Source organism: Candidatus Chloroploca mongolica, from assembly GCF_004762035.2.
Lineage (GTDB): Bacteria > Chloroflexota > Chloroflexia > Chloroflexales > Chloroflexaceae > Chloroploca > Chloroploca mongolica.
Window position 1 is genome coordinate 146,772 of sequence record NZ_SIJK02000004.1, and the last position, 57,671, is coordinate 204,442.

The following is a 57,671-nucleotide window of genomic DNA, read 5'->3' on the forward strand; positions in this document are numbered from 1 at the left end:
GATTACTGCCACCGCCGGGGCCGCCGGGGCCACCGGGGCCACCGGGGCCACGACTACCGCCGCCGGGGCCGCCAGGTCCACGGCTACTCCCGCCACCGGGGCCACGCCCGCCGGAGCCACCAGGCCCGCCGGAGCCACCAGGCCCCCCGGGGCCACGATTACTCGGGCCACCGGGACCACGTCCACCGGAGTCACCAGGACCACGCCCCCCGCCGCTACCAGAACCGCGGTTGCCACCACCTGGCCCACCCGAGTCACGACTGCCAGTAGCAGAAAGATCGGCATCACGGGAAGAGACGCCTGTAGTAGTTTTCATTTCTTCTTATCCTTTCACTTCCCTGAGCCGTTCAGGTGGCCGAATGCCACCGCGACCGACCAATGGAGCTAAGCTTTGTCTGTACTTACATCATCAGCGCTTCATATCTTCGTTGTTTCTAGATCGCGCACATATGCCAGCAACAGAGCACTCACGTCAGGTTCAATACTTGCCACCCGCAGGGCTCGTTCGAGTTGATGCCGCTTGAGGGCGACCTCCCAGCAGGTTATTTCAGGGCAAAGATAGGCCCCACGTCCATTGAGGCGACCCGTCGGATCAATCACTACCTGTCCCTCAGCGTTGCGCACCACGCGAATAAGACCTTGTTTTGCGTCGGTACGCCGACATGCAACGCAGGTACGTTGAGGAACGGGCCTAGTTTTACGTAATCCTGACGGATGGGCCATCTTCACCTCACGGGCAAGCTATTCTTCTTCTTCGCTGCCACCCTCACCTTCAATCAGGATATAGGATGCGATCAAGCGATCACGGTCATAGATATACAACTTCTGTGATGTTGTGCGAAGTTGTACAGTCTCACCGATCAGTTCATTGCCAAGCGGGCCATAGCGATGGTTTTGATACATCACAGTAGCATCAGGCCGCACCTTGCGATTTTCAACCCGAGCGTGTGAAAGCTCAGCCTCGGTTTGCATCTGTTCAGCCTCGGCAAAGCCGCGCGCTTCTGAGGATGCCCGTTCTTCTTCCAAGAGGGCGGTTGCGCTCTTGATATCAATGCGCCAGCCGGTTAATTTTGCGGCGAGGCGAACATTCTGGCCCTCTTTGCCAATTGCCAGGGAGAGTTGCTTATCGGGGACAATCACGAGGGCCGCGTGGTCATCTTCATTCAGATGAACTTCAACCACCTGAGCTGGTGAAAGGGCATTGGCGATGAAATCTTTAGGATCAACTGACCATTGCACCACATCAATTTTTTCGCCGTTCAACTCATTGACAATATTCTGAATACGGATACCCCGCATTCCAACGCATGAGCCTACGGGATCAATGCCCTCTTGACGGGCTGCCACGGCCACCTTGGTGCGTAAACCTGGCTCACGGGCGATTGACTTAATCTCCACCGTGCCATTGTAAATCTCAGGCACTTCCATCTCAAAGAGGCGCATAATCAACTGTTTGTGCGTACGTGAAGCAATCAGACGAGGGCCACGATCCTCACGTCGGATCTCCATCAAGTAGACTTTCAGGCGTTGACCGTGATAATAGCGGTCGTTATCCACCTGCTCTTTTGGTGGAAGGATGGCCTCGGCTTTGCCCATTTCGAGGATCACATTGCCTTTGGCCATACGTTGAACCGTCGCAGTGATCAGTTCACCCTCACGATCCATATATTCGCCATAAATATACTCACGCTCAACCTCTTTGATCCCCTGGAGCACAACCTGTTTCGCCGTTTGTGCGGCGATGCGCCCGAAGTCATGCGGCGTACTCTCCACCATAATTGTTTCGCCGAGTTGTGCATCTGCCTTGACTTTCTGGGCATCGGCGATATCTATTTCAAAGCGCTCATCGAGCACATCATCAACAACCTGTTTTTCGGCATAGACCACAGCCGCCCCGGATTGTGGGTCAAGGCGAACAGTGACCTCCATAGGGGGGAGATTTGTTCCCAGGGTGCGCTTATAGGCTGTGATTAGTGCTTTTTCCATCACGTCTAAAATTGCCTCTTTGGGAATGCCCCGTTCTGCCGCAATCTGTGAAATCGCTGTATAAAAGTCGCTCTTCATTGGTTTACTTCTCGCCTACAATTAAGAAAAGTGGGGGCTACCCACTTTTCCACAACCTCACAACTCAGGCCGCAATACTAATAGATTGGCACGCGCAACCAGTTCTGGTTGGGCGATACCTTTGCCTGGACGCAAACTCAGCGATACTTCATCGCAGTGTTCCTGAACGGGCTAATGCGGCGTGACCGAACGGTTTTCTCGAAATACCATGCACAGCAAGGCAGCAAGATGCTGCGCACACAACCGTGTCGCGGTGACAGTATAACATCTCTAGATCGCTTTGGCAAACCTGTGGTCTGGAAAAATTGTGAGTAAAAACTCACAATTTTGGTATGGACGCGGTGCCTAATCTTAGGTATACTTATTATATAGACAGCCACGTCGCCTGGCGACGATGGTAGTGTCATAGTCGAAAGGATTGCTGCTATGGCTCTTTTCTTCATGCTGGTTGTGATGGCCGCCACTCTGGCGCTGCTCATGTTTATTTCGTTCACGTCTTTGCAGCGTGAGCCTGTGCTGCTTCCCATTGAGCGTTCACCCCGTCATGTACGACGTCGCGATATGTAGGTCTATCCTGGCAAGGTACGATGATGTTTGACGAATATCGTCAGGCCTTGAGCGTGCCTTGCCAACTTCTTTCTTCATGCCACCTTCGGCTGGTTGCCCCGTCTGCCCTTGCGACTGTTTGCCTCGTTTGCATGTGATTCTCTGCGTTGTAGCGCTTGCTATCACGCTTTTTTCAGTTTGCTCTTGGCTGTTCAGTATTATACTGTGGGCGGTAGTGGTTGTGAGGTCACTCCCGCCTTGTTGCGTTGGCACCGGTAGGTTTGCTTGTCTGAAGGCACGCATCTATGAAGTCTCGCTCACTGCACTGGTTGCCTGTGCTGCTGGCATTGGTGGTGCTCGTTGCACCGATGCCAGTGCTTCGTGCTGATCAAGCCGAACGGTTGTCGTTGCAAGCCAGGCCGTTGTTTGGTGATATCTTTCGCACGGCGACCTGGTTCCCTGTGGTTGTTGAGGTCGAAAATCGTGGTGCTGATCGCACGGTGCAAGTGCAGGTTGGGACGCGTGACGGGGCACAGTATGCAGCATTGCTTGAGTTGCCGCGTGATGCACGCAAGGCGGTGACGCTCTATGCATATATGACCCCTTCGTCACGGCGTCTTTTTGTGCGAGTGCTGGAAGATGGGCGCGAACTGGCAACGCAGCCATTGCAGTTGATGCCAGCGAATGCACGGGCGCATGTGATCGGTGTTGTTTCTGATCATGATCGTCCGTTGCGCCTGCCCGAGCGGTTACCTGATGGTCAACCTTTGCTGGTTATGTCGGTCATAGCTGCCGATCTCCCTTCCCATCCCCTTGGCCTGACGATGTTTGATACGCTTCTCCTCGATGAGATCACGGCTACCGAGTTGCGTGACGACCAGCAGATGGCTTTGCATGAGTGGGTTATGCGGGGTGGACGCCTGATGATTGGTGGGGGCGATCAGCTTCCGGGTTTGCTTGCCAGCCTCCCCGCTTCGCTCCGTCCAGCGCACGTCATTGGCGTGAGGCCGCTGTCGGCAGCGACCCTGGTGGGTGCATCAGGGGTTGCCGTTGCGGATGTGCCGTTTGCGCGGCTTGAGCCGGTTGCAGATCAAGAAGGTCGCTTGTCCTATCGCTTGCCACTCACATTGCCGGGAATTGATGATCCCATTGCTGTGGAACAGACGCTGGGGCAGGGTTTGCTCACCGTCCTTGCCCTGCCGCCCAGCCACCCAACCTTGCTCGCCTGGGATGGGTGGAGTTTCTTCTGGGGTGAGTTGTTGCGCTCGGCCAGTCCGCTTCCTCCGGGTTTTGTGCCGGAACAGACGAGCATGGATAGTTTTCTCGAGAGCAATATGGCGGCGAGTCTGACCAGTTTGCCTGCCCTCGAGTTTCCTCCGCTTGGTTTGTTGATGGTGCTGGTTGCGACCTATATTCTGCTGGTTGGGCCGGGTACCTTTCTGTTGCTGCGCCATCTCGACCGTCAGGCGCTTGGCTGGATCGTGGTGCCGCTGATTACCCTGGTCTTTGCAGGATTGACCTATGGGGTCGGGTTTTGGCAGCGGGGCAATGCGGTACTTTTCAATCAGGTGACCCTGATTGAACCTGCCGCAGGGAGTGGGGGGATTGCGCGCGCCCGTTCGTTTCTGGGGATTTTTTCGCCCCAGCGTGAGCAGTACACCCTCCCTGTTCAGACGGTTGTCTCGTCGCGTGTCCCACCGCTGATGCGCCCGATCTCGATCCAGGGCCCCTGGGATCTGACCCTGCCGAGCGGCGGGATTTACCATCAAGATGATAGGGTCAGCGCCGTACGTGATCTGACGATTGCGCAGTGGTCGATGCGCGCCTTGATGACCGATACGTCGATTCCGCTGGAAGGGTTACAGTCACGGGTGATCTTGCATGGTGAGCGTCTTGAAGGTGAAGTGACGAATAACACCCCGCTCATCCTGCGCGAGGTACATCTGATGCAGGGCAACCAGGTCTTGCGCCTTGGCGATCTGGCTCCTGGTGCGACAGCGAGCGGTGTCTTGCAGGTGGTGCAACAGGATCAGATGTTTGGCACAGTCTTTGTTCCGGTTAGCTATCTTATGTATGGCGAGGAACAGCAGCAGCAGGGCCTCCCCGGTGGTCAACCACTTAGCCCCGATCTCCAACAACGGGTACGGATTCTTGATGCACGGTTTAGTTATGGGCCAGGACAGCATCAGAGCGAGCCGTTGCTGGTGGCCTGGGCTGATACGGCGGCGGTGCGTTTTGGTGACGAGCAATTGCGGGTGGATCGCCAGGAACTAGCCTTGATTACGGCGTTTCCGCGCATCGAAGTCAGCGTCAGCGAGGTGAACCTGAGCGAGCAATGGATGCAGGTTCAGTTTGAGCCGAGTGCGACCAATTTCTGCTATGGAGGCCAGGGCAATGGCCTCGCACTGATACCGCAGCCGCAGGTCTTGCAGTTGCGGCTGCCGCGTGATCTGTATGGGTTGCGTCCAACGGCGTTGACGTTGTTGACCAGCGGCGATGGGGGGTGGTCTGACGGCACCAATGTCGCCCTCTTTGATTGGGGGACGGGCAATTGGGTCGCACAGCCAGTTGGTTCGAGTATGCGTGATCGTTCTTTTGCTGTGGCACAACCTGAGCGCTTTCTGCGTAGCAATGGGACGGTACGTATGCAGGTGAGCAATGAGTTACCACAGGTCGCTTTTAGTTGTGTTTACCTCGGAGTCAGTGTCAGAGGAGCCTTGCCGTGACCCCTGCGATTGAGACGATCAGTTTGAGCCGCCGCTATGGGCGTATGATCGCGCTTGACCAGCTCAATTTACGGGTCGAGCGTGGCAGTATTTATGGCTTTATTGGGCCGAATGGGGCAGGTAAAACGACGACCTTGCGCTTGCTTGCCGGTCTTCTCGAGCCGTCGAGTGGTGAAATTCGGCTTTCGGGACAACGGTTAGTACCGGGAAGTGGTCAGCGTCTCGTCGGGTATATGCCTGATTTTTTTGGCGTCTATGATGATCTGCGGGTCTGGGAGTATCTCGATTTTTTTGCCCGTTGTTATGGTATTCCATCGGATCGTCGTAGTCGTACGGTTGACGAGTTGTTGAGTCTGGTTGATCTCAGCAGCAAACGCACTGCGTATGTGCAGACGCTCTCGCGGGGGATGCAGCAACGACTGTGCCTGGCACATGCGCTGGTGCATAATCCACCGGTACTGTTGCTAGACGAGCCAGCCAGTGGTCTTGATCCGCGGGCGCGCGTCGAACTGCGTGAGTTGTTGCGTACCTTGCGTGAAATGGACAAAACAGTGGTGCTGAGTTCACATATTCTCAGCGAACTGGCCGAAATCTGTACTGAAATTGGGATCATCGAAAGTGGCAAAATGGTGATCAGTGGGCCTGTTGACGAAGTTCGGCGACAGTTGCAAGGTGGTGCGCAGTTGCGGATCCGCGTGCTGCACAGTGTTGAACAGGCCGAAATTGTTTTGCGCGGACTCGTCGGCACGGCAAGCGAAACGTTGCCACATCTGCGGAATGTGCGGCTTGCGCCAACCGAAGAACGAACCCTGATTATCGAACTTGACGAAGCGGATGAGACGTTGCAGACTCGTCTGTTGCACTATTTGATCGGTCAGGGTCTGGCGATCAGCGAATTCCGTGCTCAGGCCGAGAATCTGGAAGAACTCTTTTTACGCCTGACTGCGGGTGAGTAGGCTGTGAATTACATGTTCTGATGATTTGACGCAAAGACGCAAAGGGTAAGGTACGTGAGCGCAGGTCTTGAGAGGTGAGGGAGGCGGAGGCGAGTGTTGCATTTTCAACTGAACCCGATCATTGTCAAAGAGGTGCGCACCCGGATGCGAGGCATGCGTCCGTATCTGATTTTGACAGGATTTCTGGTGTTGCTGGCGCTGACCGGGTTGGGCATCTATCAACTGATGTTGCAGCAAGCTCGTTTTGGGGGGGCAGTGCTGAGTGCGCAGGTTGGACAAGCGCTCTTCCGTGGGCTCAGTTTTGTTGAATTGCTCTTGATTATTATGCTGGCCCCGGCCTTGACGAGCGCGACGATCAGCAGTGAGCGGGAGCAACTTACCTACGACATGCTGATGGCTACCCCGCTGCGCCCCGGGCAACTCCTCTGGGGCAAGTTGCTTGCCGCCTTGAGTTACCTCTTTTTGCTCATTTTTGCTTCGCTTCCAGTCTTTAGCATTGTACTCGTCTTTGGCGGGGTGGAACCGCGGGCGCTCGTCAAGACAGTGGTGCTCTTGCTGGTAACGACGGTTGCCTTTGGCGCGATCGGGCTCTTTTGTTCGAGCCTTTTTCGGCGTACGGCCCGAGCAACGACGGTTGCCTATCTGCTAGTCGTACTCTTGATTGGTGTTCCGCTGCTCATCGGTGCCGTGTGGGGCCAGTTCAGTAACCCACCGGGGCAATCACCGCCCCCAATGCTCTACTATCTAAACCCACTCAGTGCGCTCTTTGCGGTGACAACGATTGAGCCGGGGGTGATCGAAGGTGGCTTTGATCCAGGGATGATGCCGTTTATTGCTTTTGACTTTTCGACCGGGGGCCTGCCCTTTTTGCACCTCTTGAGCTCGGGGGTAATCTTTTACGGCCCGGCTGGCGTGGTCGTCATACCGATCTATCGGGCGACCCTGATTGGGTATAGCCTGATGACGGTGTTGCTCTGCTGGATCAGTGCTCATCTTGTCTTGCCGCATCGCCGTTGGCATCTGCGGTGGACTGATCTTGGTTTTGCTTTGCTGCTGATCGGGCTTGGGGCGGTTGCGTACTTCACCCATGCATGGTGGTATCTTGTGCCGCCACCGCTAGTGATGGGGCCAGCGGGATGAAGAGACCTGAGGGAGGAAAGAACGCCAGCTTAGCTGGCGTTCTTTCCTCCCTCAGGCCTCTGTGGTCTATTCAACGCTACGGATCACACCGACCACGCGCCCCTGAATATGCAGATTATCAGGCGTCGTAAAGATCGGCTCCATCGTCACATTGGCTGGTTGCAAGCGGATGCGTTCACCCTCGTGGTAGAACTTTTTGAGAGTGACTGCATTTTCGTCAACAAGGCGAGCAACGACGGTCTGCCCATTATCGGCGGTCTCTTGATAGCGCAAAAGCACGATATCGCCGTCGCCGATCAGCGCATCAACCATTGAATACCCACGTACCTTCAGGGCATAGACATCACGCAACTTTTCGGCTGACCCCAGTTCAGCGGGAACCTCGATCTGTTCAGCATCCTCGACATTGATCGCTTCAGGGTTGGGCAATGGTGAACCGGCGGTAATCATCCCGAGCATTGGTACCGTAAAGCCGTGTGACGTTACGACAGTCTGATCAAGGGTCATGCCTGGAATGCTGATGCCGCGGGAAATTTTGCCATCGCGGGAAATTTTGCCTTTCTCTTCCAGGATGCGCAGATTGTAGGCGACAACCGACGTTGAACTGATGCCGAGGTCATTCTGAATATCACGAATGGCTGGCGGATAGTTGTTCTTTTTGAGAAAGTCCCTGATGTAGTTCAGAATCTTCTCCTGGCGTACGGAAAGCCCATTTGAAGACCGCATATGCCCTGTCCTTTCTTCAGGCCGCAGCCCAGACAGGGGGCCAACGGCAGTATGGATGCATTGTTCAATCGTCAACCTTAACACGATAGAACGTATGTAGGATGTATTATAGCAAGCAAACACTTGTTCTGTCAAGCGTTTTCTCCACAGAGAGTCAATCAGCGTGCTATAATCGAGGGTATGGACTACGTGATTGCAGTTGACATTGGGGGAACCCAACTTCGTGCCGCGCTCGTGACGCTCACGGGTGAGCTAGTTTTGTCTGAGCGTACCGCGACGCTGGTGCATGAAGGTGCCGAGGCGGTTCTGGGGCGTGTCCTGAAGTTGATTGAACTGGTGCGGGCCGTGGTTCTGCCCAATGATCGGTTGTTGGGTCTGGGCATTGGTGCACCGGGGCCGCTTGATCCGGTCACCGGGATGATCTATTCGCCGCCGAACATGCCGGGGTGGGATGCCTTCCCGTTGCGTGATCGGGTCGCCGCAGCGACGGGTTTGCCTGTCACCCTTGGGAATGATGCCAATGTGGCTGCTTTGGGCGAGTGGCGGTTTGGGCGTGGACAAGGGCTACGCCATCTGGTTTATCTGACGGTGAGTACAGGGATAGGTGGCGGCATTATCGTTGATGGTCACTTGCTGCTTGGGCGCCTAGGGGCTGCTGGGGAACCAGGTTTTTTGATTGTGGATCAGGCGACCGGGGCGATCTGGGAAGATCTCGCTTCGGGGACAGCGCTTGGCCGTGAGGCGGCCATGCAGATGCCCCACTATCCCGATAGTGCCCTGCACAAACTGGCGACACCGGCGACGGTCACGGCCGCCGAGGTATCTCTGGCGGCGCAGCAAGGCGATCGATTGGCCCGGCAGTTAATGCAGCGTGAAGCCCATCTGCTGGGCATGGGTTTTGCTTCGATGCTGCATCTCTTCAGTCCTGAAATTCTTCTGGTAGGGGGAAGCGTCATTCTGCACAATCCAGCCTTGCTGGAGGCCGCTCGGGAAGTGGCGTATGCCAATGTACGGGTCCCACTCTATCGTGAGGTGCCCATTCTTGCGGCTTCCTTAGGTGATCACGTTGGTTTGCTTGGTGCCGCTGCCCTTGCGTTGCAGCGCATAGATTAGATATAGATTATGCAAACAGCTGATTCAGGTGTTGCCTTACGCCAGGCGGCTCAACAGCGTACGCTGAGCATTGCCTGGGCAAGCCTGCTCTTCTTTTTTGCCCTTTTTGTCGGGTTGGTGACATGGGCAGGATTGACCGTACGAAATGTGTATCAAGAAGCAACGCTCACCGGTGAAGCGACGCTGATTGTGCGTGGCCCGGCTGAGTCGTTGAGTTGGCGCCCGGCGCAGCGTACGATCTATCAGGGTGCGCCTGATGGGTTGATTCTGGCTGAGGGCGATAGTGTGCGCACGACGGCGACGGCTGGTTATGGTCAGGTAGCGACGATCAAGCTCTTTGATGGGAGCCAGTTTGATCTGTGGGCGGGAACCGACCTGACGCTTGAGACGATGCAGGTTAGTCGGTGGAACCAGGATCATTTTCGCGTGGTGATGAGGCAAAACAAGGGATACATCCGTTACGATCTGGCGGAAGCTCAGCCCTATGACCATGTACAATTCCAGGTTCATGTTGGCGATGCGTTGATCGAGTTGACGCCGGGTGGCAGTTACAGTGTCGAGTTGCGTCCCCCGGCACGCTCGGTGTTGCGGGTTGATGATGGTCTTGCGCAGGAAGTTGACGTTGCGGTGCGAAGTGGTTCGGCCACGGTTATCGGGGTGGATGGGGAAGCGGTAAGCCTCGGTTCTCGTGAACGGGTGACGATCGACGCGGCTGGTTCCCCGGGGCTTGTGGTTCCCGCACGCTGGGATCTGGTGCGTGATGGTGGGTTTAGCCAGTTTACCGAGGTAGAATACAATAATACCACGGTGGCTGATCCCACACGACCACGTTCCGAGTACTGGCACGTCTATTCAGGGCCAGATCTGCCGCGTGAGAACCAGGGCTTCTTTCGGCTTGCGCAGACCTGTCGGCCCCCGATTGTCAACAATTTCTGTGCCCCCAACGAGCGACGGGTTGCTGCCTGGTTTTATCGTTCGGGTGGGCAGACAAGTAGTTTCACGACCGGCATCAAGCAGGAACTGGGGACGCAGGGGTTGGGTGTGGACATCTCGGAGTTTCCCAGTTTGCGCCTATCGCTCTGGGTGCGGGTGCTCTATCAATCCCTGCCCGACACGGGTGATCGTGGTGTCGAATGCCCCGTGATGGTGCGGCTCATCGCGAAACGAACGACCCCGGCTGATCCTGAAGAGCAGCGTGACTATTGTATCTTTGTTGATGAAGATGCGGTTGCGCCGATGGTGCGTGAGCCAGGTGTGACGTATTATCCTGTGCCATTAGCCGAGTGGGCTTTGATCAGTTTTGATCTGCGTGAGCAAGATAAACTGCCCGATTTTCGTTATTTGCGGAGCATCCAGATCTTTGCACAGGGCCATGACTATGATTCACGGGTTACCGAGGTTTCACTTGTTGGCGAGCAATAGTTGATGATTTATCATGGCATTGATCTTGTAGAAGTCGGGCGTATACGTGAAGCGGTCGAACAGTGGGGCGAGCGTTTCACGCAGCGGATCTTTACCCCAGGGGAACTGGAAGACTGTGGCTTTGCGACGCGAGCACCACGCTTTGATTCGCTGGCGGCTCGCTGGGCGGCCAAAGAAGCCACGGTGAAAGCGCTTGGGCGTGGCCTGAGTGGCCTCGGGGCCGCCGAGGCGACGGTGCCGCTGCTGCATCTGCACGAGATCGAGGTTCGACGGGCTGATGATGGTCGGCCCCAGCTCGTGTTGCATGGTGCGGCCGCAGAGGCTGCGGCGGCCCTTGGCCTGGCCGAGTTGTCACTGAGCCTGACGCATACGCGGGAGTATGCGATGGCGAGTGTGGTTGGATTGGCAGGCTTGCCGTGAAAATTGTTGCTACAGCAGAAATGCGGCGCTTGGAACAGGCTGCGGTTGAGGCCGGCGCTACGTGGGAAGGTTTGATGGAGCATGCCGGCCTTGGGGTGGCCCGTGAAGCCTTGCGTTACCTTGGCGACCCCGTTGGTCGCCGAGTACTGGTACTGGTTGGGCCTGGCAATAATGGTGGCGATGGATTGGTGGTCGCTCGTCATTTGCACGATGCAGGTTCTGTCGTCGCGCTCTATCTCTGGCGGCGCCAGGGAGTTGAGCATGATGCCAACTGGCAGCAGTGCCGCCAACGGGGCATTATTGAGCACGAGGCTGCGCACGATCCTGATTTGCATTGGCTCACGGTAGCACTGGATCGTACCGATCTGGTGGTTGATGCGCTGCTTGGCATGGGCGCTTCGCGGTACCTGGATCCGAGCCTGGCGGCGATTGTTGCGCAAGTCAATGCCGTGCGCCGCCAGGCCAGCGTGACGACTGGCCCGCAGCATCCACTCGTTGTTGCGGTTGATCTGCCCACGGGCGTGCAATCAGATAGTGGTGCTGTGCTCGGAACGGCACTCTATGCCGATCTTACGGTGGCGACCGGCTTGCCCAAACCAGGGCTTTTCGCTTATCCCGGACGAATGTATCGAGGGCACCTTGCCCTGGCCGAGCTTGAAATTCCTACGCATGATTTGGAGGCGCTTATGAGCGATCTGCTGACCGCAGCCTATGCTCGATCGTTGTTACCGGAACGACCACTTGACGCACACAAGGGGAGCTTTGGCAACGTAATGGTAGTGGCTGGTTCACTTCGGTATCCTGGGGCGGCTTTTCTCGCCTGTGCCGGAGCGGCGCGTGCGGGGGCCGGGTTGGTGACCCTTGCCGGTGCTCGTACGGTGCTGGGGATGGCGGCGCGGCTCCCTGAGGTGACGGTGTTGCCGCTGGCTGAGGGTGATTGGGGGGCATTGGGCCCTGCTGCGCTGGAAGAGTTTGGCAAAGAGGTAACGGGCTATAAGGCCCTGGTGCTTGGCCCTGGACTTGGTCAGGCTGACTCGACCCGGGCCTTTGTGGAACGTGCCTTTGGCCTGGATACACCAAAAACAAAACCACGAGTTGGTTTCTTCTCCAGTAGTGCTGAAGAACAGCCTTCGACCTCATCAGCCGTACCGTCCTTGCCCTTGACGGTGCTTGATGCCGATGGTCTTAATCTGCTGGCGACGATTGACGACTGGAGTGAACGGTTGCCGAAAGAGCATTTTGTCTTTACCCCGCACCCCGGAGAATTCCGTCGTTTGTTGAAGCTAGAGAGCTTGCCCGAAGATCGGTTGGCTGTAGTGCGCGAGGCTGCCGAGCGTTGGGGGCAGGTCGTGGTGCTCAAAGGGGCAACCACGCTCATTGCGGCCCCAGATGGGCGGACACTTGTGCATGACGGGGCCAACCCTGCCCTCGCAACGGCAGGTACGGGCGATGTGCTGGCGGGGGCGATTGGTGGCCTGCTCGCGCAGGGGTTGAGTCTGTATGATGCGGCTGCGCTGGGTGTCTATCTGCACGGGGCCGCTGGCGCACGGGTGCGGGACGATATGGGTGAGATGGGGACACTGGCTGGCGATCTGTTGCCTGAACTGCCACGAACGATCAAGGATCTACGTTATGCGCATGGTTGATCTGATTGCCAGGAAGCGCGATGGCCTGCCCTTGACCCGTGAAGAGATCGACTGGCTGATCGCTGGCTACAGTGATGGTACCATCCCTGATTACCAGATGAGCGCATGGGCGATGGCTGTATTGCTGCGTGGCATGGATGATCGCGAGACAGCCGATCTTACGCTGGCAATGGCGCAGAGTGGCGATATGCTCGATCTCCACGATCTGGCCCCAATCACGGTGGACAAACATTCGACCGGCGGCATTGGCGACAAGACGACGCTGGTGCTTGGGCCAATGGTGGCTGCACTCGGTCTACCTGTCGCCAAGATGAGTGGACGTGGACTTGGGTTCAGTGGCGGCACGATTGACAAGCTCGAAAGCATACCCGGTTTTCAGACGACCCTTGATGGTGCTACTTTCCGCCGCCTGGTACGCGAGGTTGGCCTGGCGGTCGTCGCCCAAAGTGGCGACCTGGCTCCTGCCGATAAACGACTCTATGCCTTACGCGATGTGACGGCAACCGTTGAGTCGATGCCCTTGATCGCCGCGAGTGTGATGAGCAAGAAACTGGCTGCTGGCGCAGATTGCATCGTGCTTGATGTAAAATATGGGAGTGGCGCGTTTATGCGGACCCTCGGGGAGGCCCGTCACCTGGCGCAGATCATGGTGAAGATCGGGCAACTCGCGGGTCGGCGTGTTGCGGCAGTGCTCAGTTCGATGCAACAACCGCTTGGCCAAGCAGTTGGCAATGCGTTGGAGGTACGTGAAGCGATTGCCGTGTTGCGCGGAGGTGGGCCGCCTGACCTCGTTGAGCTTTGCCTGGTGCTGGGAAGCGAACTTGTTGTGTTGGCAGGGCTGACACAGGAGCCGGATGAGGCGCGGGCGATGCTGCAAGCGACGTTAGCCAACGGTTCAGCCTGGGCGAAGTTTCATGCGATGGTCAGCCATCAGGGTGGCGACGTGCGCGTGATAGAGCAACCGGATTTGTTACCGGTGGCGCCGGTGCAGCAGCCGCTCGTTGCGCCATGTACAGGGTATGTTGCCACCATTGATGGGATGGCGCTCGGGTTGGCGGTGAATGCGCTCGGGGGTGGTCGCGCACGCAAAGAGGATCTGATTGATCCGGCGGTCGGGTTGATGATCCAGGCTCGTGTGGGCGATCTGGTTGAGGCCGGGCACCCGTTGTTGACGATCCATGCTGCCGACGAGTCTGCTGCCGCCCAGGTTGCGCCCGCTTTACTGGCTGCCTACCGTTTCAGTGACCAGCCGGTTGCGCCTCCTGCGCTTGTTGAAGCCATCTTACGCTAGACTTCGGAAAGGGAAATACGCTACCTATGCCAATTTACGAATATCTCTGTCCAACGTGCAACGGTACCTTTCAGAAACTGGTACGGGGTTTTCAAGATCCCGAGGGTCTGATCTGTCCGCGTTGTGGCAATCACGACGTGCAGCGCGCCGTTTCGCGGTTTGCCACCTTGAAATCAGAAGAGGCACGGATGGAAGCCCTGGCCGATCCTTCGACCCTCGCTGGACTCGACGAGAGCGATCCGCGCTCGATTGCACGCTGGGCCAAACGTCTCGGCAAAGAATTGGGTGAGGAGGCTGGCGAAGATTGGGACGAGATGGTTGAGCAGATGCTTGATGAAGAGCTTGCAGGTGAAGGCAACACAGGTGAAGATGACGAGGGTGAAGGAAAACCCGCCCCTGCGCGGGCCAAACCACACGATCTCGGGTGGGGCGATTAAGTGACCTGGTGTGCTGAAGAGCGCTATGCGCCGATGGTCATATGGTATGCTTGCAGTGATAAAGGAGTAGAAAGATGAGTACGTCACAAACAGTTGATCTTAGTGAGCGACCTGCCGAGCTACCGGGGCCAAAGGCGCGTCATTTTGTTGAGCGTGATCAGCGGGTCATGGCCCCGATGGGCCGCGTTTATCCGCTGGTCATTGATCATGCGTTGGGGTGTGAGGTCTGGGATGTTGATGGGCATCGTTACCTCGATATGACGTCGGGCATTGCGGTGCTTGCCGCAGGGCATTGCCACCCGCGGTTGGTCAAGACGATTCAGGCGCAAGCTACGCGCTTTACGCATATGGCGGGGACGGATTTTTACAATGAGCCGATGATCAAGGCGGCAGAAAAACTTGTGTCATTGATGCCAGGGGGCGCAGGCTGGCAAGTTTTTTATACTAATAGCGGTACCGAGGCGATTGAGGCAAGCATCAAACTGGCGCGATATGTGACAGGCCGTCAAAATATTATTGGTTTTTATGGTGCTTTTCATGGTCGTTCATATGGAAGCCTCTCCGTGACGGCCTCGAAGCCGCGTCAGCGTGAGGGGTTCTTTCCGCTCTTGCCGGGAACCTTTCACACCTATTACCCCAACTGCTACCGTTGCCCGATCAATCTCACATATCCTACGTGTGGCATTGCCTGCCTCGATCTCATCGAAAAGACGCTCTTTCGGACAACAACGCCCCCTTCGGAGGTAGCCGCGATTGTTGTTGAGCCGATCCAGGGCGAGGGAGGCTATCTGGTGCCGCCGGAGGGGGCGCTGGTCAAACTGCGCGAGATCTGTGATCGTCATGGCATCCTCTTGATCTGTGATGAAGTCCAGAGTGGCATCGGGCGAACGGGTAAGATGTGGGCCTTTGAGCATGAAGGCATTGTGCCTGATATCGTCGCGTCGGCCAAGGGGCTTGGCGGTGGTTTGCCGATCGGGGCAATGATCGCCCGCGAAGAACTGGCGCAGCGCTGGCTTCCCGGGGCGCATGGCAATACCTATGGCGGCAACGGCCTGACCTGTGCCGTCATGCACGACGTGCTGAGCCTGGTTGAAGAGGAGTTGATGGCAAATGCGGCGACGGTTGGCGCGCATCTGCTGGCGGGTCTTCAAGCCTTGCAGGCTGAATTTCCACAGATCGGAGTCGTGCGGGGCCGTGGCCTGATGATCGGGGTTGAGTTTATCGAACCTACCTCTGGGGCGCCTGACCACGATCTGGCTGAGGCGATTATGCAGGAAGCCTTTCTCAACAACTTGCTGGTGCTGACCTGTGGAGCCTCAACCATCCGTTTCTGTCCGCCACTCGTGTTGACCCATGCCGAGGCTGACGAAGCGATCGAACGTTTTCGCCAGGTGCTCACGATTTGTCTGGCGAGCTGACAGCGACGATGCGTGCGTTTGTCGAACAGTATTATGCGCTTGCCCCGCTGCACCTGCCATCGTATCGCACCTTGCGGTACGATGGCGGGGATATGAGTGTCGATCTGGCAATGTTTTCCCCTGCCGATCAGCGGTTGCTGGGGCGTCTCTATCAGGCCTTAACCGATATCTTTGAACTGTTGCGCGTCCATCGCCATAACTCGGTCGTGGCTCTGCCCCGCCTGCGCACGCTCTATCATCAGGGTGATTGGGCGGCACTGGTGTATGATATTCGGGCCTTGGGTGAGACGTTACCTGTTGAAACGACCTCGCAACGGGTTTATCAGGTGATTCACGACTTGCGAGGTGGCGCGTTCCAGGCGCTGGCGATGCATTTGCAACTACTCACCCTTCAGATGGAAGGGCTTGCCAACCTGCACCGCATGTTTTTTCTTGCACGCGATCAACTCAAAATGATGCGCAATGCCCTTCCCGCGATTGATCCTGCCGGGTTGGCGCGTGATCAGAACGGGGCCGTGCATGCGGTTGAACTACTGGTTGAGAAGTGGCAAGCGAGTAGCCAGTATTATGGGGGGCACGAAGCCGTGATCACGGTTGAGGCGCACTATACTGGTGCCATTGCCGAGCGTTGTTTGGAATTCTCGGCGCTTGATCGGGTGATCTACAATCTCATTAACAATGCGGTCAGGCACAGTGCTACCCAGAAGATCGCGTTGACCATCCTGCCCCTCGGAGCGGAACCGGCAGACCTGCGTTTTGTGGTGACCAATCCTCTGACGGTTGAACAGCAGCGCATCCTCGAAAACCGGTTCCCTGAGGGAGTTGGTGGGCTCTTTCATGGGGGCTTTACGACTGATGGGAGTGGCCTGGGGTTGCGGATCTGTGCTGATTTTGTCTGCAATGCCTATGGGCTCAAGGATGTCGCTCAGGGCTTGGCCGAAGGGCATTTTGGCATTGTGCTTGCGCACAACCACTTTGTCGCCTGGTTTCACTGGCCGGTCGCGGCTGACTAAGTGAGTTGCTGCTTCAAGCCAGAACAGCAGGAGCATACCCTGCCTGGTTGAGCGCATCAATTATGTGCGCCAGGCTAGCCTGTTGATCGCGTTCGAAGCGAAGCGTACGGTCGGCAAGATTTGCGATGGGGTGATGGATGCCTGGTTGCTCGGCAACGAGGCTGAGGATCACCCGACGGTCGCGTTCGGTGCGCATCTGCTCGATCCGCAGGATTTCAAGAATCATGGCTGGGCCTTTGTTTGTGTGAGCCTTTGCTCAATTCAGTGTAGCGTAGGTTGCCCGATGGGGCAAATGCTTGTGTGGTGAGAGGTTTGACGCTCCTTCTCTTTGCTGGTATGATCCGCAGAGAGCATATTACATGCCTTGTTCATAGCAATAAGGAGTGGGTGATGCCTGATTCAGGCCAGACCGAAGGGCGGAAGGTTGACCATATCAGGATTGTGCTTGGCGAAGATGTTGCCGCCAAAGGTATTGCGACCGGGTTTGCGGCGTATCGCTTGCCTCATACAGCTTTGCCTGAGCTCGATCTGGCTCAGATTGATACACGGACAACGTTTCTTGGCAAAATGATTCAAGCGCCTTTACTGATCAGTTCGATGACGGGCGGGGCAAATGTGGCTGAGCGGCTCAATCTGGCGCTTGCCGAGGCTGCCGAGCACCTCGGTTTGCCGATGGGGGTGGGTTCGCAGCGGGCGGCGGTACTTGATGCGCGCCTTGCCTCGACCTATCAGGTGCGCCGGGTTGCCCCGCGGATTCCCCTGCTGGCGAACCTGGGTGCCGTGCAGTTGAATTATGGCTTTGGGATTGACCATTGCCAGCGAGCTGTTGATATGATTGAGGCTGATGCGCTTATTCTGCATCTTAATCCGTTGCAAGAGGCAGTGCAACCTGAGGGTGACACCAATTTTGCCGGTTTACTGGGCAAGATCGAGCAGGTCTGTCGTGCGCTTGAGGTGCCAGTTGTGGTCAAAGAGGTTGGCAATGGCATTGGGGCACACGATGCGCGCCGCCTCGCTGAGTGTGGTGTCCAGGTGATTGATGTGGCTGGTGCCGGTGGTACGAGTTGGAGTGAAGTCGAACGGTTTCGTCAGCCAACGGAACAGGGCCGTCGGGTTGCCGGGGCTTTTGCCGACTGGGGGCTTGCCACGACCGAATGTATTCGCCAGGTGCGTGCTGCGCTGCCCGAGGTAGGTCTGATTGCTTCAGGGGGCATCCGCAGTGGGGTTGATGTCGCCAAGGCGATTGCGCTGGGCGCTGATCTCGCTGGGACGGCCCGGCCTGCGCTGGTCAGTGCCGTTGATGAACGCGGTACCGAGGCTGTCGTGGAGGGTCTCACCTCGTTCATGCGTGAACTGCGGGTCGCGATGTTCTGTGCGGGGTGTGGTGATCTCAAGGCGTTGCGCTCGGTGACGCTGACCGAGTTACGTGGCTGATGACGCATGGAAGTTACCCGGCTGAGCCTGCGCGATTTCCGCAATTATCAACACCTCGATCTCCCGTTATCCCCTGAGATTACCTTGCTCTATGGGCCGAATGCTGCTGGCAAAACCAGTGTGCTCGAGGCCCTTTTTTATCTTGCGACGACGCGGTCGCCCCGGGTTGGGGCTGACCGCGAACTTGTGCGTTGGGAGGCCGAAGCCGAGGCGGGAGTGCCACCGTTTGCGCGGGTGTTTGCTGAGATCCACCGGTTGACCGGGCGCATGCGGCTTGAGGTGATTGTGCAGCGGCGCACCGATGAAGAGGGTCAGTTGACGAATACGGCGAGCAAGCTCGTCCGCATTGATCGCCGCCCGGCGCGTGCGCTTGACCTCGTTGGTCAGTTGCGTGTCGTCCTTTTTACGCCCGCCGATCTTGTGCTGGTTGATGGTCCTCCTGCTGAGCGACGGCGCTACCTTGATATTACGCTTTCGCAGCTTGACCCTCACTATGTGCGGACGCTCGCGCATTATCAGAAGATTGTGCAACAACGGAATAGCCTTTTGCGGGCCTGGCGTGAGCGGCGCCGTTCACCGCGGGCGGTTGACGATGAACTTGGCTACTGGGATCAAGAGATGACGGCGGCGGCGGGTTATTTGCTGGCCGAACGTCTGCGGGCTGTCGCTGAATTGAACGCGCTCGTTGGCCCGCTCTTTCAGGCGATCAGTGGTGGTACAACCCCGCTGAACATTGACTATCTGCCGAGTTTGCTTTTGCACGAGGCGCGTGATGCGGGCAGCCTTGCCCATCGGTTGATGCAGGAATTGCGCAACAATCGTCGTGATGAACTGGCGCGTGGCCAGACGTTGCTGGGTCCGCATCGTGATGATCTGAGTTTTACCGTGGGCACAGTCAACCTGGGGCGGTATGGTTCGCGTGGGCAGCAACGCAGTGTGGCGCTGGCCCTCAAACTCGGGGAGGCCGCGCTGATGCGCCAGCGCGCCGGTGATGCGCCGGTTCTGTTGCTCGACGATATGCTGAGCGAGCTCGATGCCCAGCGTCGGGCGCATCTGCTGGAAGCTGTTAGTGTGCCTGGCCAACAAACGCTGCTCACGGCGACTGATCTCGCCGACTTTCGGCCTGAATTTCTGACCAAGATTACCCGCCTGCGGGTCGAAGAGGGGCGTATTTATTAGGTTCGCGGCGGGGCATCGCCCCGCCGCGAACCGTGGGGTCGGCGTTAAGCGGTGGTAACAAGGTCGAAGAGGGGCGTATTTATTAGGTTCGCGGCGGGGCATCGCCCCGCCGCGAACCGTGGGGCCGGCTTTAAGCGGTGGTAGCAAGGTCGACGGGATCGTAGATCAGTTCATCTTCGGTCGTGGCATCTTCGGCTGGTTCGTCGGGTTCGGGTTGTGGCGGCAGGCGCCCATACATCTCGGTAAAGAAATGGAGGCCGTGGGCCAGGCCAGCGTTGAGCACATCGTCACGGAAGCGCCAGCCCCAGTTGCCCCCAAGGCGTCCAGGTGTATTGATCCGCGCCCTGGCATCGAGGCGAAGCACATCTTGCAGGGGCACGACCGCCATATCAGCGACTGACATCATCGCCAAGCGCAAGAAATCCCAGGCGATATCGCTGCCACTACGGCCAAGATAGCCACGAATAACTTCGCGTTCTTCTTCGGTCAAATCTTCAAACCAGCCAACCGTGGTATTGTTATCATGGGTACCGCTATAGATCACGCAGTTTGGCACGTGATGGTGGGGCAGATAGACATTTGACGAACCGCCGCCGAAGGCAAACTGCAGCACCTTCATCCCGGGCAGGTCAAACTGATCACGCAGTGCAATCACATCAGGTGTAATGAGGCCAAGATCCTCGGCGATGATTGGCAAGGCACCGAACTCCTCTTCGAGTCGTTTGAAGAGCGCGGCCCCTGGACCCTTGACCCAGCGCCCATTGATCGCGGTCTCTTCGCCAGCCGGTACTTCCCAGTAAGCGGCAAAGCCACGGAAATGGTCGAGGCGCAGGATATCCATCTGGGTAAAAGCTGCCCGCAAGCGCTTGATCCACCAGGCATAACCGTCCTCGGCCATGCGTTGCCAATTATAGAGCGGGTTGCCCCAGAGCTGCCCCGTTGCGCTGAAGTAATCGGGCGGAACGCCCGCGACCACGGTTGGCTTGCCTTCGGCATCGAGGAAAAAGAGCTCAGGATTGGCCCAGACATCAGCACTATCATAGGCCACGAAGATCGGGGCATCGCCAATAATACGGATCTGATGCTCGTTGGCATAGGCCTTGAGGGGCAGCCACTGCTGGAAAAAGAGGAACTGGAAAAACTGTTGCAGCGTGAACGCCTCGGCATACTGGGTACGCGCCTCGGCCAGCGCTTTGGGATCACGCGTACGCAACTCGGCTTCCCAATCGTGCCATGAACGACCGTCGTGAGCCTCTTTCAGGGTCATAAAGAGGGCGTAGTCATCAAGCCAAGCGCGCTGGTCACGACAAAACTGCGTAAAAGCAACTGCCATGTCTGGTGCCCCACCCTCACGCAGGCGCTCGTAACAATGGCGTAACAAAGGCAACTTGAAGGCCAGCACCTCGCCATAATGAACCTGGTCAGCATTCAAATCATAGCGACGTGAAGCCTCAACAACCTCGTCATAGCTGAGCAACCCGCGCTGGATCAAATGATCGAGGCTAATCAACCCAGGATTGCCTGCAAACGCCGAAAAGCACTGATACGGTGAGTCACCATAGCCGGTCGGACCGAGGGGCAGGATCTGCCAGAGACTCTGCCCAGCGGCGGCAAGGAAATCAACAAACTGATAGGCGCTTGGCCCAAGATCACCAACACCCCATGGACTCGGCAAAGCCGTTGGATGAAGTAAAAGACCACTACTTCGCGGAAAGCGCATGAAAAACCTCACGGGTACGTTTGGATACCGGGCGGTATTGTATCATGAAAAACGCACCTTTCGCCTCAGGCCCAGGCAACCCCTCGGGCACAGAAAAGAGACCAGCAAAGCTGGTCTCTTTTCTGTGCCAAACAAATTACCCTTTGACGGAGCCAGCGAGCAGACCGCGCACAAAGTAGCGCTGGAGCGAGAAGAAGACGATCAGCGGGATCAACATCGAAATGAAGGCACCTGCCGTGAGCACGTGCCAATCCTGGCCTCGTGAACCGACCATGTCGGCCAGACGCATCGTGAGCACCTGGACATTCGGCTGGCTACCGATAAAGACCAGGGCAATCAGGTAGTCATTCCAGACCCAGAGGAACTGGAAGATGGCGAACGAAGCGAGGGCGGGCACCGAAAGGGGCAAAATAAGGCGGGTAAAGATTGTAAAATGTGAGGCCCCGTCAATGAAGGCTGACTCAAGGATATCGCGTGGCAACTGACTGATATAGTTATAGAGCAGGTAGGTTGCCAGCGGCAGCCCAAAGCCTGTGTGGGCCAACCAGACCGCCATATAGGTTCCATTGAGATCAAGGCTCACAAAATCGCGCAAAATCGGGATGAGCGCCACCTGGAGCGGTACGACCAGGAGGGCGACGACAATCGTAAAGAGCAGAAAACGCCCTGGAAAACGCATCCAGGCAAACCCATAGGCAGCGAAGGCGGCAATGAGGATTGGGATGACCGTTGCGGGAACAACGACCGCAATATTATTGATCAAGACACCCCAGAGATCTTCACCCGATTCAACGACTTCATTGCCATTTGCGTCGATATACGTAAACTCACGCCCACCAGTCACTGCACGATAATTATCCAGCGTGAAGTTGGCATTCACCGTCCAACTCTGTTCCTGGATCGCCAGCGTACGGGCGCGTCGATTTTCCCAGGTGACAAATTCCCCACCTGGAACAACCACGCCTGCATTGAGTTGTTCAGATGTATAAGTTCCTCCACCTAATTCGGCAGGCAGTGTAATCGGTGCCCGCAGATTGGTATCAGGTGGTAATTGTACCGTCTCAACCGTGTCGAAGGCCCGGTGGGGCAGAACTGTCCACCAGCCTGTCGTACGAATATCGTCACGGGGGCGGAACGAGGAGATGAACAACCCGACGGTTGGGATCGTCCAGAGCAAACAGATCAGGCCAAGGATGGTATTGACAATAATCTTGCCGATCAATTGCTGGCGCTTCTGGCTCACGGCGCGGCGCGAGACCGTGACAGGTTTTGCAGTAACAGCAGCCATTTAGAAGACCTCCTGCTTTCTGATCTGGCGCAGATTGTAGACCATCACCGGAATGACCGCGATGAGCAAGACAATGGCAACCGCCGAGCCGTAACCAAAGTTACGGTTCGAGAAATACTGTCGGTAAAACTCAACCGCAATCACATTGGTACCGTACTGTCCACCCGTCATCACGATGACAATATCAAAAATCTTGAGGGTGACAATCAGAATCGTCGTGGTCACGGTAACAATCGTACCCTGGATCGCCGGGAGCATAATGCTCCAGAAGATCTGGATCTCGTTGGCCCCATCAACCCGTGCGGCTTCAAGTACATCGTCGGGGATACCCTTGATCGCCGCCGAGAAGATCACCATCGCGAACCCGGTCTGCATCCAGACAAGAATAATGACGAGGAAAAAGTTATTTTGAGGTTGTAAGAGCGTTGTCCAGGCTTGCGGTGGAAAGCCCATGTCGGTGACAAGCGCGTTGAGCAAGCCGATCTGTGGTTGGCCGGGAGGTGAATAGTAGTAGATAAAACGCCAGATCACGCCGGCACCGACAAATGAAATTGCCATGGGCATAAAGATCAGCGATTTGGCAAGGGTCTCGAAACTACTCCGATCGGCGAGTACCGCAATAATCAAGCCTGCGACCACACAACCAGCGGTGCCAAAGATCATCCAGAAGAAGATATTGTTCCGAAAGGCCGTCTGCATTGAGCGTTCGGTAAAGACCGCAAGATAGTTGTCGATACCGACAAAGTTGGTTGAACTGGCGTCCAGGAAACTCAGATAGAAGGTACGGATGGTGGGAAAGAAGAGTGCCCACCCAAGAAACAGTACAGCCGGGCCAACAAAGACATAGGGGAGCAAGATTCGTCGCACATTGCCGGGCAGCTGTTCGACGATCATGTTCAGCGTATAAAAGGTACCGGCGGCACCACCAACACCCCAGATGATGGCTATCGCTGCGGTCAGTAGTTTTGGCAGCGTGTCACCGCGCTGTGCATCGCGCAGAAAGACAAAGCCTCCCCAGATGAAGAGGACGAGCAGGGCGAACAGGCCGAGCGCGATCACAAGCCGCCCAGGATTGAAATCCTCGCTGGACGGTGACGTAGCGCGTCCCGGTGTCATCTCAGTTGTACTTTGCATGAGCGACGCTCCATTGCGTTACATGTGAAGGGCTGCCGCCCTCCAATCTCCTGCCGAGAGGCTGACCCTCAAAGTGGATGGCAGGTACCAACCTGCCATCCACGGCAACCTCTTAACGCGGCCAAGCCGCGTCGATTTCGCGCATGGCGGTGTCGAGGTCGACGGTGCCAGCAACGAAGTCGGTCATGCCGGTCCAGAACGAGCCAGCCCCAACCTGACCAGGCATCAGGTCAGAGGCATCGAAGCGCAGGCTGGTCGCATTGAGGATGATTTCACCCACACCACGCTCGATGTCGTTGGCGTACCAGCTCAGGTCTGAGTCATTGTGGGGCGAAATCGCACCACCGCTCTGGAGCCAGTTCTGCAGCGAGGCCCCACTCGAGAAGTAGGACATCACAGCGCGAACTTCGGGGCGGTCGGTGAACATCGCCATCAGGTCACCAGCTACCAGCACTGGCTCGCCATAGGCTGGGTCAATGCCGGGCAGGTAGAAGAAGTCGAAGTCAACGCCAGCCTCAGCCGTGCTCGGGAAGAAACTGGTGATGAAGTTGCCCTGCTTGTGCAGCCAGCATCCCGGAGGATTCTGGAACATGGGCAGCGGGGCATCACCGAAGCCGGTGGTGACAATCGAAGCGCGGCCACCATAGACATACTCGTCGTTGAACCAGATCTCGCCCATCTTCTCGGCGGCACCCTTGACCTCAGGCGAATCAAAGAGCAGATCGCCACTAACCCAGCGATCATAGTTTTCCAGCGAGGTGGTGCGCAGCATGATCTCTTCCATCCAGTCGGTGGCGGGCCAGCCGGTGGCCGTGCCTGACTCGATGCCAACACACCAGGCAGGATCGCCATCAGCCGCGATCTCGTCGGTCAGCGCCAGCAACTCGTCCCAGGTGGTCGGAATGGTGTACCCGGCAGCCTCAAATTGGGCTTTGGGATACCAGACCAGGCTCTTGCCATTCACACGCTGCCAGATTCCAGCGGTAATCGGCCCGCTGGGGCTCTCCATCGTTGCCATGTCTAGCCAGCTCTGGTTGTAGTTCTGGCTCAACCAGTCAGCACTGACGAATTGCCCAACGTCAATGACCTTGCCGTCACGCACAAAGTTGGCGAGCAGGCCAGGCTGCGGGAAGTCGGCGATGTCAGGTGGGTTGCCACCGTCAACGCGGATCGAGATGCTGGTCTCGAACTCTTTCGAGCCTTCGTACTGAATATCAATCCCGGTCAGTTCCTCAAACTCGCTAATCGCATTGTTGAAGTTGACCGCATCCTGATCGGTGAAGGGGCCGGTCATAGTGACCGAGGTACCACTGTATTCACCAGCAAAGGCAGCAGCGAGTTCTTCGCTGATGTCAGCGGCGCGCTCGGCGAGCGCTGCGGTCGCTGATCCACTAGCAGCCGGTTCTTCAGTCGGGGCGGGCTCAGCCGTAGCCTCTGCAGTTGGGGCGGGCTCAGCCGTAGCCTCTGCAGTTGGCGCTGGTTGCGCTGCTTCTTCGGTCGGAGCGGGTTCGGCCGGGGGGACAGTTGGCGTAACAGCCTGTCCACCGCCACAGGCGGCGATCATTGCCGTGAACAGTGCGATGAGCACAAAAAGCGAGAATTTGCGAAGCATATATTCCTTCCTTCATTGGTACGAATGGCACACATTGCCATGACAGAGCATGCGTGATCGGTGCATCTGGTGATCGGAACCACCTCCTTTCTGAAACATCGCGCATAGTGCGCGCTGCTTGTTCACCGTCTATATACAACGCCTTCATCCGGCGATGCGTCGCGTGGTACCACGGGCAATTAATTCAATGGGCAGATATTCGCGTTCAAGCTTGGCCGACGGGTTCGCCATCCGTTTCAGCAATAACTCGACGCCACGCTCGCCACTCTCGAAGAGTAACTGACGAATCGTGGTCAACCCGAGATACTCAGCCACATCAATGTCATCAAAGCCGATGACGGAAAGCTGGTCAGGTACCGCAAGTTCGAGATCCCGCGCTGCTTCGAGCACCCCCATGGCCTGGGTATCACTGGCGGCAAAAATAGCGGTGGGTGGTTCAGGGAGTTCCAGCAAGTCACGGGCAAGCACGCGCGCCTCGTAGCGTCCGTGCAGGCCGTGCTGTTGATATTCGTCACGAGGTGGAATGCCTGCCGCTACCAGGGCTTGCTGATAACCCTCCAGCCGATGACGGCTACTGGTAAAGTTAAAACTCATTTCATCAGCAATCAGATCACCGATAAAACCAATGCGCCGATGGCCCAGGGCAATCAGGTATTCGGTAGCCAGTGCTCCCCCCGCCACATCATCAATGGTCACCCCTGGCAAACTATCGGCATAAGCGTCGATCAAGACGACTGGGAGGCCCGTTTCCTGGAGGGCAAGAACCTCGTCGGGTTGGGGGGCCAGCGAGATAATCAACAATCCATCGGCGCGCTGGCTGCGTGGCACATCACGTAGGCAGCTATCACGGCGCGTTGGCGTCTCGACATTGAACACAACCAGGGCATAGCCACCGCTTGCCAGGGCTGCCTCGATGCCACGTAAACGCTCGACGACCGAAGGGCGCGTAAAAAAGGGGGCAATGGTTGCAACTGTCAGGGTTTTGCCAAGGGAGAAGCTACGCGCAATTTGGCTGGGGTTATAACGCAATTCAGCGATGACATCAAGCACACGCTGGCGGGTTGCCTGGCTTACGAGTGGGCTATTGTTGATCACTCGTGAAACTGTACCAAGCCCAACCCCAGCAACTCGTGCAACATCGCGAATAGTGGCAGCCATGACACCCCCGGTCAATCGTGTCGTCAATGACAGAATGAACCAGTTCTATAATTGGAACTGGTTCCAGTATAGCACGCTTCTTGTGACTGTCAAGCGTTGTTACAGGGCTTACTTGTGGCTGGCGCACAGGTTCATTGCGGGAAATATAGCGCAGACAAGGGTTAGGCCTCGCCTTGGGATTCCTGGCTAATCAAGACTTTGTCAATGCGCAAACCATCCATGTCAACCACTTCGAAGCGCCATGCGTCCCACGTGACATAATTGCCCGTCTTTGGCAACTGACCGAGCAGGGCGATCACAAGGCCCGCCAGGGTATCGTAGCGAAACGTCGCTTCGCCAGGCAGTTCTTCGACATCGAGCAAGCTCTTGACTTCATCAATCGCCAGTCCGCCATCAACGAGCCACGAACCATCTTCGCGACGCACGACCGGTTCTTCCGAGGCTTCATCGAATTCATCATCGATTTCGCCAACGATCTCTTCGAGGACATCTTCGAGGGTCACGACGCCTTCAATGCCGCCCAGTTCACTCACGACGACAGCCATATGGCGGCGATTTTTGCGAAAGGTTGCGAGCAAGATCGAGGCCAGACTATTTTCCGAGACGTAGAGCGGTGGGGCGATGACTTCACGTACCTGTGATGCTTCGCCCTTCCGACGATAGAGCATCAGCAGATCACGGACATGCACGAGACCAACGACCTGATCAGGTGTTTCTTCATACACGGGAAAGCGTGAGTAGCCACTTTCGAGCAACTCATCCAGGACGTCACCGAGCAGCGCATCGGCCTCGACCATTTCGACATCGCGTCGCGGGGTCATAATGTGACGTACTTCGCAGTCACTAAACTTGAAGATGCTCTCGATAAAGAGTTGTTCTTGCAATGCAACTTCGCCGTCCTCAGCACCTTCACGCACCAACGCTTTGATATCTTCCTCGGTGACACGTTCTTCGGGGACATTGCGGAGTCCAAAGATCATGAGGATAATGCGTGCGATCAGATTGATGCCACCCACGACAGGTGCACTGACCCGCGCAAAGAAGGCAATTGGGCGTGCCATCAACAGCGCATAGCGCTCGGTCTTGATCTCGGCTAGCCGCTGTGGGATCAACTCCCCAAAAATGAGCGTCAAGAGCAGCGCACTTGCGATGACAAGCCCGGTTGCTACCAACGGGATGGTTGTTTCATCAAGTGATGACCAGGTGTAGACCAGGGGCAGGGCGAGGTTTGCGATCGTGGTGGCACTGAACGCACCGATGAGAATCCCCACGGTTGCGATGCCCACCCGTACAGCTGGGAGAAACCGTTCGGGTTCATCTTGCAATTTCAAGACAAGTTTGGCTGCCTCATCGCCATCTTCGTCGAGTTCCTCAAGTCGAGCCCGACTTACCGAGAAAATCGCCCATTCTGCACCGACCAGGAGCCCGCGAGCAAGAATGAAACCAACTAACAATGCGACCTCAACGGTCATACCACCTTCCCCTCCGGGGGAACGTTTGGAGAGACACCTGTCTCTCCAAACACAGCCAGGTACGGTTTACGTACCCGGTTCAGGGCGCTACTGATACTTCACAATCCGCAGAAAACTGCTTGCGGTCAACGATGCCCCACCAACGAGGGCTCCATCAATATCAGCCTGGGACATCAACACGTCAATATTATCAGGTTTGACGCTTCCGCCGTACTGAATGCGTACGCCACTGGCCGTCTCACCGCCAAACTGATCCGCGAGCATCGCCCGAATCGCAGCATGCATTGCCTGGGCATCCTCGGGGGTTGCCGTATCACCGGTACCAATCGCCCAGACGGGCTCATAGGCGACGATACATTTTGCCATTTCAGTTGGCGTGAGTCCCGCCAGGCTGCCCTGAATTTGGCTCCCGACCACAGCTTCGGCTTGCCCGGCGTCACGTTCCGTTTTGGTCTCACCGACGCACACAATTGGCGTCAATCCGGCGGTCAGCGCGGCCCGCAGTTTGCGATTCACGCTTGCATCAGTTTCGCCAAAATACTGACGGCGCTCGCTGTGCCCCAAGATGACATACTGACACCCAACGTCAACTAGCATGCCAGGTGCAATTTCGCCGGTATAGGCTCCCTGCGTTTCATGATAGACATTTTGCCCGCCAAGGCCAAGGCGGGTACCCACGAGCAACGGACGCAGGGCGTAGAGGGTCGTAAAGGGCGGACAGATCACCACTTCACGCCCCTCCAGGCTACTTACCTCGGCCAGCAGAGCTTTGACCAGTTCTACGGCCTCGCCCACCGTCTTGAACATCTTCCAGTTACCAGCAATGATCGGAGTACGCATACCAATCCTTTGTCCACTTGCCGACGACAGCCCATTGCTGTCGATCGTTAGACCCGAATCCCGAAGGTTAAGAGCAGGGCTATCCCGACGGTGACCGCAAAGACGCGCCAATCCCAGGCGAGTACTTTGGCCCCATCAAAGGGACCGGCAGGTATCATATTGAAGAGCCCGAGCCAAGCATTAATGCGATAGCCAATACGCGCCAGATCGAGGAGGCGCACGCCAAAGATTGCATCACTCGGGGTAACGACCATGCTCATCAGCAAAAAACCGACAGCAAGAATGAGGTTGGTCACCGGCCCGGCGAGGGCAATCAAGCCGCCCTGTCGCGGGGTCAGATAGCCGCGATGCCAGACAGCCCCAGGCGCTGCAATGAAAATGCCGAGAAAGGCAATACCTATCGAGATCAAGAGCCATCCATTATGCGCAACAAAATGGGCCTGGGCACCAAAATTGCGTGCCACCACGCGATGGGCGAGTTCGTGCAGCAAAAAGCCAATGCCACAGGTCAGGGCAGCAATTGTCAGGGCATAGAAGAAGATACTATTGAAAACCTGACCGCCCATAAAATAGATCGCAAAGGCTAGCGATGTGCCAGCCCAGGCTTTGAGGAGCTCAAGGTTGTCATTGCGCCCGTGCATACTCATTTCATCGGGCGGCCCGGCAAAAATATCACGCACACGTCACTCCTACATTAGCGAAGAAAGTGTTTGCATTGTAGCATATTGTGTGTAGGATGTGCTTCTTCCCACGCCAAAACGCCAGCATTGCTGGCGTTTTGGCGTGGGAAGAAGCTGTGTATGAAGCTATTGAGCCCAGAGCGGCCAGCGATTTTGCGCCCCATTTGCGGTAAGGCGTGCCAGGTTCTGGCCGTCGACGCCGATGGTGTAGATTTCATAGTTACCGGTGCGGTCACTCGCAAAGGCCAGGGTGCGGCTGTCGGCTGACCAGGTTGGTGCTTCGTTGTTCCCTGGCTCGGCAAAGACGCGAGTGCGCCCCGTCGCAAGTTCATAGAGGGCCAGTTGCCAACGGCCTTCTTGCTTGATCGAGTAGGCCAGGGTACGACCATCAGGCGCGAGCCGGACATACCGATTGTCGGTGCCATTGTCGGTGAGCCGTCGGGCGTTCACGAAGCGAGCATAGATGTAATCCTGCGCATCGTGCCCATAGCTGAGCTCGGCTTGATAGAGGTTAAAGCTCCCGTCACAGTTGGCCGTCCAGTAGATCCGTCGCCCATCAGGTGACCACGAGGGTGATTCGTTGACACACCCATCACTGGTCAATTGCACCGGATTATTGCCATTGCTTGGTGCGATCATCAACTCTTGACTGCCGTTCCCCATCCGATCCGAGACAAAGACCAGCTTGGTACCATCGGGTGACGCTGCGGCGTTGTAGTCGTTGGCCGTATTGTTGGGCAAATACCCTGGGAAGGGGCCGGGATCGGGCCAGCCGTTGCCATCGCTATAGCTGAGCCGTTTCACCCGGGCATTCCAGGCACGGTCGCCGTCATAGACGGTCACGATATCGAATTCATAGAGTTGACGGAACCCGGTGCCCGCACGCCGCGAGTCGCCAAGCAGGCTTTGCTGGCCGGGATCCCAGCTGCGGCGCCACGAGAAGGCCACCGTTTCGTGGTCGTTAAAGGTAATCCGCTGGCTTTGCCCATTGCCATCGTAACGATAGACTTCCCAGTGGCTGCCGGTGTCAACATTCGAGGCATAGACCAGAATTTCGCGTGGTTCTGGCGAAATCCAGGGCGTACCAAGGTGGGGATAGCGCCATTGGAAGTAGTGCTGCCCAACATTGCCCATTTCGACTTTGTATCCAGCCGGGTTCGAGGGGACGTAGGTCAACACGCGGCGCTCGAAGAGCTGCACCAGAACATCCTGTTCAGCATTGCCAATGCGGGCACGTGTCCAGTAGGCATCGGTGATCGGCAAGCCCATCGCAAAGAGCCAGTCGACCACGGGGCCGCGTACGATGCGACCATCAATGACGATCGGTCCTTGCTGGCCCATAAAATCCCAGAAGATCCGGGGAATATTGTGGCCGGTGACGCTGTTATACTGCACGATTTCGGTTTCGGGGAGGGCCAGGTCGGGGCGTTGCCCCAGGTTGCCCGCCCGATCAATGGTTAGGCTGATGCGTTCACCAATTCGCTGTGGGTCACGATAGCCATTGTCAATCGTCGCGACCCCAGCAAAAGAGCCATAGCCTGGTGAGGTGGGGTTGGCGTTGCGCGGGTTGCCTGCCGCAGGCACATCACTTGGCCCACGCATATCAACATCGTACGGGTCATCGCCACGCTGCAACCGACCACTGACCAGTTCTTTGACCAACAGGCCATTGGTCACACCCTGGGCTGGGCCACCAAAATCACTGGGGTTGTTCAGTTCCATCCGGGCTTTGTCAAAATACTGCACGGTTCTGAGCCCGTTCGCGCCCTGACGATAGAATTCGGCATAGTCGAACCATGGCCCTGGCCCCCAATACCACGTTCGCCCTGAACGTACCGCTTCGCTGTCAGTTCGTGTCCAAACCTGCTCGAACCGTGGATCGGCGAAGCGTGTCCGTCCGCCATCAAACGGGGCTGCCCGGGCTGGCACAACGGTGAAGAGCAACACAATGATCAAAGGAGCAGTCAGCAGGGCCATCATACGCTGCGGAAATCGTCTCGCATTCATGGTCTCCTCCTTATAGCTACATGCGCACAAGCTGCGCTTGCGCTCTTACGCTGGGGGCCTCCATCGCATCCTCACCCGAAAACCTTCTTTTGTGTCGGTTTGGGGCCCGCGTCTCCTCCGAGTCTCCCCGCAGGTGCGTATCCAGGCGTCTTGTCTTTAGTATAGGGCTTGACCTACGAAAACTGAATGAAGGTTGGTTTTACAAGGGCTTGCACAGACCTGAACATGCGCTGAAGAATGTATCAGGTTCTACACAGGCATAGGAGCAATGGTATAATGCGGATGAACTTCATTTCCCATTGGCGTAAACCGCATAAGCGCATAGCTCAAGGATCAGGGTATGGCCTTCAAACTGGATCTACGTACCTGGTTTGCCATTGTTGCATTGGGCCCAGCCATCTATGTCGCGATCCAGATCCTGCCCATCCTACGGAGTCTGCTGACCCTGATGATTGTTGCGGCTCTGTTGACGCTCTTGATCAATCCTCTTGCCGATCGCCTTGAGCGTCGGGGCTTTTCACGAGGGTTTACGGCCGGTGCGACGCTCGGTGGGGTGATTGCCCTGCTTGCGGCCCTGGTGCTGATGCTGTTGCCTATCTTGATTGAGAGTCTGCGGTTGCTTTCGGGGGCGTTGAACGGACTGGCCAATGATCTGCCTGCCCAACTTGAAGCTGCGGTTGGTCTCTCCGAATTTGGGGCGCTTGGCGAGCGATTGATTGGCGATGCTGCTGCGGCAATTCAGTGGGGGCTTGGGCAGATTGGCGGCACAGTTGGTCAGGTGGGTGCTTTTGGCTTTGCCGCTTTTGTGCTCTTTGTCGTTGTGTTCACGCTGGTGGGCAGCAAGAGCAGTGCGGCCTGGGTGATGCGGCTCTTTTTGCCCCAACGGTATCACAAGCGGGCGATTCAGCTTACGCATGCGGTCAGTCATGGGCTGTCACGCTGGTTTGTGGCACAACTGGCTATTTGTGGCTACTATACGGTTGCCTATATGGTCACCAACTGGATTCTTGGGGTGCCCTATGGTGCCCAGATCGCAGTAGTGAGCGGGTTGCTCGAGTTTATTCCCTATCTGGGGGGCATTGTTGGCATGATCCTTGGTGCGCTCGCTGCGGCAACGGTCAGCCCGACCCTGGCAATTGTGACCTTGATCGTGAATGTGATCATTGGGGCGATCGCGGTCTACGTCGTGGCACCCTATGCCTTCTCGAAAGCGGTGGAAGTTCCGGTCGCTTTGATCTTGCTGGGCCTCTTTATTGGAGGTCAAATCGGTGGTTTTTTTGCGGCCTTGCTGACCGTACCAATCATTACGGCAGCTATGGTCATTTTGCGCGAGTTGCGCCCCGATCTTCGCCCGAAATCTTCCCCAACTCAGCCATCGGCCGATGTGCCCGTTGTGCCGGTTGGTCAGCCACGTGATCTACCTGGCAATTAAAGGGCTATGCGCCTAACGTAGATCGCCCTGGATTTCACGGTAGCTATCGGTATACCACCGGATCACGGTACGATAACGATCCTCGGTGCCAAAGAGTTGGCGACTGACGGCGCTATCAGGGTCGTCAAGCCCTGATCCACCTAGCTGAGTCTCAGTGGTAAAACGATAGAGGGGTTGATAGAGTGTGATGGCAGGCACAAGCTCGATCCAGCGTTGCTGAAACGTTACATAATCAGCAATGCGAGCGGCTAGCTCCTGCTCGGTGCGTGCTCGCCGCAGGAGAATATCAATCTCGCGGTTATCCAGCCCGGTCACATTCAGTTCACTACTCGAATGCCAGAGCAGAAAGGGATCGGGATCAGTCCCAAGCCGTGCCCAGCTATGCAGCGCAAGGGTGAAATCGCCCGTGCGTAGCCGCCGTTGGAGGGTTGCGCTCTCTAGCTCAACCACTTCAATCGTCAACCCCAGTTCGGCCCATTGACGTGCGATTTCATTGGCGGCCATAACTCGGCGCGGTTCGCTGTCTACCAGCAGACTCGCCGTCACAGGAACGTTATTATCTATCAGCAAGCCCTGGTCATTGAGATCATACCCGAGCTCACCGAGGATCGTTGCAGCGCGTTCAGGATCGGCGTCGTACCAGGTGAGTTCGGGTGCGGCCGCCCAGGATCCGTTCAAGATGGGGGTGTCGAGTCGCACAACACTGCTGTTGAGGGCCTCTTCAATCAGGAGGTCTTTGTCGAGGCCATGGGCAAGCGCTTGCCGAAAGCCAATATCATTAAAGGGGTAGGTACGAAGATTAAAGCTGAGTACCGTATAATCATCAAGCGGAACGACATTGCTGCGGAGGTTACTTGCAGACGTAGCGCCTGACTGCCCAGGGTCGATCCGTTCGCCGTATGCGCTCACCGTCCCGCGCGACAATGCTGCCTGGGCTGCGGCAGGTGCGGCAAGAAAGCGTAGTTCAATCCGGTCGAGGTAGGGGCGCCCGGTAACATAGGCCTCATTTGCCTCGAGCAAGGCGTGCTCTTCAGTGAGTTCGATCAGCCGATATGGACCGGTGCCCACAAGCTGTTCAGCAAAAGCAGAGTCTGCCCACTGGTCAGGGGGTAGGCCAAAGAGCAAGTGGGCTGGTAGGATAGGCACGCGGGCAAAACTCAAAAACGAGGCTAGCGGTTCAACAAGGGTAACCCGCACCGTATAATCGTCAAGGCGATCAACGAGTAATGAACGCCACACCTCAGCCACACCTGGTTCACCTGGCTCTTCGAGGATCTGCAGGGTACGCAGGGTGAAGACGACATCATCAGCCGTGACTGGTTGCCCATCGTGCCAGGTGGCATTGCGTTGGAGCTTGAAGAGATAGGTTGTTCCCGTGGGATCAAGCTCATAGGACGCGAGGCCTGGTTCGAGCAGCCCATCGGCCCCGATTCGTACCAGACTATCAAAAACCAGCGCAATGAGGTCACGCCCTACGGGATCAGTCAGTGGATTATTGAGCAGCGGAATGGGCACTTGGGGGTTGCCTACCACTGCCTCGATATGCGCACCCCCCTCGAGTGGGCTTGCCACCGAGGTGGTCGTGAGGGCAAGCCGCCCGAGTAGGCCCGTCACAAGCAGAATGCTCAGGGTCGCAATAACGAGTTGCCAGCGAATGCGACGCGCCATAGCTTTAGAAGATCGGTAGGCTGGTGAGCAGCGCGAGCATCAAAAAGACGACGCTCAACACAATCGTAGCCTGATGCATGGTCTTTTCCAGCCCGCGACGGGTGCGATAGATCGAACTCGTATCGCGATTGGCCATCCCAAGCGAGCGTGCCTGCAACACGACCAGCGTAATAAGCACGGCGCTGACGATAATCATGGAAAAATAGAGCGCAAGCTCCACGTTTCTTTTCTCCATACTAGACGACGAATCAACCTTTTTCTAGTATACCACATGCACCGTGTATAATATTTCAGCGGGTGTGTCCTGCATATGTGTCCTGGGAAAGGCGGGGTGTGACACTATGGCAAGAGGTGCGCAGGTTGTGATCATTGGTGCCGGGGTGATCGGGTCGAGCATTGCCTATCATCTGGCAATACGGGGCTGTACTGATGTGTTGATCCTGGAGAAAGAGGAAGCGGAAATTAGTGGCAGTACTGCCCGTTCGGCGGCGGGGGTACGGCATCAGTTTTCGAATACGACCAATATTTTGCTCTCGCGCCATAGTATTGAGAAGTTACGAGTTTTTGATGAAGAGGTGGGCGGCCATGCCGAGTTACATCAGGTTGGGTATCTCTTCCTCGTCAATGATCCGGTTACCTGGCAAGAGTATCAACGCAATGTTGCCCTGCAGCGAGAGCTTGGTGTCCGCGTTGAACTGTTGACTCCCGAGGAGGCCGCCCGGTTTGTGCCACGGATGCGCACTGACGATCTGCTCGGGGCGACGTTTGGCCCTGATGATGGTTATTGCGATCCATACGGAATCGCCCTCGGCTACTTGCGGGCGGCTCAGCGTCTGGGGGTACGGTTGCAGCGTGCGACTCAGGTAACGGGTTTTGACTGTGTTGCCGGGCAGGTTGTCGGGGTACAGACGAATCAAGGCCCGGTCGCCTGTGCGACCGTCGTCAATGCGGCTGGCCCCTGGGCCGGTGAGGTAGCTGCGCTCGCCGGCCTCGATGTGCCGGTGCGCCCCTATCGCCGCAATATCTATATGACGACGCCCTTTCCGCAGATTCCTGGGCCTATTCCGTTGACCATTGACGTTGGCTCTGGTTTCTATATGCGCCACGAGGGTGCCGGGATCTTGATGGGCAAATCGAATCTCGATGAGCCAAGTAGTTTTAATCAGACCGTTGATTGGGACTGGCTTGATCATGTGCTCGAAGTTGGTCTGGCTCGTTTCCCTCTTCTTGAAGAAGCTGGCCTTGCTGAAAGCCAGTGCTGGGCGGGCCTCTATGAAATCACTCCTGACCATAATCCGATCCTCGGCTATCATCCAGATCTGCAAGGCTATCTTGATGCCAGTGGCTTTAGCGGGCATGGTATTATGCATGCACCGGCTACCGGGATGCTGATTGCTGAAGAAATTCTTGATGGGCGAGCACAGACGATCAACATTGATGAGTTGCGGATCAATCGTTTTCGCGATGGCGCAGCACGGATTGAACGCAATGTGATTTGACTTTGTTATCAGGCTGCATGGGGCTGAGGCCCCATGCAGCCTGACTGTTAGGGCACCAGCATACGTCCGTTTCAGCGAGGAGTAGCCTCGATGCGCGTGGTCTATACTATTACGATTTTTGTTAGCGCGCTGCTGCTGTTTCTGCTTCAGCCGATGTTCGCCCGGATGATTTTGCCGCTGCTCGGCGGTACTCCAGCTGTCTGGAATACCGCGATGGTCTTTTATCAGAGCATGTTGCTCGTTGGCTATGCCTATGCGCATGTGACGATCCGTTGGCTCGGGGCACGCCGCCAGGCAATGGTGCATCTGGTGGTAATGTTGTTGCCCCTGCTGACGCTGCCGATTGCCGTTCCTGCGGGCTGGTTGCCGCCTACCGAGGCAAATCCGGCCTTTTGGGTGCTGGCGCTGCTGACGGCTGCTGTCGGCTTGCCCTATTTTGTTGTGTCGACGAGCAGCCCCCTCTTGCAGGCCTGGTTTGCCGCCGCTGGCCCGCGGGTGGGCAGTCCTTATACGCTCTATGCTGCCAGCAACCTCGGCAGTATGCTGGCCTTGCTCAGTTACCCCGTACTGCTTGAGCCATATGTACGCCTCGATCAACAGAGTTTGCTCTGGTCGATTGGGTATGGCCTGCTCGTATTGCTCGCCCTCGCCTGTGCTCTGGTGCTCTGGCGGTTACCTGTTGTTGCGCCCTCATCGAGTGATCTTGCCACGCCCCCGGTTGAACAGGCGCCCACCTGGCGGCAACGTGGACGCTGGGTCTTGCTTGCAACTGTGCCTTCGAGTCTGCTTTTGAGTCTGACGACCTATGTGACGACCGATCTCGCGGCGATTCCGTTGCTCTGGGTCTGGCCGTTAGCGCTCTATCTCTTGACCTTTACGCTGGTGTTTGCCGCTCGCCCACCTCTTCCGCACTGGCTGATGGTGCGGGCGATGCCGATGCTTGTACTGGTTCTCTTGATTACGATCGTTGCCCAAGTATCCCGTCCATTTTGGCTCTTGCTGGCGCTGCACCTCGGGGTCTTTTTTGTGGTTGCCATGGTCTGTCATGGTGAATTGGCTGCAGATCGTCCTGTCCCGCGTTACCTGACAGAATTTTATCTCCTGATGTCGGTTGGTGGGGCGCTTGGTGGCATCTTCAATGCGCTCATCGCGCCGACGATTTTTGTGACGATTCTGGAATACCCGCTGGCGCTGATCCTGGCGGCCCTGTTGTTGCCCGTGATGACGGATGAGGCTACTACGTCGATGATTCCGCGCCAGCAACGTCTCAACGATGTCGCGATGCCGCTTGGTCTTGGTCTGCTTACGTCCGTCTTGATCATCGCTGGTCAGCGGTTTGGCATCGTTGGTTCAACCGGGTTGATGGTAATGCTTGGTATTCCCGCGTTGATTGGTTTCAGTTTCTCACGGCGTCCCCTCCGCTTTGGACTTGGGTTGCTTGCTCTGCTTGTAGCCGGTACGCTCTTCAATCCTGGCAACGGCGACCAGATCTATGCACAGCGTACCTTCTTTGGGGTTCATCGGGTGCTGTTAGATCCAGGGGGGGACTACCATGTGCTGGTGCATGGCAATACCAAACATGGGGTGCAGAGTCTCGATCCATTACGTCAGGCTGAGCCATTGAGCTACTATACAACGAGTGGCCCGCTTGGGCAGATTTTTGCGGAACGGCAGGATCGGTCTGATCTGCGGGTTGGCGGGGTAGGTATGGGAACCGCCTCGATGGCCTGTTATGCGCGGCCCGGGCAGTCCTGGACTTTTTACGAGATCGATCCGGAAGTGATTGCCATTGCCCGTGACACCGGTCTGTTCACCTTTCTTAGCACATGTTTGCCCGATGCTCTGATTGTACCTGGTGATGCGCGGCTCTCTCTCCAGCAAACCGACCGCATCTATGATCTCCTGGTGCTTGATGCCTATTCATCTGATGCGATTCCGATCCATTTGATCACCCGTGAAGCCCTGCAACTCTACCGTGACCGGCTTGCCGACGATGGCTTGCTGGCTTTTCATATCTCCAATCGCTTTTTTGATCTCGAACCAATACTGGCCAAGCTTGCTGACGATGCAGGGATGATCGCCATGATCCGCCACGATCTGACGGTGACGCCCGAACAGTATGCATCAGGACACTGGCCGTCGAGTTGGGCCGTGCTGGCAGACTCCGAGGCTGACCTTGGTCACCTGCGTGATGATCCGCGCTGGCGGCTTGCGATTGCCCCGCCGCAGACTCCGCTCTGGACCGACGATTTTGCCAGTGTGCTCAGTGTCATGAAGTAGGTGTTCAGGGTTGATACGGCAGTAGAACGGTAAAACAACTACCCTGACCAAACACACTCTCAACCGTGACGGTGCCGCCGTGCAATTCCGCCAGACGGCGCACCAGGGTGAGCCCGAGGCCAGTGCCATCGTGTTGCCGCCTCAGTCCGCTATCGAGTTGGGTAAATGGTTGGAAGAGCCGTTCCATATCTTCAGGCTGGATGCCTATACCGGTATCGCGTACGGCAAAATAAAAGCCGGTCTGGTCAGCGGAGATACCCGCTTCGAGGGTAACCATGCCACCGCTGGGCGTGAATTTCACCGCATTCGAGAGCAGGTTGACGAGAATCTGTTTGAGGCGCTTGGGGTCAGCGGCCAGTTGAAGCTTGCCGTCCTCTTCACGTACCTCAATGTGCAACGTCAGTTGCTTCTTGCGGGCCGTCTCTTTGACAAACTGCAGGCTCGCCTGGCACAATTCGATGACTGGGAAAGGGCTGATCTGCAAATCGAGTCGTCCGGCCTCAACCTTCGAGAGATCGAGGATATCATTGATCAACGTGAGCAGATGCTTGCCACTGACTTCAATATGATGGATCGCCTCTTGCTGGCGGTCATTGAGCTCGCCTCGTAGCCCTTCGAGCATGCTCTCGCTCAGGGCCAGGATGGCGTTCAACGGCGTGCGCAATTCGTGACTCATCGTGGCGAGAAACTCATCTTTGGTACGCAGGGCGCGCGCCATTTCGGCGTTGGCGAGCAACTGAGCCTGCTCGGCCTTTTTGCGATCAGTATTATCGAAAATCGTTGTCCGGCTCATCACAAAATTACCGGCCTCATCTGGAATCGCAATGGCACTCATAAGCACGGGAAACGTGGTTCCATCTTTACGGAGCAAATCGAATTCGAGATCTTTGATCCAGCCCTGGGCCTTGAAGATCGGAAACGCCTGTTGGAAGGTAGGCACGCTGTGTGGGGCAATGATTTTGCTCACATGCTGCCCAATCAGTTCTTCATGGGTATAGCCGAGCCAGGTCAGTTCCGTCTGATTGACTATCAGAATGTTGCCCTCGGCATCAAGGGAATGGTAGCCATTCGAGGCGCGATCATAGAGATCTTGCACCTCGGCGGTTCGCTTGCGTACCAGTGCTTCGAGGTTTTGATTCAGATTGCGCAGCTCTTCCTCGCTTGCGCGTAGCGCGAACTCGGCCACTTTGCGTTCGGTAATATCCTCAAAGGTTGCATACACCTGATATGGTATGCTCATCCCCGGTTTGAAGAGTGGGATGGCATTGATCCTGATCCAGGTTGTTTGTTCGATGAAAGGATTACAGACCCCCATCACGATATTGTAGACGGGTTGGCCGGTACGTAAGGCAATGCTCACCGGGTGAACCTCGCCCGGAAAGGGCGCACCATTTTCGTAGATTGCCTTCCAGCGCAGATCACGTGGGGTTCTTCCGCGTAGTTGGTCGAGGGTCAGACCAAGGATGCGCTGTGCGGCTGGATTCGCGTCAATAATGTAGCCATCGGGGTGGAGGTAGACAACTCCTTGCACCATTGTCTCGAAGAGCAGGCGATAACGTTCTTCACTCTCACGTAAGGAGAGTTCCGAATGCTTCCGTGCGGTGATATCAACAAGCTGTAAAATCAGGAAGCGCTCATGCTTCAAGACCAGGTACTCGCCAGAGATCAGGGTATGACATCGTCCACCCCCTTTTTGGCATAGCACTGCCTCAAAACCATCAATTCTTCCCTGTGCATCGAGGTGATCTAGGAGGCGCTGGCGATCGTGCGGGTTTTCCCAGAGACCGAGTGCCAGGGCAGTGCGCCCAAGCGCCTCTTCGCGGGTATACCCAACGAGTTTCATCCAGGCAGCATTTACTTCGACAATCACGCTATCCTGAAGGCGGGTCATGACAATGCCAATTGGGCTATGATAAAATATGGCTGCAAAGCGGGTCGTGGCATCAGCGTCATACTCTTGTTGCTCATTCATAGGCTGTGCTGTTCTCTTCTTTGCTTGGAAAGTTGCTTAATGATAACACTACCTTAATGCTTCTTATCACCGAAATGGCCGATACCAGTCTACGATATGCAGTAGACCTAGCGTAATCATGTAGATATGCAAACAAGAGGCGGAGACTTCGCGTTTGATTCTGTTCGGATGGTGATATCTGTAGCGTTGTGCCCGCTGCCAGAAAGGAACGAGACCATGCTGGTCCGCGATCGTATGAGTGCCCATCCCGTTACGATTGAGCCCGAGTCGAGCGCATTGTCAGCGCTTGGCATTATGCAGTACCATCACCTTCGCCATTTGCCCGTTGTCGACCCGACCGGTCGTCTGGTAGGCATCCTGGCCGAGCGTGACCTGCTGCTTGCGGCATCACGTCATCTGCACGCCGGAATGGAAGTCTCAGAAGTGATGTCACGCGACGTTGTTGTTGTCCATCCCGAGACACCGCTGGCCGAGGCTGCTTTGTTGATGGCCAATCATCACTTTGGGAGTTTGCCCGTAACTGATGCTGAGCATACCATTGTTGGTATTTTAACCGAGAGTGATATTTTTCGGGCATTCGCTGATCTTGATGCTCGCGTTAAAGCATAGCTTTGTTGGGAAATAACAAGAGGGGGTAAGCAGGTAGTTGCGAGTGCCAATTCGTTTGGTGCTTCGCAGTAGCTTGCTTGCCCTATCTTCTTGTGCTGCGGTGCCTTCAAGCGGCATTGGTATGATGCCCCCGCTGGCGGTAGAGATTGTGGTATGCTATGACTCTCCTGGCGATGATAGTCGTCAATAGCAGATCGCAGCGAGGTTCGGATGGAGCAGCAAGATCGACTCGTTAGCCCCAGGTCTGATGGGGACGATCCGCAGGTTGAAAAGAGTCTGCGCCCGCGCAGTCTGGCCGAATTTATTGGTCAGGAGAGGGTTGTTGCGCAACTGCGTATTGCGATTATGGCGGCGCGTGCGCGTGGCGAGCCCCTGGATCACACCCTCTTTTATGGGCCTCCTGGCCTTGGCAAGACGTCGCTCTCGAATGTGATTGCGCACGAGATGGGCGTCAAGATCAAGGTGACGAGTGGCCCTGCGATTGAACGGGCTGGTGATCTCGCTGCGTTGCTCACCAATCTCCAGAAAAATGATATCCTCTTCATTGATGAGGTCCACCGCCTCAATCGGGTTGTTGAAGAGGTACTGTATCCGGCGATGGAGGATTTTGCCCTCGATCTGATCGTCGGTAAAGGGCCGAGTGCGCGTAGTTTGCGCCTCAAGTTGCCTCGTTTCACCGTGATTGGGGCCACAACGCGACTCGCCTTGCTGACTTCGCCGCTCCGCGATCGTTTTGTTGCGCCCCATCGCCTTGAGTTTTATACCGATACGGCGATGTGCGAGATCGTCGTTCGTTCGGCGCGCATTCTTGAGGTTCCGATCACGGCTGAGGCGGCGCTGGAAGTGGGCCGTCGGGCACGTGGTACGCCCCGTATTGCCAATCGTCTGTTGCGCCGTTTGCGCGACTATGCCCAGGTTGTCGCCGAGGGGCAGATCGATCTCGAGGTTGCGCGAGCGGCCCTTGCTCAGCTTGAAGTCGATGATCTTGGCCTTGATGAAAATGATCGCCGCTTGCTGCGGGCGATTATTGAACTCTTTAACGGTGGTCCCGTCGGCCTCTCGACGCTCGCCGCTGCTCTTGCCGAAGAGGTCGATGCCATTGAGGATGTCTACGAGCCTTTTTTGCTTCAGCTTGGGTTCCTCCAGCGCACGCCCCGTGGCCGTATTGCGACCCGTCGTGCGTTTGAACACCTCGGTTTGCCGTTCCCCGAAAAGACGCTTTCGTCGCCTGATGACAATGATTTGCAGCCCCGCCTCTGGTGAATGACTCCTGAGGGGGGCCGGTGAGCTTTGCCTGAGGCTTCTAACCAGAGGCCAGGTGATGAGGATGCGATGATGCGATCGGGCGTTGTTCGTCATTGGATGGTTGATCTCTTGGCCCTGGCGGTGTTGTGTGGGTATGGCGGGCTCGTCTGGCTTGTTGCTGGGGGCCTGCAGGGAACGGCGTCGGTTGCGCTTGACCCTGTCATGGCGGCTGCCCGTGAACGTGGGACGCTCCGCATTGCCGTAGATATCGGGGTGTTACCCTTTGCCGATCAGCAGGGCGAGCGTCTGGTCGGCTACGATATTGAACTGGTCGAGATCGTTGCTGCGCGGATGGGGCTTGCCACCGAGTTTGTGCCGACGGGCTTTGATGGCCTCTATGATACGCTGACGAGTGGTCGCGCCGATCTGATTGCTTCGGCGCTCGTCTATGCCCCTGAGCAGGGTTTTCGCGCACGCTTTTCCGCCTTCTATTTTGACGCTGGTCAGATGCTCCTTGTCCCCGAGGCGGTGCCAGTGAGCAATCGACGCGATCTTGTTGGGCGCACGGTGGGGGTTGCGCTGGGGAGCGATGCTGATGCACTCGCTCGACGGATGGTGCGTGATGGGATGCCGATGCACCTTGTTTCGACGTATGATGAGCCAGCCGATGTGGTCGCAGCGTTGCAGGCAGGCCATCTTGAGGCCGTGATGGTTGATCATATGACGGCGCTTGCGGCGATCCACGCGCATCCTGAGCTTCGCATTGCCGAAGCATTGAGCTTTGAGCCACTGGTGCTGGCGATGCCGCGTTCGGCGTTTCAGCTTGAAGCCGATATCAACCGCATCCTCGCTGACCTCCGCCGGGAAGGTGTTTTGACGACCCTTGAGCAACGCTGGTTTGGGTCGGATCGTCCGTAGGGGCGCAGTACCCGTCCGCGAGCGCCGTGCAGTCTCGCGACACACCCGCGGTGGGTGTTTTGCCCCTACGTTGCTGCTCTGTGCTACAATACAAAAAGGGGATCTATAGGCATAGTGTAGATGCATGGATAGCAATTCGCAATCAGGTGGTCGACATGGTGGGGGCGATCTTGTTACCGCCCTGCAACAGATTGCCCGCCAACGCACGCGCAACGAATCTCCGTTGCTTGCCGTGCAAACCTTTGCGAAACGTGCAGGGGTGCGCATTTCCCACTTGCCGATTCACCAGCATCTGGAACAGGCCTGGATCCGTGTTGTTGGTGAACCGTTTCATCAGCATCAGGCGCTGGCGCTCGCGTCTTTGCGTCGTGGTGAACCGTTGGCTCTTATGGGCGGCGCTTCTGCCGAGCAAACGCTCTCGCTGCTGCTGACGGAGTATGTGCGTGACACTTCCCCTTCGACTGCGCTGGTGCTGGTTCCCGATGATCTAAGCGCAACCCATTATGCTGCCGATCTCGTCCGGTTGACCGCAGCGTTACCCGAGCCGTTGCGTGTGGGTATCGCCGCCGGAGCCGGTGTGCGCAACGCGATGGCGGCTCAGGTGATCGTGGCGACGCCTGCAATGCTGCATCAGCGCCTCTTGCGTCACCATGATCGCGCCTGGATGGCCTTCTGGTCGCGGTTACGCACGGTGGTTTTACTCAGCGCTCATGCCTATACCGGTGTTGCTGCCGCCCACCTTGAGGCTCTGTTGCTCCGCGTGCGCCGCTTGAGCCCCGCAGGTGCCAGCCTCCAGTATATGGCAACGATGGCTCCTGTTACCGGGGGAGAAGAGGCGCTCGCTACGATGAGTAGGGTCGCCTGGCGTGTTATTTCCGCCCACGATACCCTCTCACCAGAGGTGACGCTCGCAGTCTGGCGCACGGGTGCCGAGCGGATGCGCGATCTCGTGGCGCTTACCCTTGGTCTCGCTCGTACTGCAACCTCGCTTCATGTGACCTGCCCTCCGTTTGAATTGGCGCTTGTGCAGTCGGTTGTCGGTCAGGATGAACCAGCGGTGAGTCTCGGCTTGTATGCAGTACCTGCCGATGTGCAGATCTTTCCTAGTCTGAGTGGTGTTGCTGCATCACTCCGTGCAGCGCTGGATCGCACACGGTTGATTGTCTTGATGCTAGGTGATGATCCTGCGGAGCATATGCTCGTACGTATGGCAATGCAGGATCAGTTTCCTTTGCTCGATGGTCAACCTCCTGCCTGGATTGTTGCCCCTGGCAATAGCTATATCGAGGCCCAGCATCTGCTGTGTGCCGCTAGCGAGCAGCCGTTGCAAGTCGCTGAAGTGGTGGAAGAGTGGCAGTCAATGCCTATTGTGCAGCATTTGCAACAGCAGGGTCGGCTCCGTATCTTGCCAGGATCGGCCCAGATGTGGCAACCTGCTGCTGGGCCGCAAGATCCCTATGCTGCTTTCACTGTGCAGAGCGTTGAGGGTGAAGTCGCCCGTCTTGTGAGCCCACAGGGTGCGGATCTCGGTTCGGTCACGATGACGCTGTTTGATCGCTGGGGTGCGGTCAATGCGGTCTTGCCTCCCTTTGGCCGTGGCTATCGTGTGCTCGAGCGCGATGACGTAAACCTTGTGCTGACGTTGAGTACGGCCTATGAGGCGCGCCGTACGATGCCGCTGCGCCGGTGTAGTGTGCATGTGCGCGAGCGCCGTGAACAGCGTGTGATCCGTGGCCTCGACGTCGCCTGGGGGCGGGTAACCGTTGATGAGGAGATCTATGCCCTGCGCGAAGTCAATGCCAGCAATGCGATTACGCAGGTGCCGTTGGCCGAGCCAATTATGGGGAAGTGGACCGCCCCGGCGCTCTGGATTGATCTGGTAAACGGGATCATTGCCGAGGGCCAGGTGATGGGTTGGTCGCTCGTGATGGCGCTGCCGCTTGCTACCCTTGCCTCGATCTACGATCTTGTGCCTGCGTATGATGAAGAAGCCCGCAGGCTCTATTTTGTTGATACCGAAGCAGGTGGCAATGGGGTCGCCTACTGGCTCTATCAGGCGCTTGAAACGCTCTTGCCACTTGCCTATGATATTGTGAATCAGCGCGGCCTTGATCCGCTCTTCGAGCCGGTGGCTCGTGCCGATAAGGATTGGTTACTTGCCCTGCTTGCCGGTGGGCAGACAGTTGCGCCGCCCCAGCCACGTTCGGTCGTGCGCCCTCAGTCGGTGCCACCGCTACCTCCCCAGTCTTCGTCCCCTGCCCGTTCGCCGAATCGTCCAACAGCGATCCCTCCGACCGATGTGCGGCGTGCTGTAGTGTCACCCCCGCCCCCGCCGGGTGGGGAGGCGTCGGTGCGTGGGGCGTCAGGTGACCCGCCTGCGCCAGTGCGAGAGGGATTGCCCGGCCCGTTGGGTGGCGTGGCGTCGGTGCGTGGGGTGTCAGGTGAGCCGCCTGCGCCGGTGCGCCAGGAGTTGCCTGGCCCGCCGGGTGGAATGGCGTCAGACGAGCCGCCTGCGTCGGTGCGCCAGGAGTTGCCTGGCCCGCCGGGTGGAATGGCGCCAGACGAGCCGCCTGTGTCGGTGCGCCAGGAGTTGCCTGGCCCGCCGGGTGGAATGGCGTCAGGCGAGCCGCCTGCGTCGGTGCGCCAGGAGTTGCCTGGCCCGCCGGGTGGAATGGCGCCAGACGAGCCGCCTGTGTCGGTGCGCCAGGAGTTGCCTGGCCCGCCGGGTGGAATGGCGTCAGGCGAGCCGCCTGCGTCGGTGCGCCAGGAGTTGCCTGGCCCGCCGGGTGGCGTAAGTGGGCCGGGTAGCGAAGCGTCGCTGCCCATCGCGCCGGGAACACCTGCTGACAAACCGGATCAGGAACGTGAGTCTCCACCGCCGCCCCGGACACGTTCGTCAGGAAAAGCTCGGACGTCTTCGTCTGCACGTAAACAGCCAAAGTCAGATGCGAATGCGGCTACGCCAGAAGAAGAAGGCACGGCTCCGAGCATGCCACGTAGTCGCCGTGCCGATCAATCTTCGCGTCCACGTACGCAGGCTGGAGAGCCTTCCAAAGCTAATCCTCCAGCGAGCCCACCTGCGCGACCTGTGCCACCACAAGAACCGCCTGCGCCACCACAAGAACCACCACCCGTTATGCCTGACGCTGCCGCGATGGTGGAACGGCTACGGCGTATGCGTCAGCAGCAGGAAGCCCAGAAGCAGAATCCAACGACACCATCTCTGCCATCTTCGTCGAGGTTCGACCCGATTGAACCGCGTTTTCTCCCAGGTGACCAGGTGCTCTGCAATCCTTATGGGGAAGGCGAGGTTCTTGCCAGCCGGATCGAGGATAACCGTGAAATTCTTGTTGTCGCCTTTCCCATCTATGGACATCTCACGATTGATGCCATCGTGAGTGCGGTACGTCTTGTTCAGGCACGCAGCTGATGTGTCATAACGTATGATCGCTGACAATCACCCCATCGGCATCAGCATAGAGATGCGCACCTGGCTTGAGGGTAAGACCGGCGAGGTGCAGCGTTCCGCCGCGTATTCCCTGACCTCGTTTGATACTGCGCCGTGGATGCGGAGCGAGGGCCAGGATCCCCAGGGGCATATGTGCAAGGTCTTCGGTATCACGGACACAACCGTGAATCACCACACCGGCCCATCCATTTTTTACTCCCAGGGCCGCTAACTGGTCACCGAGCAACGCACAACGTAGCGACCCGCCGCCATCAACAACGAGCACATGGCCTTCACCGGGTTCTTCGAGGATCGTACGCACAAGCGCATTATCTTCAAAGACCTGCAGGGTTTCGATTGGCCCACTAAAGATGGTTACCCCACCAAAATGGCGCCACATTGGTTCACCGACCTGCACCTCGGGATTGGCGTCGGAAAGATCAGTCGTTTTGAACGTCATTGACTCCTCCTTCTTCCATATCTATTTCCCCCTCCCCGCCTCTGCGTTAAAACCGTCTCTCTCGTCAATCCGCAACCGTTCCATCCAGGCTATCGCATAATCAACGAGGGGACGTTGTGGCACCAGGATACCCGTCCCTACGCCCACGGTACCGCGTTGTTCGAGGCCAGTAGCCTCGGCAAAATCAGCCCCGATCTGGGCAAAATCGTGGTCATTCCAATCAAGATCAGTCCATGTCACCCATTGCCGTTGCCCATCCAGCATCACCGGTGCTCCCGTCATAATCGTTTGTTTTTGCGGAAAATTGGCGCGGTACTCGGCCAGGTGGAGCGACGTATTGTTAGCGTGGCCGACACCGAGCAGCAGCACAAAACCAGCGCGATCATACAAGCGAGCTAGTGGTGAGCCTTCGCCGAGATTGACGTGATACGTATGATCGGCCACAATCCACTCGGCGTGGCGACCCCATGCAGCAAATGAGACCTGAGGATGCTGACTCCGTACGACTCCCGGTTGACGACGAAAGGTTTCGGCGATCGTCCCCATCCGGCGTGAAGGAGTGAGCGCCGGATCATAGGCGGGCATATGGTCACGGATCACAGGCCACCAGGGTTCGGGGACGGGTGGAGCGACCCAGGCCGCAGGATCGGAAAGATCGGCGCTATGGGTTGGCATCACCAGGGTGCCACCGCTTCCCAGAACCTCTTCGAGGGCCAGGATCACCGCAACCGGCCCCCCACAGACCCACCCCAAGCGACTCAAACTCGCATGCACCAGCACGGTCATACCTGCTTGCAGGCCGAGTCTACGCAGATCGTCACAGAGCGTGGCAACCGTAACAGGCATACCATCTGACTGACGTATTGCTTCTTCCTCGCGCATCATGTGTGTGCTATCCTAGTTATTGGTCTGTCAACGAAATTTCCCGCCTAGTTAGGCCAATTCCCGTTGACCATGCTGGATGTACGTTGCTGGGCATCCTACACGGTGATGAGGAGCGGCGCAAGCCAATACCCGTAACGGGGTTAGATCATGGCTGGTTGGTGACGATAGTAGCCAGTTGCCTGCTCGAACGCATACCCGAGTTGGAGCACGAGGCGTTCATCGCGGGGACGCCCAACAATTTGCAGGCCTACAGGCAAGCCGGTGGAAGTAAAGCCACCGGGTACGGCCAGGGCGGGTTGCCCGGTCACGCTGATCCAGTAGCACGAGCGCATCCACTCGATATAGTTTTGCATTGGCACCCCATTGATCTCAGTCACATAGGGTTGTTCGATCGGAAATGGCGGAACCTGGCTCACCGGCAAGACCATCGCATCATAGCGGTTGAAGAAAGCCCGCATATGGGCGAGCAGTTGACTATGCTTGCGCATCGCCTGACCGATCGCTGGCCCTCGCAACTGCTGACCAGCCTCGATATTCCAGATCACCGTGTCTTTCATCTGGGCACGATGCTCTTCAAGCAAGTTGCCCAGGCTCAATTCAAAGTGCAAAGCGCGTAGGGTCACAAAGATCTCATCGGCATCGCTCAGGTCAGGATGCGCATCTTCAACAAAACATCCAAGGCTTTCGAAGATCGAACGTTGGGCCGCAAAGACCGTGGCGACCTCGTGATCCACTGGCAACCCACCGAGATCCGGTGCCCATGCGATGCGCAGACCGTGGAGATCGCTTGCCAGCGGTTCGCGGAAGGATGCGCCGGGTTCATCGAGCGACAGCGGTGCCCGTGGATCTGGCCCTGCGATCGCCGAGAGCATCAGGGCGGCATCGCTGACGGTGCGCGCCATCGGCCCAACCACCGACAGTGGCATATATGGAGCTAGGTCAGGCCACACGGGGACTCGTCCTGGGGTTGTGCGAAACCCAACAATATTGCAAAAACTCGCTGGATTGCGCAGACTCCCGCCCATATCTGAGCCATCGGCCAGGGGTAACATTCTGCAAGCTAAGGCGACGGCAGAACCCCCACTGCTCCCGCCACATGTTTTATCCAGATCATAGGGGTTGCGTGTGGCGCCAAAGACGGCATTGAACGTCTGGGAACCAGCCCCAAACTCGGGGGTATTCGTTTTGCCAACCGTAATCGCACCGGCCCGCTTCAGGCGTTCAACAATCAAGGCATCAAAAACCGGGACATAATCGGCAAAGATGGGGGAACCGTAGGTTGTGCGTAGCCCTCGTGTTTCTGTCAGATCCTTGTGCGCCACAGGTAGGCCGTACAATGGTGCCTCTTGGGACGAGGGGGCTGTCCCGTGAGCGAGGGCTTCATCATACGAGCGAGCAATGGTTAACGCACGTTCAGGGATACATGTCACAAGCGCATTGACCTGAGCATTCAGCCGATCAATGCGCTCGATGTGCGCTTTCATGACCTCAGTGCAACTCAGACGTCGTGCTCGCATATGCGTCGCGAGTTCAGTTGCCGTCATCAAGCAGAGTTCTTCTGACATAGAGTCTTCCTACAGTGTTATACTACCCAGGTTATAGTATACAATCTGTAGAGACAGACGAAACACGATAGAACCTATGCGCAAGCCAGAACAAAGCATTCCTTCTCCCCCTCATACACTTGAACCAGCCGCAACACCAGAGTCATCAGAGCCAGAACTTACCCCCGAGCAAATTGAAGCAGCGGCTGCCATGGCCCGCCTGGAAGATCGGAGCGGTGCCTTTACCTCAGTGACACTCGCTGCTGATCTGCTCGAGTTACGTGATATTTATCGTGGAACCTTCGAGCGTACCCGTGACGAGGATTGGCTGCGGCGTTTGGGACGAAACGCAGAGGGTTGGACACGTCGTGAAGCCCTGGCATATGTCGAGGCGATGACGCAAACGTATCATCTGGCGATCCTCGCGACGCTTGGCGGTGCTCCGTTGATTATCCCAGGCCTCAACCACCTTGATGAATTGCCAACATTTGCCCGCCAACAGATCGAGGCGCGGGCTGAGGCTACCGAAGCCGAACTGATCGCTTCACTTGAGACAGCCTTCAGCGAGATCGCACGTATTGTTGGTCAACTTGGCCCTGAAGAATTAGGGCGTACGCAAGCTGTTCCATGGATGACGTCAGTTCCGACTGTAGCCGAGCTTGCTGGGGCTGTGCTGGCGAACGCGGGAGTACTATACGGATTGCATCTGGCGCTGGCCCGCTCACGCCCAACCTGGCTCTATTTTTCACCTGGCATGATGCGTCGTCAGTTGACGCGTTTGATCCATCTGATAGGGCTCAGTTACCGGATCAATCAGGGGGGCGAGCTGTATGCCACGATTGGGCTCAATATTGTTGGTCAGGGTGGTGGAAGTTGGTTCGTCCGTATCAGTGCAGAAGGTGGTATGGGTAAAATTGGGGTCGCACGTACGACCGATGTTACGCTGGAGATCGCGAGTGCGGATCTCTTTTGCCGGCTCGTGCTAGGTCAGGCTTCGCCGTGGCAGCATTGGTTGCGCCGCACGTTGCGGATAAAAGGCAACCTGCGCCTGGCCCGCAGGTTGCCTGCTTTGCTTATCCCTGGATGATTCATGTCTGAGTGCTAACGGCCTCCCTGTTGCTGGAGCAGGTGTTGCCGCTCTTCAGCGGTGAGCAGCATGAAGCTTTGTTCACGGTTGACATAGACCATCTCTTCATTCTTGATCCGTACAATCAAATCATTGGCACCATCACCATTGATATCTGCCAGGCGCATGGTGACTGGGGTCAGGTCTTCGCCTGCTCCAAACAGGTATGGCCCGGGCATGGTGCGTACCTGGTTGACGTCCCCACCAGGAATCTCGATAATCATCACTTGCCGATCAAGATTCAGGGCGATCAGGTGGGTGGGTGCCCCGGTCTCCTCGGGTCGTCCAACATGAGCTGTCAGATGATAGGTGCGTGGACGACCATATTGGACGTCGTCTATGGCAATGCGTACCCGGCTGACGATGCTGCTCAGCAAGACATAACTTGCAAGCAGAACGAGAATGCCTGTAATCAGATAGGCAAGATTGCCCGCATATCCGCTGGGCATGCTAAGCGGCCAGCGCCGCTCAGGGCGTAGTTCACGACTCTGGACAGCCATCGTAGACCCTCCTCCAGGAATTGACACGGCACCATAACGGTCGTGTTTGGCTTTTGCGCTCTTCTGTGCTAAAGTATAGCAGAGGGAGGGGGTTGCGTCAAGAACGAATTTTCGGATTTTATCAATCTATTGTGGGCGAAAGGTGCAGGTTTTACGATCAACCGGGGTCTTCAACCCTTTGAGCCAGCCCTGTGCAAAGGCGATGGCGCGATTGAAGACTGGTGGCCGTTGGAAGCGCCTGAGTGAACTCAGGGTTGGACCGATGATGACGCGCCACAGCTCGCATCCGCAGACGAGCAGCATCGCGGGGTGCCCACATTTCAACAGCTTGGCATAGATCGCTGCCATACCAAAGATGTAGCGCTTCATCAGGGTGCGCCCATCGGCATGACTCCGAAAGCCGTAATGCTCAACTGAGATATCCTTTGTGCGATAGATGGTGAAGCCACGCAGGAGTGAGCGCAGCGCTGCATCGGTCTCCCACGCACTTCGAAACATCGAGCCTGATCCGAGGTGTTCATCAATGCCGCCGATCGCAAGCATCATCGAACGTCGCATTGCGACGCCGGCTCCGATCCCGGTATTGCCGCCTCCTGCCGCGCACCAATCACGAATGCTGTTGATCGTGCGATTACGGTCGGCAAGGCTGATGGTAATCCAGCCAAGCTCGCTATCGTGGGGGGCAGCGACAACATCACAAAAGACCATGGCGGCCTTGGGATGGGCCTCAAGTGCCTGCATCATGTCGCTGACCCAGGTGGGCGAGACGACACAGTCGTCATCGGTCATCACGAGATACTCGGCTCGCGCTGCATTAATGCCAATGTTGCGCGCCAGACCAACCCCTACCCCTGCGGTGCGGACATAGCGCAGGCGCAAGTCGTTACTCAGGTGCTGCATGATCTGTTCCGAGGCATCACTGTCACTCTGATCAATGACCAGGAGTTCAAAGTTGGTGTGGGTGCTGGCTAGAACTGACTCGGTTGCACGGAGTAAATCCGATGCCCGGTTCCGTGTACAGATAACGACCGAGACCTGAGTCACTGGATCGCTTGCTGAAGTGGAGGCGGAAGTGAAAGATTGTGTGAGCATGGCATGGTTCCAGTCTCGTGCCACACCATTGTGGTGAGTCACGTCATAGGGGAAGTGGGGCTACGTCCCGGCTTCCATGTGCCGTTAGCTCAATTATACGGTATCGTGCAACCAGGACGCTATGGTTCGTTCAGGTATGATCATGCTTGCGTATGCCGTCGCTGGGCAAAATGCCGTCGTACTGCCGATCCACTCGATCCACGTACGAGCGAACGTGCTAGCGCAATCGCATGAACCTGCTCTGCGCCGGCGGCCAGCAATGCTTCGGCGCATGCCGAGAGGGTGGCCCCGGTGGTGACAACATCATCAATCAGGATGACGCGGGCCGGTGGTCGACCCGGGCCATGCCAGAAGAAGGCTCCGGCGACATTGCCCTGACGTGCTTCGCGATTCAGACGGGCCTGATGCCCTGTGTCACGTTCGCGTTCGAGCCCCCGGTTGCAGACTGGTATGCCCCAGCATAGGCCGAGACTGTTTGCGAGTTCTTCGGCCTGGTTGAAGCCACGCTCGCTCAGGCGCTCTGGGTGCAGGGGAACCGGGATCAGGGCGTCAGCTTCGGGTGGGGTGAGTGTGGTCGCTAAGGCCTCGGCCAGCACGCCACCCATCCGCCGTCGGCCTCGGTATTTCAGGCAGTGAATTGCCCGCCGTGCGGTTTCGTCGTAGATCCAGCCGACCTGGATGCTCACGAGATCGGTTGGTACCGCCATCGTTGGGTATGCCTGCAACGTCGCTCGACAGTTGCCACACAGTAAGTTGCCCCTCTCTCTGCACACAGCACAATGATCGGGGAAAAAGAGGGCGAAAAGATGTTGATAGATCTGGTTGAGCCACTGTTTCATGCTCTTTGTACCGCCTGGCTCGCAAAAAAGATGCGCGACTCAGCCGCCTGTCGATTGGACGTGTTACAATAAGAAAAAGCATCTTGGCCTGGCTATAGTCTGGAGGATCAACGCATGGTTGAGGAAAAAGAAGCAGTGCAGGCAGCACAGGCGCGCTGGGAACAAGAGACGCTCTGGCCGACGCTCGAACGTACGCCCGAGCGGGATGTGCGGTTTATGACGACGAGTAGTGCGCCCATCGAGCGCCTCTATACGCCACTCGATCTGCAGGATAATGACTATCTGCGTGATCTTGCCCATCCCGGTGAGTATCCTTATACCCGTGGGGTGCATCCCACAGGGTATCGCGGTAAGATCTGGACGATGCGCATGTTCGCTGGCTTTGGTACCGCCGAAGAGACGAATGCTCGTTTCAAGTATCTGCTCAGCCAGGGCCAGACCGGGTTGTCGATCGCGTTTGATATGCCGACCCTCTATGGCCGCGATACCGATCATCCGCTAGTAGAGGGTGAGTTTGGTAAGTGTGGGGTGGCGATCTCGTCACTCGCCGATATGGAACTCCTGCTGGATGGCTTGCCCCTTGATCAGGTCTCAACGTCGATGACGATCAATTCACCTGCCGCAATGATCTGGGCAATGTATCTTGTCGTGGCCGAGCAGCGCGGCATTCCCTGGTCGAGTCTCCGTGGGACGACCCAGAATGATATCCTCAAGGAGTATATCGCTCAGAATGAGTATATCTTTCCGCCTGAACCCAGTATGCGGCTGGTGGTGGATACGATTGAGTTCGGGAGTACGTATGTGCCGCAGTGGAATCCGGTCAGTGTGAGTGGGTATCACATCCGTGAGGCCGGCAGTACGTCGGTGCAAGAACTTGCTTTTACGCTGGCTGATGGACGGGCTTATGTCGAGGCCTGCCTTGAGCGTGGGCTCGATATTGATGATTTTGCGCCCCGGATCTCGTTCTTCTTTAATGCGCATAATGACTTTTTTGAAGAGATCGCCAAGTATCGCGCCGCCCGCCGGATCTGGGCTCGGTTGATGCGTGAGACCTATGGGGCCAAAAAAGAACGTTCCTGGTGGCTCCGTTTCCATACGCAGACTGCCGGTTGCTCGTTGACGGCGCAGCAACCCGAGGTCAATATCGTTCGCACGGCGGTCCAGGCCCTCGCGGCTGTCCTCGGTGGTACCCAGAGTCTCCACACGAATTCAATGGATGAAGCCCTGGCGTTGCCCAGCGAGAAGGCCGTGACGATTGCCTTGCGTACCCAGCAGGTCATTGCCGCCGAGAGCGGCGTGACCAATACGGTTGATCCGCTCGGGGGAAGCTATTTTGTTGAGGCGCTGACCGACCGGATGGAACGCGAGACAAATGAGTATTTCAAGGCGATCTATGATCAGGGTGGCGTGATTGCCGCTATTCGCAATGGCTATTTCCAGCAGGCAATTGCCGATGCGGCTTACCGCTATCAGCAAGAGATTGACGATGGTGAGCGTGAGGTGATCGCCGTCAATGCGCATACCGTCAAAGCGCCGATCGAGGTGCCGATCCTCGAAATGGATCCCGAAGGCGAGCGCAAGCACCTTGAACGCCTCAATCGCGTGCGCCGTGAGCGTGATCAGGCGCTGGTTGCCCAACGCCTTGCCGAGCTACGGGCTGCTGCTGAAGGCACCGACAATACTATGCCGGCCATCCTCAACTGTGTGCGTGCCTACTGCACCGTCGGCGAGATGTGCGATGTGCTCCGCGAGACCTTCGGCGTCTACCAGGAGATGCTCGTTGTCTAGGGTTTGCTCCGCTGGTTGCCCAGGCTCGTTAGGCTGGCCTGGGCAACCGTGTCGTGGAGATTCCTGAGAACCGCAGCCCCCCAACCCTCCAATCCAAGAGCCTCTGTGCTACAATAGAAATGTCCGCTCCTAAAAGAAGATAGATGAGGAAAATCCTATGCGATTAGAGCGCTTCACCGAAAAGGCGCAAGATGCATTTCAGACTGCTCAGGAAATTATGCAAGAGCAGCACCATACTCAGCTAGATGTCGAACACGTTTTCCTGGCGATGTTGCGCCAGAAGGATGGTCTTGCTCAACGTACCATGGTGCGTTTGCAGGTGGAACCTGAGGTCATTTCGCAGCGTGTTGAGCGTGAACTTGAGAAATCCCCCAAAGTTTATGGTCAATATGGTTTTGATAATCGTGTCTATGTTACCCCGCGAACCCAGCGCCTGGTGAAGCGTGCCGAAGAAGAGGCCGCTCGCCTTGGTGATAAGTATGTCGGCATTGATCATTTGCTGATTGCGCTCAGTGGTGAACGTGAAGGTGCGTCGGCGCGCATTCTTAATAGTTTCAATATCGATCAGGAACGGGTCTATCAGGCGCTGATGGAGATCCGAGGTTCCCAGCGTTCCGATGATCCTACCGCCGAGAGTCGCTATGAGGTGCTGGAGAAGTACAGTACCGACCTTACCCAGATGGCGCGCGAAGGCAAACTCGATCCGGTCATTGGCCGCGAGTCAGAGATTATCCGCGTGATCCGCATTCTTTCGCGGCGCACCAAGAATAATCCTGTACTCGTCGGCGAAACCGGGGTTGGCAAGACGGCCATTGCCGAAGGTTTGGCGCAACGCCTTGTCAGTGGTGATGTTCCACCAACCCTGCGTGATCGCAAGCTGCTCGCGCTCGATCTCGCCGGGATGGTGGCTGGCTCGAAGTTCCGTGGTGAGTTCGAAGAGCGTCTCAAGGCGGTGATGGAAGAGGTGCGGAGTGCGCAGGGCAAAGTGCTGCTCTTTATTGATGAATTGCATACCGTTGTTGGTGCCGGTGCCGCCGCCGGTAGCATTGATGCCAGCAATATGCTCAAGCCAGCCCTGAGCCGCGGTGAGATCCAGGTTGTCGGGGCGACGACGATTGATGAGTATCGCAAGCATATCGAAAAAGAAGCCGCCCTCGAGCGCCGCTTCAGTCCCGTTTTTGTCGAAGAACCGGATCTCGAAACGACGCTGTTGATGCTGCGGGGTTTGCGTAAACGCTATGAAGATCATCATCAGTTGACGATTAGCGATGATGCGCTCAATGCGGCCGTTCATCTCTCTAGTCGCTATATCAATGATCGCTTTTTGCCCGATAAGGCGATTGATTTGATTGATGAAGCCAGTGCCAAGTTGCGCATTGATATCTTTGCGATGCCGACTCCGCTCAAGGAGAAAGAAGCTGAGTTGCACCGTTTGCAACACGAAGAGGAGGAGTCTGGCGCACGGCGTGAGTATGAAAAGGCTGCGTTGCTGCGTGCGCAATTCCTCGCCTTGCAGAACGAGTTTGATCAAGAGCGCGAAGCCTGGCTCAAGTCGGCAAACCTTGATGAAGTTGTTGATGATGAGGATGTGGCTCAGATTGTTTCGAGTTGGACAGGGGTGCCTGTCAGTCGGATGCTCGAAACTGAACGCGAAAAGCTTGTCCATATGGAGGAACGCCTCCACGAGCGGGTGATTGGTCAGCACGAAGCAATTGTTGCCCTCTCTGATGCGATCCGTCGTGCCCGGAGTGGCCTGCGTGATCATCGTCGCCCTATCGGCAGCTTTATTTTCGTTGGACCTACTGGCGTCGGCAAGACTGAGCTTGCCAAGGCACTCGCTGAGTTTCTGTTTGATAGCGATGATGCCCTGACTCGTGTTGATATGAGTGAGTTCCAGGAGCGCCACACGGTTAGTCGGCTGATCGGGGCCCCTCCTGGTTATGTTGGCTATGATGAGGGTGGGCAGTTGACCGAGAGTATCAGGCGGCGTCCGTATCAGGTGGTGCTCTTTGATGAGATCGAGAAGGCGCACCCCGATGTCTTCAATGCTTTGCTCCAGGTGCTTGATGATGGTCGCCTTACCGATGGGCAGGGACGTACGGTTGATTTCCGCAATACCGTCATCATCATGACCAGCAATGCCGGCACCGAGCATCTGCAGGGCGCTAGTATCGGATTTTCGGCAGGAAGTCGTTCGTCGAAAACCGTTGATCTGAACGAGGCTCGCAAGAAGGTTTTTGATGCGATGCGCCAGACCTTCCGGCCCGAGTTCCTCAATCGTATCGATGACACGATTCTCTTCCATCCGTTGACGATGGAGGATCTGACCTGTATCGTTGATCTCCAGATTGCCGAACTCGTTGAGCGTCTCCGTGAACAGAAGATTGCGCTGAGCCTCACGAGTGATGCCAAGGAGTTTCTGGTCGTCGAGGGCTTTAATCCAGTCTATGGTGCTCGTCCGTTGCGCCGGACGATTCAGCGCCTCGTTGAGACACCGATCTCGCGTGAGTTGTTGCGTGGCATCTTCAAGGAAGGTGACGCGATTGAGGTTGACCTTGAACATGGTCAACTCGTTTTCCATCGCGGCGATGTGCTCACGATCGAGACGACACGCTCGACGGAACCGATGGGTGCGTGATGCGTGAGGGTGCGTACGTAGAAACGGCCAGCAAAGCTGGCCGTTTCTACGTACGCACCCTCACGCTTTTTTATGGATTACAAATCTGTCATAATCGTACTAGAATGATAAAAAAGAGCAGACAACAAGGCCTTTTTGCGGTACACTTATCGTTATAAATCACTTGACGCATATCTTCTACGTTTTGCTATGGCAATGAAGCCCCAGTGAGGTGTATGTGCAGACGGTTCCTACTACCAAGCCTATGTCAAAGCGCAAGAGTCGTACGATCCGTCTGCATCAAGCT

At 56.8% G+C, this 57,671-nt stretch carries 48 protein-coding genes (1 of these 48 only partly in view); 25 read left to right on the forward strand and 23 right to left on the reverse strand.

Annotation, left to right across the window (positions count from 1 at the left end):
* The 3 genes from EYB53_RS03815 to nusA all read right to left on the reverse strand — a co-directional run.
* Positions 1-316, reverse strand: a 316-nt coding sequence (locus EYB53_RS03815) for a hypothetical protein (RefSeq protein WP_254150867.1), incomplete at its 3' end; no start/stop codon positions are given.
* Positions 317-417: 101 nt separating this feature from the next.
* Positions 418-723, reverse strand: coding sequence for an RNase P modulator RnpM (gene rnpM / locus EYB53_RS03820; RefSeq protein WP_135476888.1), 306 nt, complete (start codon positions 721-723; stop codon positions 418-420).
* An 18-nt stretch (positions 724-741) separates the two neighbouring features.
* Complete coding sequence (gene nusA / locus EYB53_RS03825) at positions 742-2,064, reverse strand: transcription termination factor NusA (protein ID WP_135476889.1); 1,323 nt, start codon at positions 2,062-2,064, stop codon at positions 742-744.
* Between the two features lie 426 nt (positions 2,065-2,490).
* Here nusA and EYB53_RS03830 point away from each other — a divergent pair, with 426 nt between their 5' ends.
* The 4 genes from EYB53_RS03830 to EYB53_RS03845 all read left to right on the forward strand — a co-directional run bounded on the left by EYB53_RS03830 (position 2,491) and on the right by EYB53_RS03845 (position 7,432).
* Positions 2,491-2,631, forward strand: a complete 141-nt coding sequence (locus EYB53_RS03830; RefSeq protein WP_167857242.1) for a hypothetical protein — start codon at positions 2,491-2,493, stop codon at positions 2,629-2,631.
* A 284-nt stretch (positions 2,632-2,915) separates the two neighbouring features.
* A complete protein-coding gene (locus EYB53_RS03835) occupies positions 2,916-5,336 on the forward strand; it encodes a DUF8815 domain-containing protein (RefSeq protein WP_135476890.1) in 2,421 nt (806 codons plus the stop codon).
* On the forward strand, positions 5,333-6,292 hold the full coding sequence (locus EYB53_RS03840) for an ABC transporter ATP-binding protein (RefSeq protein ID WP_135476891.1): 960 nt from the start codon (positions 5,333-5,335) through the stop codon (positions 6,290-6,292). The genes EYB53_RS03835 and EYB53_RS03840 overlap by 4 nt, the downstream gene beginning before the upstream one ends.
* 96 nt (positions 6,293-6,388) lie before the next feature.
* Positions 6,389-7,432, forward strand: a complete 1,044-nt coding sequence (locus tag EYB53_RS03845) for an ABC transporter permease (protein ID WP_254150868.1) — start codon at positions 6,389-6,391, stop codon at positions 7,430-7,432.
* A gap of 66 nt (positions 7,433-7,498) precedes the next feature.
* Here EYB53_RS03845 and lexA read toward each other — a convergent pair whose 3' ends face one another.
* The gene (lexA, locus tag EYB53_RS03850) at positions 7,499-8,158 is read right to left on the reverse strand and encodes a transcriptional repressor LexA (RefSeq protein ID WP_135476892.1); all 660 of its coding nucleotides are present in this window, start codon (positions 8,156-8,158) and stop codon (positions 7,499-7,501) included.
* A gap of 180 nt (positions 8,159-8,338) precedes the next feature.
* Here lexA and EYB53_RS03855 point away from each other — a divergent pair, with 180 nt between their 5' ends.
* From EYB53_RS03855 to EYB53_RS03890, 8 genes are all read left to right on the forward strand, one after another.
* Positions 8,339-9,271: an ROK family protein gene (locus tag EYB53_RS03855; protein WP_135476893.1), complete on the forward strand. Its 933-nt coding sequence runs from the start codon at positions 8,339-8,341 to the stop codon at positions 9,269-9,271.
* 9 nt (positions 9,272-9,280) lie between these two features.
* Positions 9,281-10,693: a FecR family protein gene (locus EYB53_RS03860; protein WP_135476894.1), complete on the forward strand. Its 1,413-nt coding sequence runs from the start codon at positions 9,281-9,283 to the stop codon at positions 10,691-10,693.
* 3 nt (positions 10,694-10,696) lie between these two features.
* A complete protein-coding gene (acpS, locus tag EYB53_RS03865) occupies positions 10,697-11,113 on the forward strand; it encodes a holo-ACP synthase (protein WP_135476895.1) in 417 nt (138 codons plus the stop codon).
* Positions 11,110-12,759 (forward strand): NAD(P)H-hydrate dehydratase, encoded by a 1,650-nt coding sequence (locus tag EYB53_RS26560; RefSeq protein ID WP_371879063.1) that lies wholly within the window; start codon positions 11,110-11,112, stop codon positions 12,757-12,759. Before acpS ends, EYB53_RS26560 begins: the two co-directional genes overlap by 4 nt.
* The gene (locus EYB53_RS03875; protein ID WP_135476896.1) at positions 12,746-14,050 is read left to right on the forward strand and encodes a pyrimidine-nucleoside phosphorylase; all 1,305 of its coding nucleotides are present in this window, start codon (positions 12,746-12,748) and stop codon (positions 14,048-14,050) included. Before EYB53_RS26560 ends, EYB53_RS03875 begins: the two co-directional genes overlap by 14 nt.
* 26 nt (positions 14,051-14,076) lie before the next feature.
* Positions 14,077-14,487, forward strand: a complete 411-nt coding sequence (locus EYB53_RS03880; protein ID WP_135476897.1) for an FmdB family zinc ribbon protein — start codon at positions 14,077-14,079, stop codon at positions 14,485-14,487.
* A gap of 74 nt (positions 14,488-14,561) precedes the next feature.
* Entirely contained in the window at positions 14,562-15,905 is a 1,344-nt protein-coding gene (locus tag EYB53_RS03885) for an acetyl ornithine aminotransferase family protein (RefSeq protein WP_135476898.1), read from the forward strand.
* Complete coding sequence (locus EYB53_RS03890; RefSeq protein ID WP_135476899.1) at positions 15,890-16,918, forward strand: ATP-binding protein; 1,029 nt, start codon at positions 15,890-15,892, stop codon at positions 16,916-16,918. The genes EYB53_RS03885 and EYB53_RS03890 overlap by 16 nt, the downstream gene beginning before the upstream one ends.
* A 13-nt stretch (positions 16,919-16,931) precedes the next feature.
* Here the strand turns inward: EYB53_RS03890 and EYB53_RS03895 are convergent, their stop codons facing one another.
* Positions 16,932-17,144 (reverse strand): hypothetical protein, encoded by a 213-nt coding sequence (locus tag EYB53_RS03895; RefSeq protein ID WP_135476900.1) that lies wholly within the window; start codon positions 17,142-17,144, stop codon positions 16,932-16,934.
* Positions 17,145-17,308: 164 nt separating this feature from the next.
* On the opposite strand from EYB53_RS03895, the gene fni reads away from it, so the two are divergent.
* Complete coding sequence (fni, locus tag EYB53_RS03900; protein ID WP_135476901.1) at positions 17,309-18,352, forward strand: type 2 isopentenyl-diphosphate Delta-isomerase; 1,044 nt, start codon at positions 17,309-17,311, stop codon at positions 18,350-18,352.
* Positions 18,353-18,358: 6 nt separating this feature from the next.
* Positions 18,359-19,531, forward strand: a complete 1,173-nt coding sequence (recF, locus tag EYB53_RS03905) for a DNA replication/repair protein RecF (protein ID WP_135476902.1) — start codon at positions 18,359-18,361, stop codon at positions 19,529-19,531.
* 130 nt (positions 19,532-19,661) lie between these two features.
* On the opposite strand, the gene malQ is transcribed toward recF, so the two are convergent.
* The 9 genes from malQ to EYB53_RS03950 all read right to left on the reverse strand — a co-directional run bounded on the left by malQ (position 19,662) and on the right by EYB53_RS03950 (position 31,442).
* Entirely contained in the window at positions 19,662-21,251 is a 1,590-nt protein-coding gene (gene malQ, locus EYB53_RS03910) for a 4-alpha-glucanotransferase (RefSeq protein WP_135476903.1), read from the reverse strand.
* A gap of 136 nt (positions 21,252-21,387) precedes the next feature.
* Positions 21,388-22,539 (reverse strand): carbohydrate ABC transporter permease, encoded by a 1,152-nt coding sequence (locus EYB53_RS03915; protein WP_135476904.1) that lies wholly within the window; start codon positions 22,537-22,539, stop codon positions 21,388-21,390.
* Positions 22,540-23,673: a carbohydrate ABC transporter permease gene (locus tag EYB53_RS03920; protein ID WP_205712570.1), complete on the reverse strand. Its 1,134-nt coding sequence runs from the start codon at positions 23,671-23,673 to the stop codon at positions 22,540-22,542.
* Between the two features lie 112 nt (positions 23,674-23,785).
* Entirely contained in the window at positions 23,786-25,285 is a 1,500-nt protein-coding gene (locus EYB53_RS03925; protein ID WP_205712571.1) for an ABC transporter substrate-binding protein, read from the reverse strand.
* A gap of 144 nt (positions 25,286-25,429) precedes the next feature.
* The gene (locus EYB53_RS03930) at positions 25,430-26,443 is read right to left on the reverse strand and encodes a LacI family DNA-binding transcriptional regulator (RefSeq protein WP_135476905.1); all 1,014 of its coding nucleotides are present in this window, start codon (positions 26,441-26,443) and stop codon (positions 25,430-25,432) included.
* Positions 26,444-26,604: 161 nt separating this feature from the next.
* On the reverse strand, positions 26,605-27,915 hold the full coding sequence (locus tag EYB53_RS03935; protein ID WP_135476906.1) for a hemolysin family protein: 1,311 nt from the start codon (positions 27,913-27,915) through the stop codon (positions 26,605-26,607).
* An 87-nt stretch (positions 27,916-28,002) separates the two neighbouring features.
* Positions 28,003-28,755, reverse strand: a complete 753-nt coding sequence (gene tpiA, locus EYB53_RS03940; protein WP_135476907.1) for a triose-phosphate isomerase — start codon at positions 28,753-28,755, stop codon at positions 28,003-28,005.
* 47 nt (positions 28,756-28,802) lie between these two features.
* Positions 28,803-29,435, reverse strand: coding sequence for a zinc metalloprotease (locus tag EYB53_RS03945; RefSeq protein WP_503827055.1), 633 nt, complete (start codon positions 29,433-29,435; stop codon positions 28,803-28,805).
* Positions 29,436-29,561: 126 nt separating this feature from the next.
* Complete coding sequence (locus EYB53_RS03950) at positions 29,562-31,442, reverse strand: beta-propeller domain-containing protein (protein WP_254150869.1); 1,881 nt, start codon at positions 31,440-31,442, stop codon at positions 29,562-29,564.
* A 340-nt stretch (positions 31,443-31,782) separates the two neighbouring features.
* Here EYB53_RS03950 and EYB53_RS03955 point away from each other — a divergent pair, with 340 nt between their 5' ends.
* Complete coding sequence (locus EYB53_RS03955; protein ID WP_135476908.1) at positions 31,783-32,874, forward strand: AI-2E family transporter; 1,092 nt, start codon at positions 31,783-31,785, stop codon at positions 32,872-32,874.
* 12 nt (positions 32,875-32,886) lie between these two features.
* Here EYB53_RS03955 and EYB53_RS03960 read toward each other — a convergent pair whose 3' ends face one another.
* The gene (locus tag EYB53_RS03960) at positions 32,887-34,542 is read right to left on the reverse strand and encodes a peptide ABC transporter substrate-binding protein (RefSeq protein WP_135476909.1); all 1,656 of its coding nucleotides are present in this window, start codon (positions 34,540-34,542) and stop codon (positions 32,887-32,889) included.
* A 4-nt stretch (positions 34,543-34,546) separates the two neighbouring features.
* Positions 34,547-34,762: a preprotein translocase subunit SecG gene (secG, locus tag EYB53_RS03965; RefSeq protein WP_135476910.1), complete on the reverse strand. Its 216-nt coding sequence runs from the start codon at positions 34,760-34,762 to the stop codon at positions 34,547-34,549.
* A 121-nt stretch (positions 34,763-34,883) separates the two neighbouring features.
* Between secG and EYB53_RS03970 the strand changes: the two genes are divergently transcribed.
* Positions 34,884-36,041, forward strand: coding sequence for an NAD(P)/FAD-dependent oxidoreductase (locus tag EYB53_RS03970; RefSeq protein ID WP_135476911.1), 1,158 nt, complete (start codon positions 34,884-34,886; stop codon positions 36,039-36,041).
* 90 nt (positions 36,042-36,131) lie between these two features.
* Complete coding sequence (locus EYB53_RS03975) at positions 36,132-38,321, forward strand: fused MFS/spermidine synthase (RefSeq protein WP_135476912.1); 2,190 nt, start codon at positions 36,132-36,134, stop codon at positions 38,319-38,321.
* A 4-nt stretch (positions 38,322-38,325) separates the two neighbouring features.
* Here EYB53_RS03975 and EYB53_RS03980 read toward each other — a convergent pair whose 3' ends face one another.
* On the reverse strand, positions 38,326-40,293 hold the full coding sequence (locus EYB53_RS03980; RefSeq protein WP_135476913.1) for a sensor histidine kinase: 1,968 nt from the start codon (positions 40,291-40,293) through the stop codon (positions 38,326-38,328).
* A gap of 216 nt (positions 40,294-40,509) precedes the next feature.
* Here EYB53_RS03980 and EYB53_RS03985 point away from each other — a divergent pair, with 216 nt between their 5' ends.
* The 4 genes from EYB53_RS03985 (at position 40,510) to EYB53_RS04000 (ending at position 46,495) form a co-directional block, all read left to right on the forward strand.
* Positions 40,510-40,902, forward strand: a complete 393-nt coding sequence (locus EYB53_RS03985; protein WP_167857243.1) for a CBS domain-containing protein — start codon at positions 40,510-40,512, stop codon at positions 40,900-40,902.
* Positions 40,903-41,112: 210 nt separating this feature from the next.
* Positions 41,113-42,165 (forward strand): Holliday junction branch migration DNA helicase RuvB, encoded by a 1,053-nt coding sequence (ruvB, locus tag EYB53_RS03990; RefSeq protein ID WP_135476915.1) that lies wholly within the window; start codon positions 41,113-41,115, stop codon positions 42,163-42,165.
* A 69-nt stretch (positions 42,166-42,234) separates the two neighbouring features.
* On the forward strand, positions 42,235-43,065 hold the full coding sequence (locus EYB53_RS03995; protein ID WP_254150870.1) for an ABC transporter substrate-binding protein: 831 nt from the start codon (positions 42,235-42,237) through the stop codon (positions 43,063-43,065).
* 124 nt (positions 43,066-43,189) lie between these two features.
* Positions 43,190-46,495 (forward strand): hypothetical protein, encoded by a 3,306-nt coding sequence (locus tag EYB53_RS04000; protein WP_135476916.1) that lies wholly within the window; start codon positions 43,190-43,192, stop codon positions 46,493-46,495.
* A gap of 4 nt (positions 46,496-46,499) precedes the next feature.
* On the opposite strand, the gene rraA is transcribed toward EYB53_RS04000, so the two are convergent.
* The 3 genes from rraA to EYB53_RS04015 all read right to left on the reverse strand — a co-directional run bounded on the left by rraA (position 46,500) and on the right by EYB53_RS04015 (position 49,423).
* Positions 46,500-46,973: a ribonuclease E activity regulator RraA gene (rraA, locus tag EYB53_RS04005; RefSeq protein ID WP_135476917.1), complete on the reverse strand. Its 474-nt coding sequence runs from the start codon at positions 46,971-46,973 to the stop codon at positions 46,500-46,502.
* A gap of 21 nt (positions 46,974-46,994) precedes the next feature.
* Positions 46,995-47,858, reverse strand: coding sequence for an AAC(3) family N-acetyltransferase (locus EYB53_RS04010; protein WP_205712572.1), 864 nt, complete (start codon positions 47,856-47,858; stop codon positions 46,995-46,997).
* A 140-nt stretch (positions 47,859-47,998) separates the two neighbouring features.
* Positions 47,999-49,423 carry an amidase gene (locus EYB53_RS04015; protein ID WP_135476918.1) on the reverse strand — a complete coding sequence of 475 codons (1,425 nt, stop codon included), beginning with the start codon at positions 49,421-49,423 and terminating at the stop codon, positions 47,999-48,001.
* Positions 49,424-49,499: 76 nt separating this feature from the next.
* Here EYB53_RS04015 and EYB53_RS04020 point away from each other — a divergent pair, with 76 nt between their 5' ends.
* A complete protein-coding gene (locus tag EYB53_RS04020; RefSeq protein ID WP_135476919.1) occupies positions 49,500-50,489 on the forward strand; it encodes an SCP2 sterol-binding domain-containing protein in 990 nt (329 codons plus the stop codon).
* 14 nt (positions 50,490-50,503) lie between these two features.
* Here EYB53_RS04020 and EYB53_RS04025 read toward each other — a convergent pair whose 3' ends face one another.
* The 3 genes from EYB53_RS04025 to EYB53_RS04035 form a co-directional block, all read right to left on the reverse strand.
* Entirely contained in the window at positions 50,504-51,028 is a 525-nt protein-coding gene (locus tag EYB53_RS04025; RefSeq protein ID WP_135476920.1) for a hypothetical protein, read from the reverse strand.
* 126 nt (positions 51,029-51,154) lie between these two features.
* Positions 51,155-52,120, reverse strand: coding sequence for a glycosyltransferase family 2 protein (locus tag EYB53_RS04030; RefSeq protein WP_135476921.1), 966 nt, complete (start codon positions 52,118-52,120; stop codon positions 51,155-51,157).
* A 140-nt stretch (positions 52,121-52,260) separates the two neighbouring features.
* Positions 52,261-52,827 carry a ComF family protein gene (locus EYB53_RS04035; RefSeq protein ID WP_254150871.1) on the reverse strand — a complete coding sequence of 189 codons (567 nt, stop codon included), beginning with the start codon at positions 52,825-52,827 and terminating at the stop codon, positions 52,261-52,263.
* Positions 52,828-53,073: 246 nt separating this feature from the next.
* Between EYB53_RS04035 and EYB53_RS04040 the strand changes: the two genes are divergently transcribed.
* From EYB53_RS04040 to EYB53_RS04050, 3 genes are all read left to right on the forward strand, one after another.
* Complete coding sequence (locus EYB53_RS04040) at positions 53,074-54,747, forward strand: methylmalonyl-CoA mutase family protein (protein WP_135476923.1); 1,674 nt, start codon at positions 53,074-53,076, stop codon at positions 54,745-54,747.
* Between the two features lie 157 nt (positions 54,748-54,904).
* Positions 54,905-57,385 carry an ATP-dependent Clp protease ATP-binding subunit gene (locus EYB53_RS04045; protein ID WP_135476924.1) on the forward strand — a complete coding sequence of 827 codons (2,481 nt, stop codon included), beginning with the start codon at positions 54,905-54,907 and terminating at the stop codon, positions 57,383-57,385.
* Between the two features lie 244 nt (positions 57,386-57,629).
* Positions 57,630-57,671, forward strand: the start of a protein-coding gene (locus EYB53_RS04050) for a GAF domain-containing protein (protein ID WP_135476925.1). It continues 993 nt past the right edge of the window; the window shows 42 of its 1,035 coding nt (coding positions 1-42); its start codon is at positions 57,630-57,632; its stop codon lies beyond the right edge, outside the window.

Coding starts and splice junctions, on each gene's coding strand:
- EYB53_RS03985 (WP_167857243.1), top strand. CDS start 40,510: ATGCTGGTCCGCGATCGTATGAGTGCCCATCCCGTTACGATTGAGCCC.
- EYB53_RS04025 (WP_135476920.1), bottom strand. CDS start 51,028: ATGGCTGTCCAGAGTCGTGAACTACGCCCTGAGCGGCGCTGGCCGCTT.
- EYB53_RS04040 (WP_135476923.1), top strand. CDS start 53,074: ATGGTTGAGGAAAAAGAAGCAGTGCAGGCAGCACAGGCGCGCTGGGAA.
- EYB53_RS03925 (WP_205712571.1), bottom strand. CDS start 25,285: ATGCTTCGCAAATTCTCGCTTTTTGTGCTCATCGCACTGTTCACGGCA.
- EYB53_RS03930 (WP_135476905.1), bottom strand. CDS start 26,443: ATGGCTGCCACTATTCGCGATGTTGCACGAGTTGCTGGGGTTGGGCTT.
- EYB53_RS03885 (WP_135476898.1), top strand. CDS start 14,562: ATGAGTACGTCACAAACAGTTGATCTTAGTGAGCGACCTGCCGAGCTA.
- EYB53_RS03830 (WP_167857242.1), top strand. CDS start 2,491: ATGGCTCTTTTCTTCATGCTGGTTGTGATGGCCGCCACTCTGGCGCTG.
- EYB53_RS04030 (WP_135476921.1), bottom strand. CDS start 52,120: ATGCTCACACAATCTTTCACTTCCGCCTCCACTTCAGCAAGCGATCCA.
- EYB53_RS03955 (WP_135476908.1), top strand. CDS start 31,783: ATGGCCTTCAAACTGGATCTACGTACCTGGTTTGCCATTGTTGCATTG.
- EYB53_RS03960 (WP_135476909.1), bottom strand. CDS start 34,542: ATGGCGCGTCGCATTCGCTGGCAACTCGTTATTGCGACCCTGAGCATT.
- EYB53_RS04020 (WP_135476919.1), top strand. CDS start 49,500: ATGCGCAAGCCAGAACAAAGCATTCCTTCTCCCCCTCATACACTTGAA.
- EYB53_RS03855 (WP_135476893.1), top strand. CDS start 8,339: ATGGACTACGTGATTGCAGTTGACATTGGGGGAACCCAACTTCGTGCC.
- EYB53_RS04010 (WP_205712572.1), bottom strand. CDS start 47,858: ATGATGCGCGAGGAAGAAGCAATACGTCAGTCAGATGGTATGCCTGTT.
- EYB53_RS04035 (WP_254150871.1), bottom strand. CDS start 52,827: ATGGCGGTACCAACCGATCTCGTGAGCATCCAGGTCGGCTGGATCTAC.
- EYB53_RS03950 (WP_254150869.1), bottom strand. CDS start 31,442: ATGAATGCGAGACGATTTCCGCAGCGTATGATGGCCCTGCTGACTGCT.
- EYB53_RS03875 (WP_135476896.1), top strand. CDS start 12,746: ATGCGCATGGTTGATCTGATTGCCAGGAAGCGCGATGGCCTGCCCTTG.
- EYB53_RS03970 (WP_135476911.1), top strand. CDS start 34,884: ATGGCAAGAGGTGCGCAGGTTGTGATCATTGGTGCCGGGGTGATCGGG.
- EYB53_RS03980 (WP_135476913.1), bottom strand. CDS start 40,293: ATGAATGAGCAACAAGAGTATGACGCTGATGCCACGACCCGCTTTGCA.
- EYB53_RS03895 (WP_135476900.1), bottom strand. CDS start 17,144: ATGATTCTTGAAATCCTGCGGATCGAGCAGATGCGCACCGAACGCGAC.
- fni (WP_135476901.1), top strand. CDS start 17,309: ATGCCTGATTCAGGCCAGACCGAAGGGCGGAAGGTTGACCATATCAGG.
- ruvB (WP_135476915.1), top strand. CDS start 41,113: ATGGAGCAGCAAGATCGACTCGTTAGCCCCAGGTCTGATGGGGACGAT.
- lexA (WP_135476892.1), bottom strand. CDS start 8,158: ATGCGGTCTTCAAATGGGCTTTCCGTACGCCAGGAGAAGATTCTGAAC.
- rnpM (WP_135476888.1), bottom strand. CDS start 723: ATGGCCCATCCGTCAGGATTACGTAAAACTAGGCCCGTTCCTCAACGT.
- EYB53_RS04000 (WP_135476916.1), top strand. CDS start 43,190: ATGGATAGCAATTCGCAATCAGGTGGTCGACATGGTGGGGGCGATCTT.
- EYB53_RS03860 (WP_135476894.1), top strand. CDS start 9,281: ATGCAAACAGCTGATTCAGGTGTTGCCTTACGCCAGGCGGCTCAACAG.
- nusA (WP_135476889.1), bottom strand. CDS start 2,064: ATGAAGAGCGACTTTTATACAGCGATTTCACAGATTGCGGCAGAACGG.
- acpS (WP_135476895.1), top strand. CDS start 10,697: ATGATTTATCATGGCATTGATCTTGTAGAAGTCGGGCGTATACGTGAA.
- EYB53_RS03935 (WP_135476906.1), bottom strand. CDS start 27,915: ATGACCGTTGAGGTCGCATTGTTAGTTGGTTTCATTCTTGCTCGCGGG.
- EYB53_RS03995 (WP_254150870.1), top strand. CDS start 42,235: ATGATGCGATCGGGCGTTGTTCGTCATTGGATGGTTGATCTCTTGGCC.
- EYB53_RS03975 (WP_135476912.1), top strand. CDS start 36,132: ATGCGCGTGGTCTATACTATTACGATTTTTGTTAGCGCGCTGCTGCTG.
- recF (WP_135476902.1), top strand. CDS start 18,359: ATGGAAGTTACCCGGCTGAGCCTGCGCGATTTCCGCAATTATCAACAC.
- malQ (WP_135476903.1), bottom strand. CDS start 21,251: ATGCGCTTTCCGCGAAGTAGTGGTCTTTTACTTCATCCAACGGCTTTG.
- rraA (WP_135476917.1), bottom strand. CDS start 46,973: ATGACGTTCAAAACGACTGATCTTTCCGACGCCAATCCCGAGGTGCAG.
- tpiA (WP_135476907.1), bottom strand. CDS start 28,755: ATGCGTACTCCGATCATTGCTGGTAACTGGAAGATGTTCAAGACGGTG.
- EYB53_RS03835 (WP_135476890.1), top strand. CDS start 2,916: ATGAAGTCTCGCTCACTGCACTGGTTGCCTGTGCTGCTGGCATTGGTG.
- EYB53_RS04015 (WP_135476918.1), bottom strand. CDS start 49,423: ATGTCAGAAGAACTCTGCTTGATGACGGCAACTGAACTCGCGACGCAT.
- EYB53_RS04045 (WP_135476924.1), top strand. CDS start 54,905: ATGCGATTAGAGCGCTTCACCGAAAAGGCGCAAGATGCATTTCAGACT.
- EYB53_RS03920 (WP_205712570.1), bottom strand. CDS start 23,673: ATGCAAAGTACAACTGAGATGACACCGGGACGCGCTACGTCACCGTCC.
- EYB53_RS03915 (WP_135476904.1), bottom strand. CDS start 22,539: ATGGCTGCTGTTACTGCAAAACCTGTCACGGTCTCGCGCCGCGCCGTG.
- EYB53_RS03880 (WP_135476897.1), top strand. CDS start 14,077: ATGCCAATTTACGAATATCTCTGTCCAACGTGCAACGGTACCTTTCAG.